Source organism: Pseudomonas sp. UYIF39, assembly GCF_029963765.1.
Lineage (GTDB): Bacteria > Pseudomonadota > Gammaproteobacteria > Pseudomonadales > Pseudomonadaceae > Aquipseudomonas.
The window spans coordinates 168,115-209,776 of record NZ_JALBYU010000010.1; the positions used below are offsets into that span (position 1 = coordinate 168,115).

General features: G+C 59.2%; 41 protein-coding genes and 5 pseudogenes (1 of these 46 cut by a window edge). 20 read left to right on the plus strand and 26 right to left on the minus strand.

Annotated features, from left to right (window positions below):
* Nucleotides 1-47, plus strand: partial view of a gephyrin-like molybdotransferase Glp gene (glp, locus tag MO767_RS16255; protein ID WP_282481329.1) — the final stretch only. The gene continues 1,180 nt to the left of window position 1, outside the view; 47 of the gene's 1,227 nt are visible here — the last part of the coding sequence; its start codon lies off the left edge, out of view; its stop codon occupies nt 45-47.
* Between the two features lie 60 nt (nt 48-107).
* On the opposite strand, the gene MO767_RS16260 is transcribed toward glp, so the two are convergent.
* Complete coding sequence (locus MO767_RS16260) at nt 108-422, minus strand: hypothetical protein (RefSeq protein WP_282481330.1); 315 nt, start codon at nt 420-422, stop codon at nt 108-110.
* Nucleotides 423-650: 228 nt separating this feature from the next.
* Between MO767_RS16260 and yegS the strand changes: the two genes are divergently transcribed.
* Complete coding sequence (gene yegS / locus MO767_RS16265) at nt 651-1,568, plus strand: lipid kinase YegS (protein ID WP_282481331.1); 918 nt, start codon at nt 651-653, stop codon at nt 1,566-1,568.
* On the opposite strand, the gene MO767_RS16270 is transcribed toward yegS, so the two are convergent.
* From MO767_RS16270 to MO767_RS16280, 3 genes are all read right to left on the minus strand, one after another.
* A complete protein-coding gene (locus MO767_RS16270) occupies nt 1,552-2,211 on the minus strand; it encodes a response regulator transcription factor (RefSeq protein WP_046049186.1) in 660 nt (219 codons plus the stop codon). The two genes, yegS and MO767_RS16270, sit on opposite strands and share 17 nt — an antisense overlap.
* On the minus strand, nt 2,208-3,101 hold the full coding sequence (locus MO767_RS16275) for a sensor histidine kinase (protein ID WP_282481365.1): 894 nt from the start codon (nt 3,099-3,101) through the stop codon (nt 2,208-2,210). The genes MO767_RS16270 and MO767_RS16275 overlap by 4 nt, the downstream gene beginning before the upstream one ends.
* A gap of 344 nt (nt 3,102-3,445) precedes the next feature.
* Nucleotides 3,446-3,916 (minus strand): hypothetical protein, encoded by a 471-nt coding sequence (locus tag MO767_RS16280; protein ID WP_282481332.1) that lies wholly within the window; start codon nt 3,914-3,916, stop codon nt 3,446-3,448.
* Between the two features lie 462 nt (nt 3,917-4,378).
* On the opposite strand from MO767_RS16280, the gene MO767_RS16285 reads away from it, so the two are divergent.
* Together MO767_RS16285 and MO767_RS16290 are read left to right on the plus strand one after the other, a co-directional pair.
* Nucleotides 4,379-5,314, plus strand: coding sequence for a chemotaxis protein CheV (locus MO767_RS16285; RefSeq protein WP_282481333.1), 936 nt, complete (start codon nt 4,379-4,381; stop codon nt 5,312-5,314).
* A 137-nt stretch (nt 5,315-5,451) separates the two neighbouring features.
* Nucleotides 5,452-6,258, plus strand: coding sequence for an MOSC domain-containing protein (locus MO767_RS16290; protein ID WP_282481334.1), 807 nt, complete (start codon nt 5,452-5,454; stop codon nt 6,256-6,258).
* An 85-nt stretch (nt 6,259-6,343) separates the two neighbouring features.
* On the opposite strand, the gene MO767_RS16295 is transcribed toward MO767_RS16290, so the two are convergent.
* The 8 genes from MO767_RS16295 to MO767_RS16330 all read right to left on the minus strand — a co-directional run bounded on the left by MO767_RS16295 (nt 6,344) and on the right by MO767_RS16330 (nt 15,630).
* Nucleotides 6,344-6,628, minus strand: a complete 285-nt coding sequence (locus tag MO767_RS16295; protein ID WP_282481335.1) for a pyrimidine/purine nucleoside phosphorylase — start codon at nt 6,626-6,628, stop codon at nt 6,344-6,346.
* A gap of 69 nt (nt 6,629-6,697) precedes the next feature.
* Entirely contained in the window at nt 6,698-7,240 is a 543-nt protein-coding gene (locus MO767_RS16300; RefSeq protein ID WP_282481336.1) for an exonuclease domain-containing protein, read from the minus strand.
* 71 nt (nt 7,241-7,311) lie between these two features.
* Entirely contained in the window at nt 7,312-9,279 is a 1,968-nt protein-coding gene (locus tag MO767_RS16305; protein WP_282481337.1) for an acetyl/propionyl/methylcrotonyl-CoA carboxylase subunit alpha, read from the minus strand.
* Nucleotides 9,280-9,361: 82 nt separating this feature from the next.
* Nucleotides 9,362-10,159, minus strand: a complete 798-nt coding sequence (locus tag MO767_RS16310; RefSeq protein ID WP_282481338.1) for an enoyl-CoA hydratase-related protein — start codon at nt 10,157-10,159, stop codon at nt 9,362-9,364.
* Nucleotides 10,156-11,313 carry a citronellyl-CoA dehydrogenase gene (atuD, locus tag MO767_RS16315; protein WP_282481339.1) on the minus strand — a complete coding sequence of 386 codons (1,158 nt, stop codon included), beginning with the start codon at nt 11,311-11,313 and terminating at the stop codon, nt 10,156-10,158. The genes MO767_RS16310 and atuD overlap by 4 nt, the downstream gene beginning before the upstream one ends.
* Nucleotides 11,314-11,337: 24 nt before the next feature.
* On the minus strand, nt 11,338-12,954 hold the full coding sequence (gene atuC / locus MO767_RS16320) for a geranyl-CoA carboxylase subunit beta (RefSeq protein WP_282481340.1): 1,617 nt from the start codon (nt 12,952-12,954) through the stop codon (nt 11,338-11,340).
* A gap of 3 nt (nt 12,955-12,957) precedes the next feature.
* On the minus strand, nt 12,958-13,827 hold the full coding sequence (locus tag MO767_RS16325; protein WP_282481341.1) for an SDR family oxidoreductase: 870 nt from the start codon (nt 13,825-13,827) through the stop codon (nt 12,958-12,960).
* Nucleotides 13,828-13,839: 12 nt separating this feature from the next.
* Complete coding sequence (locus MO767_RS16330) at nt 13,840-15,630, minus strand: acyclic terpene utilization AtuA family protein (protein WP_282481342.1); 1,791 nt, start codon at nt 15,628-15,630, stop codon at nt 13,840-13,842.
* Between the two features lie 190 nt (nt 15,631-15,820).
* Here MO767_RS16330 and MO767_RS16335 point away from each other — a divergent pair, with 190 nt between their 5' ends.
* The 4 genes and pseudogenes from MO767_RS16335 to MO767_RS16350 all read left to right on the plus strand — a co-directional run bounded on the left by MO767_RS16335 (nt 15,821) and on the right by MO767_RS16350 (nt 19,017).
* Nucleotides 15,821-16,447: a TetR/AcrR family transcriptional regulator gene (locus tag MO767_RS16335; protein ID WP_282481343.1), complete on the plus strand. Its 627-nt coding sequence runs from the start codon at nt 15,821-15,823 to the stop codon at nt 16,445-16,447.
* Between the two features lie 94 nt (nt 16,448-16,541).
* On the plus strand, nt 16,542-17,348 hold the full coding sequence (locus MO767_RS16340; RefSeq protein ID WP_282481344.1) for a transporter substrate-binding domain-containing protein: 807 nt from the start codon (nt 16,542-16,544) through the stop codon (nt 17,346-17,348).
* A 100-nt stretch (nt 17,349-17,448) separates the two neighbouring features.
* Nucleotides 17,449-17,996 (plus strand): annotated as a pseudogene (locus tag MO767_RS16345) (acetyltransferase); the annotation flags it as partial.
* 208 nt (nt 17,997-18,204) lie between these two features.
* Nucleotides 18,205-19,017 carry an alpha/beta fold hydrolase gene (locus tag MO767_RS16350; protein WP_282481345.1) on the plus strand — a complete coding sequence of 271 codons (813 nt, stop codon included), beginning with the start codon at nt 18,205-18,207 and terminating at the stop codon, nt 19,015-19,017.
* A gap of 104 nt (nt 19,018-19,121) precedes the next feature.
* Here the strand turns inward: MO767_RS16350 and dsbG are convergent, their stop codons facing one another.
* From dsbG to MO767_RS16370, 4 genes are all read right to left on the minus strand, one after another.
* On the minus strand, nt 19,122-19,892 hold the full coding sequence (gene dsbG / locus MO767_RS16355; protein WP_282481346.1) for a thiol:disulfide interchange protein DsbG: 771 nt from the start codon (nt 19,890-19,892) through the stop codon (nt 19,122-19,124).
* Nucleotides 19,868-20,734 carry a TlpA disulfide reductase family protein gene (locus MO767_RS16360; RefSeq protein WP_282481347.1) on the minus strand — a complete coding sequence of 289 codons (867 nt, stop codon included), beginning with the start codon at nt 20,732-20,734 and terminating at the stop codon, nt 19,868-19,870. The genes dsbG and MO767_RS16360 overlap by 25 nt, the downstream gene beginning before the upstream one ends.
* On the minus strand, nt 20,734-22,476 hold the full coding sequence (gene dsbD / locus MO767_RS16365; RefSeq protein ID WP_282481348.1) for a protein-disulfide reductase DsbD: 1,743 nt from the start codon (nt 22,474-22,476) through the stop codon (nt 20,734-20,736). The genes MO767_RS16360 and dsbD overlap by 1 nt, the downstream gene beginning before the upstream one ends.
* 109 nt (nt 22,477-22,585) lie before the next feature.
* Complete coding sequence (locus MO767_RS16370; protein WP_282481349.1) at nt 22,586-23,527, minus strand: sel1 repeat family protein; 942 nt, start codon at nt 23,525-23,527, stop codon at nt 22,586-22,588.
* Nucleotides 23,528-23,736: 209 nt separating this feature from the next.
* On the opposite strand from MO767_RS16370, the gene MO767_RS16375 reads away from it, so the two are divergent.
* The 5 genes and pseudogenes from MO767_RS16375 to MO767_RS16395 all read left to right on the plus strand — a co-directional run.
* Complete coding sequence (locus MO767_RS16375) at nt 23,737-24,420, plus strand: response regulator (protein ID WP_282481350.1); 684 nt, start codon at nt 23,737-23,739, stop codon at nt 24,418-24,420.
* Nucleotides 24,417-25,742, plus strand: coding sequence for an ATP-binding protein (locus tag MO767_RS16380; RefSeq protein WP_282481351.1), 1,326 nt, complete (start codon nt 24,417-24,419; stop codon nt 25,740-25,742). The genes MO767_RS16375 and MO767_RS16380 overlap by 4 nt, the downstream gene beginning before the upstream one ends.
* Before the next feature lie 119 nt (nt 25,743-25,861).
* Nucleotides 25,862-26,347, plus strand: a complete 486-nt coding sequence (locus MO767_RS16385) for a GNAT family N-acetyltransferase (protein ID WP_282481352.1) — start codon at nt 25,862-25,864, stop codon at nt 26,345-26,347.
* 131 nt (nt 26,348-26,478) lie between these two features.
* Nucleotides 26,479-26,746 (plus strand): annotated as a pseudogene (locus MO767_RS16390) (hypothetical protein); the annotation flags it as partial.
* An 81-nt stretch (nt 26,747-26,827) separates the two neighbouring features.
* Nucleotides 26,828-26,929: pseudogene (locus MO767_RS16395) on the plus strand (MbtH family NRPS accessory protein); the annotation flags it as partial.
* 70 nt (nt 26,930-26,999) lie between these two features.
* Here the strand turns inward: MO767_RS16395 and MO767_RS16400 are convergent.
* Nucleotides 27,000-27,458: a VOC family protein gene (locus MO767_RS16400; RefSeq protein WP_282481353.1), complete on the minus strand. Its 459-nt coding sequence runs from the start codon at nt 27,456-27,458 to the stop codon at nt 27,000-27,002.
* 342 nt (nt 27,459-27,800) lie between these two features.
* Between MO767_RS16400 and MO767_RS16405 the strand changes: the two are divergent.
* Nucleotides 27,801-27,990, plus strand: a pseudogene (locus MO767_RS16405) (SfnB family sulfur acquisition oxidoreductase); the annotation flags it as partial.
* Between the two features lie 87 nt (nt 27,991-28,077).
* Here MO767_RS16405 and MO767_RS16410 read toward each other — a convergent pair.
* The 4 genes and pseudogenes from MO767_RS16410 to msuE all read right to left on the minus strand — a co-directional run bounded on the left by MO767_RS16410 (nt 28,078) and on the right by msuE (nt 31,450).
* On the minus strand, nt 28,078-29,181 hold the full coding sequence (locus MO767_RS16410; RefSeq protein ID WP_201182558.1) for a sigma-54 dependent transcriptional regulator: 1,104 nt from the start codon (nt 29,179-29,181) through the stop codon (nt 28,078-28,080).
* A 24-nt stretch (nt 29,182-29,205) separates the two neighbouring features.
* Nucleotides 29,206-29,478: pseudogene (locus MO767_RS16415) on the minus strand (monooxygenase); the annotation flags it as partial.
* 252 nt (nt 29,479-29,730) lie between these two features.
* The gene (gene ssuD, locus MO767_RS16420; RefSeq protein WP_033059220.1) at nt 29,731-30,876 is read right to left on the minus strand and encodes an FMNH2-dependent alkanesulfonate monooxygenase; all 1,146 of its coding nucleotides are present in this window, start codon (nt 30,874-30,876) and stop codon (nt 29,731-29,733) included.
* A gap of 10 nt (nt 30,877-30,886) precedes the next feature.
* Nucleotides 30,887-31,450, minus strand: a complete 564-nt coding sequence (gene msuE / locus MO767_RS16425) for an FMN reductase (RefSeq protein WP_282481354.1) — start codon at nt 31,448-31,450, stop codon at nt 30,887-30,889.
* A gap of 398 nt (nt 31,451-31,848) precedes the next feature.
* Between msuE and MO767_RS16430 the strand changes: the two genes are divergently transcribed.
* The 4 genes from MO767_RS16430 to MO767_RS16445 all read left to right on the plus strand — a co-directional run bounded on the left by MO767_RS16430 (nt 31,849) and on the right by MO767_RS16445 (nt 36,067).
* A complete protein-coding gene (locus MO767_RS16430; protein WP_282481355.1) occupies nt 31,849-32,118 on the plus strand; it encodes a hypothetical protein in 270 nt (89 codons plus the stop codon).
* A gap of 100 nt (nt 32,119-32,218) precedes the next feature.
* Entirely contained in the window at nt 32,219-32,833 is a 615-nt protein-coding gene (locus MO767_RS16435) for a LysE family translocator (RefSeq protein WP_282481356.1), read from the plus strand.
* 202 nt (nt 32,834-33,035) lie between these two features.
* A complete protein-coding gene (locus MO767_RS16440; RefSeq protein WP_282481357.1) occupies nt 33,036-34,193 on the plus strand; it encodes an aminotransferase class V-fold PLP-dependent enzyme in 1,158 nt (385 codons plus the stop codon).
* Between the two features lie 65 nt (nt 34,194-34,258).
* Nucleotides 34,259-36,067: an aminopeptidase P family protein gene (locus MO767_RS16445; RefSeq protein WP_282481358.1), complete on the plus strand. Its 1,809-nt coding sequence runs from the start codon at nt 34,259-34,261 to the stop codon at nt 36,065-36,067.
* Here the strand turns inward: MO767_RS16445 and MO767_RS16450 are convergent.
* Nucleotides 36,060-36,980: a LysR family transcriptional regulator gene (locus MO767_RS16450; protein WP_282481359.1), complete on the minus strand. Its 921-nt coding sequence runs from the start codon at nt 36,978-36,980 to the stop codon at nt 36,060-36,062. The two genes, MO767_RS16445 and MO767_RS16450, sit on opposite strands and share 8 nt — an antisense overlap.
* Nucleotides 36,981-37,084: 104 nt before the next feature.
* Between MO767_RS16450 and MO767_RS16455 the strand changes: the two genes are divergently transcribed.
* The gene (locus MO767_RS16455; protein WP_282481360.1) at nt 37,085-38,083 is read left to right on the plus strand and encodes a zinc-dependent alcohol dehydrogenase family protein; all 999 of its coding nucleotides are present in this window, start codon (nt 37,085-37,087) and stop codon (nt 38,081-38,083) included.
* On the opposite strand, the gene MO767_RS16460 is transcribed toward MO767_RS16455, so the two are convergent.
* Complete coding sequence (locus MO767_RS16460; protein WP_282481361.1) at nt 38,080-38,670, minus strand: 2-hydroxychromene-2-carboxylate isomerase; 591 nt, start codon at nt 38,668-38,670, stop codon at nt 38,080-38,082. The two genes, MO767_RS16455 and MO767_RS16460, sit on opposite strands and share 4 nt — an antisense overlap.
* A 34-nt stretch (nt 38,671-38,704) precedes the next feature.
* A complete protein-coding gene (locus MO767_RS16465; RefSeq protein WP_282481362.1) occupies nt 38,705-39,433 on the minus strand; it encodes an SDR family oxidoreductase in 729 nt (242 codons plus the stop codon).
* Nucleotides 39,434-39,525: 92 nt separating this feature from the next.
* Between MO767_RS16465 and MO767_RS16470 the strand changes: the two genes are divergently transcribed.
* Entirely contained in the window at nt 39,526-40,086 is a 561-nt protein-coding gene (locus MO767_RS16470) for a TetR/AcrR family transcriptional regulator (protein WP_282481366.1), read from the plus strand.
* Between the two features lie 15 nt (nt 40,087-40,101).
* Here the strand turns inward: MO767_RS16470 and MO767_RS16475 are convergent, their stop codons facing one another.
* Nucleotides 40,102-40,383: a hypothetical protein gene (locus MO767_RS16475; protein WP_046049236.1), complete on the minus strand. Its 282-nt coding sequence runs from the start codon at nt 40,381-40,383 to the stop codon at nt 40,102-40,104.
* A gap of 168 nt (nt 40,384-40,551) precedes the next feature.
* Nucleotides 40,552-41,439, minus strand: a complete 888-nt coding sequence (rhtA, locus tag MO767_RS16480; RefSeq protein WP_282481363.1) for a threonine/homoserine exporter RhtA — start codon at nt 41,437-41,439, stop codon at nt 40,552-40,554.
* Between the last annotated feature and the right edge of the window lie 223 nt (nt 41,440-41,662).

Consider the following 41,662-nt stretch of genomic DNA (forward strand, 5'->3'; position numbering starts at 1 on the left):
AAGGTGACTACGTGGGCTTCATCCCGCTGAGCGAAGTCCTTAGCTGACTCCTACCGCTGGCTTATTGCGCAAACCCGGTTGATCGAACCGGGTTTTGCGTTCATGGCTTACCCTTGGTGAGCCAGGAGTGTCACGAGCTGGTCGAAACGGCTATTGGCGATCCAGGCCAAGACCCCGATGACGACGGCTGTTCCAATAGCCGAATAGGCAAGCCTGTGTTTTATGGATTTGACGTCGCTACGGACTTCATCCATGTCTCGTCGGATGTATTTGAGGTGTGTCTCCAATTCAACGACGCGAGATTCCATAGCCGCTTCTCCAATGGGCTTTGCGCTGTTTTTGAATTCAGCTTGATGATTGGCGCGTTTTTCTGCGAACGGTATGACCGGGATGTCCGGTGACCTGATTTCATGGTTTTGCATGGCACGTCCCTGTGAATTCCTGCTGATGTTTGATAACTGCAGGCGCCAAGGTGTAGCAATCGCATTGGTCGGTCAATTGAGCCGATTCCTCACCTCTTGTAAGAAAAAATCCCGTCTTGTAGGACGCCATAGGTCTCGACTTCAAATAATTCAAATTTTTTCGACTTTTATGCGGTAAGACGAGGTCAACATCTCCCATACGGAATTCAATCATGGGAGTGACCACTAATGAGCGAACGCAAGGCGCTGTTGATTCTGCATGGCAAGCAAGCGCTCAACGAGGAGGTTCGTTCTGCTGTTGCGGACAAGCGCAGACAGGGTTGGGAGCTGGCCGTTCGAGTGACCTGGGAAGCGGGCGACGCACAGCGTCTGGTAGATGAAGCACTGGCGGCAGGCTACATGCAGATCATCGCCGGTGGCGGTGACGGTACCGTGCGTGATATTGCCGAAGCCTTGGCGGCGCATTCGACGCAGGCCAGCCTGGTACTGATGCCCTTGGGGACCGCCAATGATTTTGCGCGTGCCGCCGGCGTGCCTCTGGAGCCCGCGCAGGCTTTGGAACTTCTCGACATTGCACCGAGCGCCATTGATCTGGGGGAGGTCGGCGGCCAAGTGTTTCTTAATATGGCCACGGGCGGTTTTGGCAGTCAGGTCACTGCAAACACTTCTGAGGACTTGAAAAAAATCCTCGGGGGCGTGGCTTACCTGTTCACCGGTTTATCGCGCTTCAGTGAGTTGCACGCAGCCTATGGCGAGTTGCAGGGACCTGATTTCCAGTGGAGTGGCGAGCTGTTGGCATTGGGCATCGGCAATGGCCGGCAGGCCGGCGGTGGACATGTGTTGTGTCCAGAAGCGCTGGCTGACGACGGTCTGTTGGACATCAGTATTCTGCCTGCGCCGCAGGACGTCGTCGGCACCTTGAAAACCCTGCTGGCCGATAGCTTCGGCATCGACAACATGTTTGTGCGAGTCCGGCTGCCATGGGTCGAAATCAAGGTCTCGGAAGGCCTCTGCATCAACCTCGATGGCGAACCTCTGGAAGGTGACAACTTGCGTTTCTCGGCACGTCCAGCGGCACTGCGCGTGCATTTGCCTGAAAACTCGCCGCTGCTGGGGTCATCGCAATCAATCAATCATCCAGACTGATGATCTGCTCGCGAACGGCGAACAGCACCAGACCCGCCACATCGTAGATCTGCAAACGCTTCATGATCTGCGAGCGGTGGGTTTCAACGGTCTTGATGCTGAGGCCCAGGCCATTGGCGATTTCCCGGGTGGATTTTCCGCGAACGATCAGCCGAAGGATTTCCAGCTGACGCGCCGTCAGGTTGTGCGAGTCGGCAGGTTCCGGCTGGTTTTTCTGAGTTCGGGTCAGCGCCTGGTTGATGACGGTGTGGGCGATGGCCGGGCTCAGGTAGCGTTCGTTGTTACGCAAGGCATCCAGGGCATGTTCGAGTTCGGTGGCCGTGGTGTCCTTGAGCAGGTAGCCATGCGCACCGGATTCCAGTGCCTGCATGATGAGTGCAGGATCGGTGTGCATCGAGAGGATCAGCACCTTGCTCTGCGGGCGGACTCGCTTGAGTCGCTGCAAGGCGTCAAGGCCACTGGTTTCCTTCATGGAAATATCCAGCAGGATGATGTCCGGGGACAGCTGCTCGACCATCTCGAGCAACTGCGAGCCGTCATTGGCCTCGCCGATTACCGCGTAGCCGGGAATATCCAGCACCAGAGCGCGCACGCCTGCCCTGATAAGCGAGTGGTCATCCACCAGAAGTAAGTTACAAGTCAACGCATAACCTTATTCGTACTGGCCCGTTCGAGCGCGCGGGGCGCCCAGGGGAAGAGTGCTTTGATTTGAGTGCCTTTGCCCGGCTCGCTGGTCACGCTCAGTGTGCCTCCCAGCTGATTGATGCGTTCTGACATCCCTGCCATTCCACGTTGCCCCTCACGACCAGGATCGGTCGCTGGCGCGAATCCCAGGCCATCGTCACTGATCAACAGTGTCAGACCCTTAGGCAGCCGTTGCAGGCGGACCAACAGATTTTTCGCTTCGGCATGGCGCAATATATTGGTCACCGCTTCCTGGGTGATTCGAAAAGCAGCCAGCGTCATTTCCTCCGGTATACCGGACAAGCGCTGATGGCATTCCAGGCTCCAGTGCACCGGCGTGTTGGCCAGCGTCTTGAGTAAATGCGCCCGCAGACTGGCTTCCAGCCCGAGACTGGTCAGTTGCCTCGGATTGAGAATGGCCGATACGTCTCGCACTTTGCTCAGGGTTTCTTCCAGCGTGTCGCAGAGCACCGAACACTGGCCCTGAAGTTCTTCAGGCATTCGGCGTTTGAGCCAGTCGCTTTGAAGTTTTGCCGCGGTCAGCAATTGGCCGATGTCATCATGCAGTTCCCGACTGAGCCGGTGACGTTCGTTTTCCTGAACCTCCAACAGTCGGTCAGCCAACTCCTGGGGTTGAAACTTTATCGACTTGCGCGAAAGACAATACTGCACCCAGACGCAGGCCAATGCGGCGATATTGAGTACCAGCAGACTCAGCGGCAGACGAGTGGACAGGCTATAAAACAGCAGGCTGCCAAGCGCCGAGCAGGTACACAACACAAGCGTGATCAAACGCGCGTTTTTTGGGGAGGGTGGCCTTAGGGTGATTGACTTGAGGCTGGCGTACATAGCGGATGGAGCCAATGGATGTTCGCTGCGGGAAAACCGGTCATCGTAGATGACGGGTCTCTGTCTGGAGTCACTCTGCCATTAATTGACGTCAACTAATGGGCGGCATAATACCACTTAAGATACCGTTGGTCGCGTTTGGTATATATGTCTGCAGAGTCAGGAAACAAGAGATTATGGACAGCAGTTCCATAATGGAAAAAGTTGGGTGGCAGGAAGGGTTTAGTGCTTTCGAGTTGTCGTTAACAGGTATGAAATATTTAATTGCGACATGCCCCCCGTTAAAGTTAGAGAGGTGGTCATGGCAATAAAAATTCGGAGCGCCGCATAGTGCTCCGATAAGTTCAGGCTTGCCGACCCGAATAGGAAACGAGTGTGAACGGTTTGGAATTAGCGGGGGGCTGAAACTGGCTGTGTCCGACCTGAAAGGCGAAGGCTTCGATCAGGGAGGTCTGTTCACTGTCATCAAGGCTGAGTTGGCCAGTTTTCTGATCAATAAGCTCGAGTTGCCAGGCGATCAACGTCAGGCAATTTTTCAGCGCATCCAAGGCCTGGTCGTGCAAGTCCATGTGATTCTGGGCGTGGCTCAGCAAACCATGAATGTGCAGCGAAAACTCCGAAACGGCTGCCAGAGCCAGCGCATCAGCCTTGTTGGCCAGTTTGAGCAGGGTGCTAAGCATGCAGTCGATGGCGTCCTTGTCATTGCTGATCAGTTGCAAATGACTCAGGCATTCCTCGGTTTTAACCAGGAGTGTCTCAGCTTCGACGAGAAACTCCGGGAGCCGTTGAGCCCACTCTTTACGATCGTTCGGCATGCTTATCTCCACAACGTCATGTCAAATGGGGGGATGTCGTGTGTGTCGACGGGGACGATCAGAGTCCCCGCATTGCCATGTCGTCGTGAGATCACGCGCCGGACTGTCTGGCTGCAGGCTGGGGAACTCGATAGGGCGGATAGCCACTTACCTGCGATCACACACAAAAGCCTGACTCCGTTCATGCAATGAGAATGGCGTCACATTAATGGCTATTGGATATTGCGAATATCAGGTTGGACCTGATTGTTACTAGGGGAATCCCTTACGCGGGGGAACCAGCCGAACGAAACGAGGTCTCGCGGCAGGCAATGAGGCAGATGAAATCACCGGGCCAGTAAAGCATGATGTTAATGTGACATCAATGTTTGGTCGTGGCATTTTACAAGGGGGTCAAGGTCCGGCAAAAACAGCCGATAACCCCCTTTAGTGAATTCATCAGAACAAGCCCAGGAGTCATTGATGGCCGGCATTCTCGACACGGTAGACCAACGCACGCAACTGGTGGGTGAGAATCGCCTGGAAATTCTCATGTTCCGGCTGGCCGGACGGCAATTGTTCGCGATCAATGTGTTCAAAGTGCAGGAAGTGCTGCAACTGCCGAAGCTGACCCTGATGCCCCAGCGCCATCCATTTGTCTGCGGCGTGGTTAATCTGCGCGGCCAAACCCTGCCGGTGATCGACCTGTCCCAGGCCATTGGTATGCGTCCGCTGGTGCCAGGCCCGACCAGTACGATCATCGTCACCGAGTACAACCGTTCGGTGCAGGCGTTCCTGGTCGGTGGTGTGGACCGTATCGTCAACATGAACTGGGAAGCCATTCTGCCGCCGCCGGCCAGCGCCGGTCGTCAGCATTACCTGACGGCCATCAGCAAGGTCGACGACCAGTTGGTGGAAATCATCGACGTCGAAAAAGTCCTCGCGGAAATCGTCCCGTACAACGCCAAGGTCTCGCGCGACAAACTCGACGATCCGGTTCTCGAGCGTGCCCGTGGTCGTGAAGTGTTACTGGTGGACGACTCGAACGTGGCGCTGTCGCAATTGCGTGACACCCTGGGTCAGTTGGGCGTGAAGATGCACATCGCCAGAGATGGCTTGAAGGCACTGAACATGCTCAAGGCGTGGGCCGATACCGGTGTGAACATGACCGACAAACTGCTGATGGTCTTCACCGACGCGGAAATGCCGGAAATGGACGGCTATCGCCTAACCACCGAAATCCGCAACGACCCGCGTCTGCGTGGCCTTTACGTGGTGCTGCATACCTCGTTGTCCGGCAGCTTCAACGACTCGATGGTCAAGAAAGTCGGCTGCGACAACTTCCTCTCCAAATTCCAGCCGGACAAACTCGTCGATGTGGTGCGCCAACGCCTGATGCTCGACGAAGTGCCTGCCTGATAACGATCTGGAAGTGTGCGGTGGCAGTGTTTGGGGCCGCTGCGCAGCCCAACGGGGGCAAACCCCCTCGCCACAGGCCTTTGATTCGGCGATCAAGCTCGTATAGGGTGGCGTTTTTGCACACTGGGAAGCTGGCCATGTTGCGTCTGAGCGCGCTGTATCGTTATCCGTTGAAATCCGGCAAGGGCGAGACCCTGCAGCAGGTCAGCCTCGACAAGCTGGGCCTGGACGGTGATCGACGCTGGATGCTGGTGGACGAAGCCAGCGGGCGCTTTCTGACTCAACGTGCGGTGGCGCAGATGAGTCAGCTGTCGGCGTTGTGGAATGCTGATGGTGGCTTGACCCTCAGTGCGCCGGGCCGCTCACCGATCGATATCGCCTTGCCCGCCAGCGACTCGGAACTGCGTGGCGTGACCATCTGGCGCGACACACTGCGTGTGCCGGATGCCGGCGACGAGGCGGGTGCCTGGGTCAGTGAGTTCATTGGCAAATCGACTCGCCTGGTACAAGTCCCTCTTGATCGCGCACGGACCACCCAGGCCGGCTATGGCAAGGATGACGATCAGGTGGCCTTCGCCGATGGCTTTCCGCTGTTGTTGATCGGACAGGCCTCACTGGAGGACTTGTCGCAAAAAGTCGGCCGCCCGCTGGAAATGCTGCGCTTTCGGCCCAACCTGGTGATCGAGGGCAGCGAGGCGTATGCCGAAGATGGCTGGAAGCGCATCCGCATCGGCGATGTCGAGTTCCGCTTGGTCAAGTCGTGTTCACGTTGCATTCTGACCACCATCGACCCGCAAACCGGTGAGCGCAGCGAAGATCGTGAACCTCTGGCTACGTTGCAGAAATACCGTGCCGAAGCCGACGGCGCGATGTTCGGACAGAACCTGGTCAACGACAGCAATGGCCAACTTGAAGTCGGTATGCCGGTGACGGTTCTGGAATAAGACAATTTGACTGACTGGCCTTGAACAAAAAATGCCCGAGTCCAAGGACGCGGGCATTTTTTTGTCGCTGTGAAAACCCAGGGTTTTAGCCGCGGTATTCGCACAGGTAAGCGGTGTCGACGGCCACTTTCAGCTGGAACTTGCTGTTGGCGGGTACGTTGAACTGGCTGCCGGCAGCGAAGGTTTCCCAGTCGCTGCTGTCCGGCAGTTTGACGGTCAGGGCGCCGGACACCACGTGCATGATTTCACGCTGGCTGGTGCCGAATTCGTATTCGCCCGGTGCCATGACGCCGATGGTCGCAGGACCTTCAGCGATGCCAAAGGCGATCGACTTGACGGTGCCGTCGAAGTACTCGTTGACTTTAAACATGGGCGATTCCTCGAAAAGGGCTGAAAAGGGCCGGCCAGTATGCACAAGGCCCATGCTGGCGTCACCTCTCTAAGACGGAAGAACCAGTGGCAATAATCGTGCGGTATTGCGCGCATCTTCCAGCGCCCGATGTTGTTGGCCATTGAACTGCATGCCCGCCAGTTGCAGCGCGCCGTTAAGCCCCAGCGGGCGCTCCAATCGACGAGCCTTGGCAAAGCGCTGTTTGAGGTTCATGTGCGGCACTCGGCTCAGGGCGCTGTCGAGTTGCAGGCGATCCCACTCCTGAACCAACTGTTTGCGATCGTAATCGCCCCAACTTGCCCAGCCTTCGAGGCGCGAGTGATGCTGGCCGAGCCAGCTCTCGAACGACGCCCAGACTTCGCTCAGAGGCTGCGCGACGTCGATGTTGGCTTGGGTGATGTGGGTCAGTTGCCGGCAAAACGGCGTCAGCATGGGTCGACGCAGCGGCCGGACGAAACGCTGGAAAGCATCCAGTTCGCGCCCCTTGCGGTCCACCAGGGTGGCGCCGATTTCGATGATTTCCATTTCCGTTACTGGCCAACCACCCTCATCGGTGGTGGCTTCTAGATCAATGACCAGCCAGTGAGGCATCGCAGGGTTCCTGGTATCCGCGTCCTGATAGGGCTTGAGCGTAGCCAAACCCGACGGATCCGCCTAGCGGCTTATTCGACCTCCAACAAAATCTGACGATTTTTCACCTGATCGCCCACCCTGACCTGCAAGCGTTTGAGCACGCCATCGATGCCCGACTTGAGCGGATGCTCCATTTTCATGGCCTCCAGCACCACTAACAACTGGCCTTTACTGACCGGGCTGCCCTCGGTCACCAGCACGTCGACGATCGCCCCGTCCATCGGAGCCTTGAGGGTGCCGGTGCCGGTGCTGACGCTGGCCTGGCTGCTGACCAAGGCCTGCGTCCGGTCCACCAGCCGCAGGCTGCCGGGACGGGTGAACAGCCAGAGTTGCCCGGCCTCAAGACGGTAAGCATGGCGTCGCCGGATGCCGTTGATTTCCAGACTGGCCCAGCGTCCGTCGCACTGGATGACCTTCAATTCAAAGGGCGTTGTGGCAACTTGAATCCGATACGGCTCACCCGGCACAGCGTTCAATTCCACTGGCCAATCCTGATCCTCAAGGCCGATTCGATAGTGCAAGGGCACGCTGGCGTTGTTGCGCCAACCGGCCAGTGGCACGGGATGAACCTGCGCCGAGGCCTGATAGAACAATGCAGCAGCGATGGCCAGTTCTTCGGCGCTCGGCACATACGCATGCAGGCCGGGATGCTCGGCAAAGTGTGCCGGGATGAACCCGGTGCTGAACTCACCACTGATGAACCGAGGGTGTTCGAGCAGGCTGGCGAGCAAGCGCTGATTGCTTTGCACGCCGAGCAGCACGCTGTCCTGCACCGCCCGTAGCAACTTACGCCGGGCTTCTTCGCGGGTGGCGCCGTGGGCGATGATCTTGCCCAGCATCGGGTCGTAAAACGGGCTGACTGTCTGGCCTTCGATCAGGCCATGATCGATCCGCACGCCGCGCTGCAACGCAGGCTCCCAGGCGGTGATGCGGCCGGTTTGTGGGAGAAAACCGTGTGCCGGATCTTCGGCGTACAAACGGACTTCCATGGCATGGCCGCTGAGCTGAACCTGCTCCTGTCGCAAGGGCAGAGGCAGTCCTTCGGCGACGTGCAACTGCCAGGCCACCAGATCGAGGCCGGTGATCAATTCAGTCACCGGGTGTTCCACCTGGAGTCGAGTGTTCATCTCCAGAAAGTAAAACTGCCCACGCGTATCCAGCAGGAACTCGACGGTGCCAGCGCCGACGTAATTCACTGCGCGACCGGCCTTGAGCGCCGCTTCACCCATGGCCTGACGCAACTCGGCGTTCATCACCGGGCAGGGTGCTTCTTCGATGACTTTTTGATGGCGACGCTGGATCGAGCAGTCGCGCTCGCCAAGGTAGATCAGGTTGCCGTGCTGGTCGCCAAACAGTTGAACTTCGACGTGACGCGGGTCGATCAGCGCTTGCTCGAGAATCAGTTCGTCACTGCCAAACCCATGCAGCGCTTCGGAGCGGGCGGTGCGCAGTTGTTCGAGCAAATCATTGGCCTCGTGCACCAGGCGCATGCCACGCCCGCCACCGCCGGCACTGGCCTTGATCATCAGCGGATAGCCGATGCGTGCGGCTTCGCGGCTGAGGGTGGCGTCGTCCTGTTCTTTGCCCTGATAACCCTTGATGCACGGCACACCGGCATCGAGCATGGCGAGTTTCGACAGGCGTTTGCTGCCCATCAGTTCGATGGCGTCGGGGCTGGGGCCGATGAAGGTGATGCCGGCATCCTGGCAGGCACGGGCGAAGCCGGCGTTTTCCGAGAGGAAGCCATAGCCCGGATGGATTGCGTCAGCGCCCGTGCGCCGGGCGGCGTCGAGAATGGCCGGGATATTCAGATAGGACTGCTGCACCGGGGCCGGGCCGACGTTCACGGCTTCGTCGGCCAGATGCACATGCAGCGCATCGGCGTCGGCATCGCTGAACACCGCGACCGTGCGATAGCCCAGGGCCTGGGCGGTGCGCTGGATGCGGCAGGCGATTTCACCGCGGTTGGCGATCAGGATTTTGCTGAAGGCGGGCATTGGGTCTTCTCTCAAGTTGTGCGGTGACAGTGAAGGCCTCATCGCGAGCAAGCTCGCTCCGGGCGGCGTTCCGACGATGCTCTTAAGGCGCCCAACCCGGTTTACGCTTTTGCACAAAAGCCATGGTCCCGTCGACCCCTTCCGTCCCGGTCACCGCCTCGCTGAACCAATCAGCCGCTTCATCCAGCAACGCATTCGATGGCTGTCCGGCACTCGCGAGCAAGAGTTTTTTGGTCGTCGCATTCGCCTCCGGCGCGCAGCACAACACATGGGCCAGAATTTCATCGAGACGCTCGGCCAACGCTTGCGCGTCATGCTCGACAAAATGCACCAACCCCATGCGCCGTGCCTGTGTGCCGTCGAATCGTGCCGCGGTCAGCGCCAATCGGCGAGTCTGAGTCAGGCCGATGCGCTGCACTACGAATGGCGCGATCTGCGCTGGCAGCAGGCCGAGGCTGGTTTCCGGCAGACCGAATTGCGCCTGGTGATCGGCCAAGGCGACGTCGCTGACGCAGGCCAGACCAAAACCACCGCCGAGCACCGCGCCTTGCAGCACCGTGATCACCACTTGCGGTGCGTGTTGCACCTCTTGCAGCAGCGCACCGAATGCGCGATTCAAGTCGCGATAGGCGCTCGGGCCTTGAGCGCGTGCGTTGGCCATGTCCTTGATGTCGCCACCGGCGCAAAAATGCCCGCCCGCACCACCGATCACCAGCGCGCGAATGGCTCGGTCGTCACGCACCGCCCCCAGCACCGCACGCAGTTCGGCGACCATTTGCAAGCTCATGGCGTTGCGGCTTTCGGGGCGGTTGAGGGTGATGTGCAGGACACCGTTATGCGGTTCGAGCAGCAAGGTTTGGCAAGCTGGCAGGGTGCTCATTTCTTTTTCCCCGGCAGGATGCCCATGAGTTTGCAGATGATCCCCAGCATGATTTCGTCGGCCCCGCCGCCGATCGACACCAGCCGTACGTCACGATAAGCACGGGCCACCGGGTTGTCCCACATGAAGCCCATGCCGCCCCAGTATTGCAGGCAGCTGTCGCTGACTTCACGGCCCAGCCGTCCGGCCTTGAGTTTGGCCATCGACGCCAGACGGGTGACGTCCTGGCCTTTGATGTACTGCTCGGTGGCCTGATAGACCAACGCCCGCAGGCATTCGATTTCGGTTTGCAGTTCGGCCAGGCGGAAGTGGATGACCTGATTGTCGATCAGCGCATTGCCGAAAGTTTTACGTTCCTTGCAGTACTCGATGGTGCTGTCGACGCAGTACTCCAGGCCCTTGATCATGTTCGCCGCGCCGAACAGGCGTTCTTCCTGGAACTGCAGCATCTGCATCATGAACCCCGCGCCTTCATGGCCGATGCGGTTGCGTTGCGGCACGCGCACGTTGTCGAAAAATACCTGGGCGGTTTCCGAGCTGCGCATACCGAGCTTGTCCAGGTGCGAACTGAGGCTGATGCCGGGCGTGTTCATCGCCACCATGATCAGCGACTTGTTGATGTGCGGTTTGTCGTCCGAGGTGTTGGCCAGCAGGCAGATGAAATCGGCGCTCGGCGAGTTGGTAATCCACATCTTGCTGCCGTTGATCACGTAGTCGTCGCCGTCCTTGCGGGCGGTGGTTTTCAAACCGGCCACGTCGGAACCGGCGCCCACTTCGGAAACACCGATGCAGCCGACCTGCTCGCCGGTGATCGCCGGTCGCAGGAATTCTTCACGCAACTCATCGGAGCCGAAACGCGCGAGCGCCGGGGTGCACATGTCGGTCTGCACGCCAATGGACATCGGAATGCCGCCGCAATGAATGGTGCCGAACTCTTCGGCGGCGGCGATCGAGTAGCTGTAGTCGAGCCCCATGCCCCCGAATTTTTCCGGTTTGGAAATCCCCAGCAGACCGAGTTCACCAGCCTTGCGGAAGATCTCGTGGATCGGAAAGCGCCCGGCTTTTTCCCATTCCTCGACGTGCGGATTGATCTCGTGCTCGACGAATTGGCGGACGGTGCGACGTAGTGCTTCGTGTTCCTGGGTGAAGATCATTTTTATTGTTCTCCTCTGGCCGGCCTAGAACCGGGCGACACCAAAACTGTTGGGTTGCAGCGGCCGCACCCCGGCCTCATGACAAATATCCAGCAAGTACCCGAGCAAGGTCCGGGTATCCCGCGGGTCAATCAGCCCGTCGTCCCACAGATTGGCGCTGCCATAAAGTGAGGTGGACTGACTGTCGAGTTTCTGCGCGGTGACCTGTTCCAGCATGTCGAGCATTTTCGGGTCGGGCACCAAACCATCCTTTAACTGCTTGGCTTCGGTGACGATCCGCAGCACCTTGCCGGCCTGTGCGCCGCCCATGACGGCGGTGCGGCTGTTGGGCCAGGCGAAGATGAATCGGGGATCGAGGCCGCGGCCGCACATCGCGTAGTTGCCGGCACCGTAGGAGCCACCGACGACGATGGTCAGTTTAGGCACCCGGGCGTTGGCCACCGCTTGAATCATTTTCGCGCCGTGTTTGATCACGCCTTGCTGCTCCGATTCGGTGCCGACCATGAACCCGGTGGTGTTGTGAAAAAACAGCAGTGGCGTCTGGCTCTGGTCGCAGAGCTGAATGAACTGCGCCGCCTTGCTTGCGCCTTTGGGCGTGATCGGTCCGTTGTTGCCGATGAAGCCACAGGCACGGCCCTGAATCTGCAAATGACCGCAGACGGTTTGCTGATCGAACTCACCCTTGAATTCGAGGAAGTTCGAGCCGTCGGCAATCCGCGCGATGATTTCGCGCACGTCGTAAGGTTTTTTCGCGTCGTCGGGAATCAGCCCGAGCAACTCGTCGATGGGGTAGAGCGGTTCTTCCCACCGACGTTCGGGTACCCGGGGCAGCTGATCATTCCAGGGCAGCAGACTGACAATCTCGCGCACCTGACGCACGCCATCGGCATCGTTCTCGGCCAGGTACTCTGCAGTGCCGGCGATTTGCGCATGCATTTCGGCGCCGCCCAGTGCTTCATCGGTGGCGACTTCACCGGTGGCAGCCTTGAGCAGGGGCGGGCCGGCGAGAAACAGCTTGGCCTTGCCACGCACCACCACCACGTAATCCGAAAGCCCTGGTTGATAAGCCCCACCCGCCGTGGCCGAACCGTGGACCACGGTGATCTGCGGCAGGCCCATGGCCGACATCCGCGCCTGATTGGCAAAGCTGCGGGCGCCTTCGATGAAAATTTCCGCCGCGTAATTAAGGTTGGCGCCGCCGCTTTCGGCCAGGGTAATGACCGGCAGTTTGTTCTCCATGGCGATCTGTTGCAGGCGCAGGGATTTTTTCAAACCGCTGGGGGAAATGGTCCCGCCCTTGATCGCACTGTTGTTCGCCACCACCAGTGCCCGCACGCCGGACACGTAGCCGATCCCGGCGATCAAACCACCACCGGCCGAGCTGCCGTCCTTGTCGTCGTGCAGTTTGTAGCCGGCCAGGCTCGCCAGTTCGAGGAACGGTGCGCCAGGATCCAGCAGCAGGTTGAGGCGTTCGCGGGGCAGCAGTTGTCCACGCTTGTCGAACCTGGGTTTTGCCTCGCCGGCCTTGTTCAGCAGGTTTTGTTCAAGCTGGCGGACTTGCTCGATACCCACGAGCATCGCCGCGCGATTGCGGGCGAACGGTTCGCTGAACGGGTCTACTTGCGACTGGATCACCGGCATGGCTTATTCCTTATCCTTGAGGACGTCCGGCAGGTAGGCGCGATGGAAACCGTTATACGACTCGCTGATCTGCGCCTTGTGTATCGGCCAGGCGCGCCCGCCCAGGCTGGCGGCGCCGTCGATGCGCAAGGTGCTGCCACTGACAAATGCCGCTGCCGGGCTGAGCAGGAAAACGATCGCCGCGCTGACTTCCGATTCGGTGCCGATGCGTTTGAGTGGAACGTGCTCGCGCAACGTCGGGATCACCGCTTTGAACGCGCCTTCGTAGGTGTCCATGCCACTGGACGCAATCCAGCCCGGCGCCACGGCATTGACCCGCACCCCGGCATAACCCCATTCGAACGCGGCGGTCTTGGTGAGGTTGTCCATGCCTGAACGTGCCGCGCCCGAGTGGCCCATGCCGGGCATGCCGCCCCACATGTCGGCGAGCATATTGACGATGGCGCCGCCGTGCGTGCTCATGGATTGGTTGAACACTTCCCGGGCCATCAGGAACCCGCCCATCAGGTTGGTGCGCAACACCGTGTCGAAACCTTTTTGATTGATCGACGCCAGCGGCGACGGGTACTGCCCGCCGGCATTGTTGACCAGGCCGTGAATCGGTCCGTACTTGCGGATCAACTCGCTGACCACATGCTTGACCGCTTCTTCCTCACGAATATCGCAGACCATCCAGTCAGCCTTGCCGCCATCTTCGGCAATTTCGGCCGCGACGTTTTTCAGCTTGTCGGCCTTGCGCCCAAGCAGCATCACATGGGCGCCGAGGGCCGCCAGTTCGTGAGCGGTGCAACGGCCGATACCGCTGCCGCCACCGGTGACGATGATGTTTTGCCCTGCAAACAAATCGGCTTTGAAAATCGAATCGTAAGCCATGGCGACAGCCCTCTAGTTGACCTGGTCGGCGATGCGCTGAGGCACCGGTATCTGGATTTCCAGCAGTTGCTGGGCGAAGGCTTTGCCTTGCGGATCGATCCGCAGGCTGGCCACGCCACCGCCTCCCAGGGCGTTTTCCAGCAGAAAATTAAGGCTGTGGGTGCCCGGCAGGTACCAGCGTTCGACACGTCCGTGGATCGGATCGAGGACGTGACTCATCCAGTCGACGATCACTTCCGGCGTCAAGGCTTCGGCAATCCACGGCAGGTACTCCGGCTCGCGGGCCATGACGCCGATGTTGCTGTGATTGCCCTTGTCACCGGAACGCGCCACGGCGAGTTTGACCAGTGCCACGCTGGCATCGGCCCGGTCTGAGGGTTTCGGTGGGGCGCACGCCACGGGCAAGTCGGCGGTGTCGAGCACATCAACGGCGGGCAGGGCGCAAGGGTGGCGCTGGCCCTTGAGATCAATTTCCAGCGTGCAGGCGGTTTTGTCGATAAGGAACGAGAACAGCCGGATCAGCGGATACACCGTCGGCCGTCCACCGACAATTCCGGTCAGTCCCGGCGCCATGCCGGTGGCGGCCTGGGCGATCTCCCGGGAGAACACAATCAACGCCTGTTTACCCGGATGGCGCACCGCGAGTTTGATCACCACTTCGCGGCTGTCCTGACGCTGACCGTGGGGGCCGTAAGTGGCTTCGCTGCCGAGCAGTTCGATGTTCACTTCGCTGTAGGGTGGCCAACCGCGCTGGCTGAAGATTTCCGAGGTCTTGTTGATGATCGCTTCGCTGACCCGACGCGCCTTGTCGACCGCATCGATCCCCGCGATCAGGCAACTGGCGGTGCAGCGGAAACCGTCCGGGTACGTCGCGCTGACCTTGTACTGATCGGTCGGCGGCAAGCCTTTTGCGCCGTGCACCTGAACCGCATTTTTGCCTTGTTGTACGAGTTTGACGTCAGTGAAATCGCAAACCACATCCGGCAGCAGATAGGCCTGCGGGTTGCCGATTTCATACAGCATCTGCTCGCCGACCGTCAGGGGTGTCACCAGTCCGCCTGAGCCTTCGGGTTTGCTGACGATGAACTGGCTGTCGGCGCTGACTTCGACGATGGGGAAGCCGATGTGTTCGTAGTCGGGCACCTCGCGCCAATCGGTGAAGTTGCCGCCGGTGCACTGGGCGCCACATTCGATGATGTGGCCGGCCAATGCGGCTTGGGCGAGTTTGTCGTAGTCGTGCCACGACCAGCCGAACTCATGCACCAGCGCGGCACTGACCACGGCGCTGTCGACCACGCGCCCGGTGATGACGATGTCGGCGCCCAGACGCAAGGCTTCGGTGATGCCGGGTGCTCCGAGGTAGGCGTTGGTCGAGACGCACATCGGCGGCAAGGGCGCGCCACTGAACATTTCATGGATTCCTTTGCTGCCCAGCTGTTTGAGCTGCGGCTGCAGGTCATCGCCCAGCAGCACGGCGATCTTCAGCGTGACCCCGGCCTTGTCGCAGGCCGCTTGCAGGGCGGCGGCGCAGGCTTGCGGGTTGACCCCGCCGGCGTTGCTGATGACGCGGGTTTTCTGTTCGGCAATTTGACCCAGCAGCGGGCTGAGGACTTCGATGAAGTCGCTGGCGTAACCGGCCTGGGGATCTTTCATCCGCGCACCGGCCATGATCGACATCGTAATTTCGGCCAGATAATCGAAGACCAGATAATCCAGACGCCCGCCTTCGACGAGTTGCGCGGCAGCGGTCGAGGTGTCACCCCAGAAGGCACTGGCGCAACCGATGCGGATTGTTTTTGGCACAGTCAACTCCATAACCACCCCCGACAGAAGTACATCGAGACTACCAAGCAAGCGCTTGGTTTGTAAACGGCTAAAATATCTTCTGCCCGAGCGCTTGCTTGGTCGCGCCGGCCAGCTTAAATTGCCCGCGCAACCCCGCAGTTTTAGCGGTGAGCGGCGTATTTGATTGATCGACTGTAGGAGAGAACGGGTGGACGAGCAAAAAGCCCTGAGGGTGATGCGCGAATTGGTCGATAGCGGCCAATTGACCGACCCGGACAGCGCCCGCGGCAAACTGCTGCAAGTGGCGGCTCACCTGTTCCGCAACAAAGGTTACGAACGCACCACCGTGCGCGATCTGGCCAGCGCCGTGGGGATTCAGTCCGGCAGTATTTTTCATCACTTCAAAAGCAAGGACGAGATCCTGCGGGCGGTGATGGAAGAAACCATTCGCTACAACACCGCGTTGATGCGTGCAGCGTTGGCAGAAGCCGGCAGTGTGCGTGAGCGGGTACTGGCGCTGATTCGTTGTGAGTTGCAGTCGATCATGGGCGGCAGCGGCGAGGCCATGGCGGTGTTGGTGTATGAATGGCGTTCGCTGTCCGAAGACGGGCAAGCGCAAGTTCTGGCGCTGCGCGACATTTATGAAGCCCTCTGGCTACAGGTGTTGGGCGAGGCCAAGGACGCCGGTTTTATTCGCGGGGATGTGTTTATCACCCGCCGCTTTCTGACGGGGGCGTTGTCCTGGACCACCACCTGGTTTCGCGCTGGCGGCAGTATGAGCCTCGATCAATTGGCCGATGAAGCATTGATTCTCGTGCTGGAAGAAAAACAGTAGGTTTGTTTTGAATCAGAAGGAAACTGGCTAAGTGGTCGAAACCGCCTAGCTTGAATGCATTGAAGCGTATTTTTTTGGGGAGTGGGTTGTTTTGATGTCTTCGCCAATTCGGACGGCTTCGCGGCTTTTGCTGGCGACGCTTGCGGTGTTATGCGTGGTTCCATCCCAGGCCGCACAGCTGGTACGGGTCGGTGCCGCACATTTTCCTCCTTATACCGTGCGCCCGGAATCCGGTGCCGACACCGGTTTGCTGCCGCAACTGGTCGAGGCACTCAATGCCTTGCAGAACAACTATCAGTTTGTGTTGGTGCCGACTTCCATTCCCCGACGTTTCGGTGACTTCAAGCAAGGCCGGGTGGACATGGCGATTTTCGAGAACCCGGACTGGGGCTGGAAGGACATCCCGCACACCACTGTCGACATGGGGCTGGAAGACGCCGAGATTTTTGTCGCACAACGCCAGCCCGATGGTCAGCCGGTTCGTCAGCAGAATTACTTTGCCGACCTCGCCGGCAAGCGCCTGGCGCTGTTCAGCGGCTATCACTACGAATTCGCCAACTTCAATGCCGATCCAAAATTCATCGCGCAGAATTACAACGCCACGCTGACGTATTCCCATGACAGTAATCTGCTGATGGTGCTGCGCGGGCGTGCCGACGTTGCCCTGGTAACGCGCTCGTACCTGAGCGATTACCTGCTGCGCAACGAGAAAGTCGCCGATCAGCTGCTGGTGTCCCAGCGCATCGATCAGGTTTATCACCACTACGCCATCCTCAGTCCGGCCGCCCCCATCAGTGGTGAGGCGTTCGGCAAGTTGCTGCAAGGGTTGCGGGACAATGGCCAGATGCTGAAGATTTTCGATCCCTACAAGATCGCCGTGGTGCCGGTTCCGGGTACCTGAGATCGCATCACAGGTCGCGTATTTACCCACTTCTCTTAAATTTCCCGCACTGGCTCACGTCACCTCGTTGAACTGTCGACGACTAACGTGAGCCCGACCCATGTCCACTCTGAATGACCTGACGGCCCTGGCCTTGCCGACAGGAAGCCGTCTTGTAGCTGATGAAACCGAAAGCCGTCTGTGCCTCCGCCTTGAAGGGCAGCCGCTGATTCAGTTGCCCGTGACCCGTCTTGCTAGCGCCTGACCTGGCAGCTCGATGAAGCCCCCACCGAAGCATTGCTCAGCGGGTTGCTGATCCCTGCCGAAATCGTCGGCCAGTATTGTTGCGAACGCACGCTGTTCTGGCAGTTGCCTCAGCCTTGGCTGGGCGCGTCAATGACACCGAGTTATCCACAGCAACTGGTCATCAGTGGCGGCAAGCGTCATCCGCTGCGACCGGTGAAACCGCGCGGTGAAGTCTATCGGCGTTTTGATGCGCGCCTCGGTGCCTGGATTTCCCTGCGCACCGTGGACATCGATCTGGACCTGGCGCGTTTCAATCGTTGGCAGAACAGCCCGCGCGTGGCGAGTTTCTGGCAGGAGGAGGGCAGCCTCGAGCAGCATCACGAGTACTTGAGCAAACTTGAAGCCGATCCCCATACCCTGACAAGCGCGCGGCGCTGATGGTGCTGGGGCGTGAGCGGTTTTTTGATCGGTGTGCGTTGGCTTGATGCATGAAGCTCAAGGTCTGCACCGACCTTAAGTCAGTCTTCGCGATCCGACTTGCTCGCGAAAGGGCCGGTACAGACACTGCAAGGTTGACTGTGGATCGTCGGCGGCACAGTCTGCCTTTGCCATTTTGGAGAGGAGACAACCGATGCCCTTCGCAACAATAGATGGACAACCCCTTCACTACATTGATCAAGGCACTGGCCCTGCCGTTCTGCTGGCCGGCAGTTATCTGTGGGACCAGGCCATGTGGGCGCCGCAGATCGCCGCCCTGTCGCAGCACTACCGGGTGATTGCTCTGGACCTGTGGGGCCATGGTGAGTCCGGGCGGATGCCCGAGCGCACACAGTCGCTGGATGACGTCGCGCGCCAGGCACTGGCGCTGCTCGATCATCTGGACATCGACCGTGTCACGCTGGTCGGTCTTTCGGTCGGCGGCATGTGGGGCGTGCGTCTGGCACTGTCGGCACCGCAGCGGATCAACGGTCTGGTGCTGATGGACACCTACGTCGGCGTCGAACCCGAACCGACTCGCCAGTACTATTTCTCGCTGTTCAAACAGATCGAAGACACCGGCGTGATTACGCCGCAGCTGCTCGATATCGTCGTGCCGATCTTCTTCCGTCCGGGCATCGATCCGCAGTCGGCGCTGTATCAGGACTTCCGCGCCAAACTGGCCGCGCTGCCGCCGGAGCGTCTGCGCGAGAGCATCGTGCCGATGGGGCGGATTACGTTTGGGCGTGATGATCTGTTGCCGCGACTGGCCGAGTTGAATCCTGACACCACGCTGTTGATGTGTGGCGATCAGGACAAACCGCGGCCGCCGTCGGAGACGAGGGAGATGGCCGAGTTGATTGGTTGCCGGTATCTGTTGGTGCCGGAGGCGGGGCATATCTCCAATCTGGAGAATCCGCAGTTTGTGACAGCGGCTTTGCTGAAGTTTTTGGCTGAGAGAGCTTAGTCGGTTCTGCTGACGCCTTCGCGAGCAGACTCGCTCCCACAGGGATATGCGATCAACTGTGGGAGCTTGCTCCGGGAGGCGACCCGACGATGGGGCCGGTGAGGTCACTTAGGCCCGAGAATTTGCACCAACTTGTCCGGCGAAGGCGCGCCTTGCTGTTGTTGCAGCTCGCCCTTGTCGTCCATGTAGAAAATCGCCGGGGTGGCTTGCAGCTCCAGGTCTTCCATCAACTGCATGTTGGCCGCCAGTTTCGCCTGAATCGCCGGAGGTACGTCCTTCAGGGCTTTTAGCGAACTGCCCTTGCCTGATTTTTCATGGTCTTCCAGCGCTTTCTGCGGATCCTTGGCGGCCAGCAGCGCAGCCGATTTCCCCGGACTGTCTTCGCGAATGATGCCGACCATGATGTGCCGCAGCTGCACCTTGCCCGACTTGACCCACGGTCGCGCCTGCTCCCAGAACATGTTGCAGTAAGGGCAATTCGGATCGCTGAACAGGTACACGACCCGCGGCGCATCTTTCTTCCCGTCGCCGATCCAGTTGCTGGTTTCCAGCTTGCCCCAGACTTCCTTGGCCATCGGTGCGTAAACCAGCTTCTGCAGCGGCGCGCTGCTCAGGTCGTTGCCGTCGGCGTCGTACAGATTGCCGAGCAACACATGTTTGCCATCCGGCGTCAGGTACAGCGCCATGCCACGGTTCTGGTACTGCGCGGCATAACCACGCAAGCCATCGGGTGCATCGAATTGGCCGACGATTTTCGCGCCCTTGGCTTCGATTTTCTTGATCGCTTCGGGCAATTCTTCGGCGGCCTGCACCGACGGTAGATGCAGCAGGGCAGCGCCGAGGGTCAACGTCAGCAGGTGGCGGAGGCGGGGCATGGCAATTTCCTTGAAGAGGTGGCCGGTGCGGCAGGATTCGGGGTGTCGAAGTTTTCCAGGGCGCGAGCCAGGCTGGCTTCCGACAGCTCACCCAGATGGCTGCCCAGCAGGCGACCGTCGGGGCTATAGAACAGCGTAGTCGGCAATGCCATGGAGCCGACGGCCTGGCCCAATCGGCCACTGCCGTCGAACAGTACGTTGGACAGGCTCAGGCCCTGGGTTTCCAGAAAAGTACTGACGCTTTGCATGCTTTCAGCCTGGTTGACGAACAGGAACGTCAGGTCTGGGCGGTGTTGCTGGGCGTTTTCCAGCACCGGCATTTCCCGACGGCACGGCGGACACCAGGTGGCCCAGAGATTGATCACCAACGGGCCGCCCTTGTAGTCCGCCAGTTGCACGGTTTCACCGGCGGCATTGCGCAGGGTAACTTCCGGCAGGCGCGTGCCTTGTTCGTAAATCGTCAGGGAGAAGGTCGCCAGCAGCCAGAATGCCAGGCCGCTGGCCACGCCAAAGCCCAACGGGCGGCGCAAGCCCGGGCGACGCCAGCCTCGATACAACGCGGCCAGCAGCAGCACGATCACGCCCGGCCAGGCGAGGAAACCTCCGTCGCGCAGGTCGATGATCTGCCAGGGATCATCGCGATAGTGCGCCCAGTAAACGGCCACGAAGCCGACCCGGGCGGCCAGCATGCCCAGCAGGAACAGACTGAATAGCACCGACTCCGGATTCTCGCCGCCGCGCTTGGCCACCCGCCAGCCGATGAAGGTCGCCAGCGCCAGGGCACTGATCAGCATCAGGTGATTAAGCGCGATGGCAAAAGTGCCGAGGGTAAAGGTCAGCATTAACGAGCGTCTCGGGTGGTGGTCCAGCGTTGCAGGAAGGTGCCGGCATCGACCTCGCCGGTGATGCGTTGGCTGCGACGCTCGATGCCGTCGGCGCCGATCCACAGCAGGCTCGGTGGCCCTGGCACTTTATAACGGCCGAGCAGTTCACGGCTGGCGGCATTGTCGGCGGTGACGTCCAGACGTAGCAAGCGCACATCGCTCAAGGCTTGCATTACGTGGGCTTTGCCGAACACCTGTTTTTCCATGACCTTGCACGACACGCACCAGTCGGCGTAGTAGTCCAGCAGCACCCACTGGCCTTGAGTCTGTGCCGCGTCGAGCTCCCGTTGCAGAGCTGCCGGGTCCTTGATCGTGGTGAATGCGTCGTGGCCGACCGGGTTTTCGGCGTTGCTCGAGTTTGAAGCGCTGTAGACCTGCAATGGCTTCATCAGGTCGTCGCCGCCGCCAGCGGCACCGATCATCAGCAGGCTGCCCCACACACCTAGCAGCAGTGAGCTGGCGCCGAACACATGGGCGACGCGACCGAAACCTTCCGACTGCTTCCAGGCGCTGTACGCGGCAATCAGCAGCAACGCACCGCACAGACCAATCCACAGTGATTCGTCCAGCACCGGACGCAGCATCAGCAACGCGGTGGCGAGGAACAGGAAGCCGAACACACCCTTGAGCAGGTTCATCCACGCGCCGGGTTTGGGCAGGAAGCGATTGCCGACGGTCACCAATAACAGCAGCGGCACACCGATGCCGATGCCCATGGCGAACAGAATCAGCCCGCCATGCAACGCATTGCCGCTTTGCGCGATGTAGAGCAGGGCGCCCGCCAGCGGGGCGGTCATGCACGGACCCACCAGCAAACCGGACAAGGCTCCCAACACACCGGCACCGAACAGGCTGCCGCCGCGCTGATTGCGCGAGACGTTTTCCAATCGATCACGCACGGCCACTGGCAGTTGCAACTCGAAGAAGCCGAACATCGGCAACGCCAGCAACACAAATACGGTAGCGAAACTGCCCAGCAACCAAGGGTTCTGTAACAACGCCTGCATATTCGCCCCGAGCAGCGCGGCCAGAACGCCCATCGCCGCATACACCAGCGCCATGCTCACGACGTAGCTGGTCGCCAGCGCGAAGCCGCGGTTGGGCGTGGCGCCACTGCCGACGATCAAACCGGCCAGAATCGGCAGCATCGGCAGCGAGCAAGGGGTGAAGGCCAGTAGCAGCCCAAGGCCGAAGAACACCAGCAGGCTCCAGCCCAGCGCCCGCTGCTGCAGATCACTGGCCAGGGCCTGGTCCGGCGCTTCGCTTGCGGCGGCCAAGGTAGTGGCGTTTCCGAGATCAACGACCTGGGTTTGTGGCGGATAACACAGGCCAGCATCGGCGCAGCCCTGGAAACCTACCTTGATCCGGCCGGAGGCACCCGCCGGGATTTTCAGCTCCAGCCCTTGGCGATAAACCTGTTGCGCTCCGAAAAACTCGTCGCTGTGCGCTTCACCTTCCGGCAAGACAGGTTGCTGTTCTGGGGGTAAACCATCGAATTTCAGGCGTTTTTGATACAGGTAATAACCGTCGGCGATCTGCCAGAACAGCTGGGTTTCCCCGGAAGCGAGACGCTCAGACGTAAAGCTGAAGGCTTTGCTGACGGGAAGAAAGTCGGGCTTGGTTTCAAACGGATTACTGCCAGCCTGGGCCTGACCCAGGCTGGCAAACAACGTTAATAGCAATAGAAGAACGTAACGCATCGACAACGCCTTGAGGTTTACACACTTCGCCCAAGATGATGGCCAGCGATTAACCGGGGGTTAACGCAAGACGTCGATGGCCGTCTTCGGTGATTGGCGCCCGGCGGGATCAGGCAATGTCGCTATAGGTCAGCCTGAATTCGGACATCGGGGGATGAGTCGTTTTCCATTGCTGCGCGAAGGCTTTGGCGGCAGTTACTTGATCAGTCGTCATCTCCTCGGCGATATCGACAAGGTATTGTCTGGCGCCATCGTGTCGAGACAACTCTGTGGTGGTTTCGACGACCAGCCAGATCAACCCATAGCCTTTGACCAGATCCCGCGTGAAGCCATATTCGTTATCGACACCGCTGTCATCTTGATAGAAACCGCTGAGTGCGAAACCGTAATTCAGTACGCCGTTCACGTCATTGAGCTGTGCGCGTTTTTCCAGCCATTGGCGCCTGAGAGGAAGATCCTGATTGATCGGGTAACGGTTGGTGTACCAGTGGACCGCTTTCGAAAGACCGGCGTCGGCGGCTTTTTTCAGCAGCGCATCGATGGTGGATCGACGTTGCTCACTGTCGGGAATGAGCGTTGCGTCCTGGTCGTACTTGACCGCGAGAATGTACTGGCCCTCCAGGGAGCCGGCATCCGCAGCTTTTTTCAATGTTTCAATGTTCTGGTCCAGCTCGTACAACTCAAGCATGGCTTGAGCGGCATTGGCCTCGGCCAGTTCCTTTGCTTTCCTGAGCGAGGCTTCGTCGCCCAGTCGCATCAGGGCATAAACATGATTCTGGGCACCAGCGAGTCGATACCAGTCTTTTGCTTCGTCGGTGATGCTGCCCGCCTGACGCCTTGTCACCTCCCCCAATGCATATTGCGACGCACGGTCTCCCGCGACGGCGGCAACCGTCAGATAAGGCTTCGCCTGGATGAATTCGCCCAGGTTGTACAGGGCCAGGCCCTTGGTTATCGCTTCTTTTGGCTGATCGTTGACTTGGGTTGCCAGCGCGCTCAGGGTGTCAAACAGATTGAACAGAATCGTTAAAGCACTTACATGGGAATACATGATGGATACCTGTATTGAGTCGAGTTGAATTTGAGTACTACCCGACACAGGCTATTGAGAAGGGGACGCACGGGTGCGGTAGATATGTATTGCGTTGAATTGATCCCTGCGACGTGAATGCAAGCCTGCTTCTCGTCAGCTGAAGCCCTTGCCATAATTGCGACTTAATCCTCACCTGTTTGACTAGGGTTTTTGCTCATGGAGTTCCTATGCACGTACTGGTTTGCGAAGACGATGAGCTGATTGCCAGCGGTATCGTTGCCGGCCTCACCGCACAGGGCCTGACGGTAGAGCATGTCGCCACCGCATCGTCTGCCCGGGCGATGCTCAAGGTCGCCGAGTTCGATGTGATGGTGCTCGACCTCGGTCTACCCGATGAAGACGGTTTGAAGCTGCTGCAGCAGTTGCGACATAACGGCCTGGAAATCCCGGTGTTGATCCTCACCGCCCGGGATTCAGTCACCGACCGTGTTGATGGCTTGCAGGCCGGCGCTGACGATTACTTGCTCAAGCCTTTTGACTTGCGCGAACTTGCCGCGCGTCTACACACGTTGCTACGACGAGTGGCCGGACGCAGCGTCAACCTGATCGAGCACGGTCGCCTGACTTACGACCCGAGCAGCCGCGAAACCATGCTCGGCGGCCAGCCGGTGGACCTTTCCCGTCGTGAGCAGTCGCTGTTGCAGGCCTTGCTGCATAACCGGGGCCGGGTGCTGTCCACCGAGCAACTGAAAGACAGCGTTTATGGTTTTAACGATGAGCTGGAAAGCAACGCCCTCAACGTGCACATCCATCACCTGCGGCGCAAACTCGGCAATGGCATTGTCGAGACGGTGCGCGGCCTGGGCTATCGCCTGGGGCCGGCCGATGGCGCAGAGGAATTGAAAAAGTGATGAGCCTGCGTTTGCGCCTGAGCCTGACACTCGGTGCCGCTTTTGCCCTGATCTGGGCGTTGGCGGCGGCCTGGATGCTCAGCGATTTGCGCAATCAGATGATGTTTTCCCTCGACCAGCGCCTGGTGGCGTCGGCGCGCATGGTCGCCGGCCTGATGGAGCAATTGCCGCCATTGCCGAGCAAGGGTGAGGGCACCCATTTCAGCGCTGAACAACTGAACCTCCCCGGCGGCATGGCCTGCCAGGTCAGTTCATTGCGCGGCGAAATCCTCGCCCGCAGTCACACCGATCCGCAACAAACCCTGGAAGCCGAGAAAATGGGCTTCCACGACCAGATGATCGACGGCGCACCGTGGCGCAGTTTCACCCTGGCCCGCGGCGACGTGCGCATCACCACCGCCGACCGGCAGATCGAGCGTGAGGCGCTGAACATGTCGATCCTGCTGGCGGCTTCGGTGCCGGTGGGCGTGGCCTTGCTCGGTTGCTTGTGCCTGCTGTGGCTGGGGATCGGCCAGGGGCTGGCGCCGCTGAATCGCATGCGCGATGCCTTGATGCGCCGCAGCGCCGATTCTCTCGAACCCTTGCAAATCAAGCCGCTGCCCAGCGAACTGCAACCGTTGCTGGACACCCAGAATCAGCTGTTCCAACGGATCGGCAAGACCATCGAACGCGAACGCCGCCTGACCGGTGACGCTGCCCATGAATTGCGCAGCCCGCTGACGGCGATCAAGACCCACCTGCAAGTGGCGCGCATGACCGACGGCGCGGCCCGGGATCAATCCCTGGCACGGGCCGAAGAGGGCGCCGATCGCCTGCACCGGACCCTTGAGCAATTGCTGTTGCTGGCGCGGGTCGAGGGCAGTCTGTCGTTCGATGATGGCGTGCAATGCAGCGCCGAACAGGTGGCGACACTGGCGATTCAGGACGCTGCCAGCGGTGATCGTCAGCGGATCAAATTTCAGATACCACCGAAAATCTCTCACGCCCCGGTGCAAATGCCCGCCGTGCTGTCGATTGCCGCGCTGCGCAACCTGCTGGACAACGCGCTGCGGCATACCCCGGGCGAGGGCGCGGTGGAGCTGAGTCTGGTAACCACCGGCAACCGTGTGCAGTTTGTGGTTCGTGACCATGGGCCCGGCATTGCCAAAGACGATCTGCAACACCTGACCCAACGCTTCTGGCGAAATGGCCAGAGCACCGGCTGCGGCCTGGGTCTGGCGATTGTTCAGGCAATCGTCCAGCGCTGCGGTTGTACGTTGCATTTCGACAGTCGGCCGGATGGGTTGCGGGTTGAGCTGACCATGCCGTTGCAACCCCTCTAACAAGCACCACATTGGTTTTGTGTTGCACACCAAATGTAACTTCTCTCCATTAGCCACCCGACCCACACAGCGCTATCGTCCTTCGCAGCTTTGACTCAATGGATTGAGGTAACAGCGCCATGGATGCATCGATTCACATCAGCCCCGCAGCACCTGCCGACGCCGGCATTATCAGCCGGATCGTCGAGCGTTCCATCCGGGTCGGCTGCGCGCTCGACCACCGCAACGATGCGAAAATCGTCGCGGCGTGGACCCACAACAAAACCGCCGAACACATCAGCGCCTGGCTAACCGATCAGCGGTTGTACCTGAACATCGCCCTGTTGCAGGACAAACCGGTCGGCGTCGCGATGGCCGCAATAAGCGGCAAGGTTGCGTTCTGCTACGTACAACCGGAATGGTTTCGCCGGGGCGCCGGGCAAGCGCTGGTGCGCGACCTCGAAGGCTGGTTGCTTGATCAGGGTTTGCACCAGGCACGACTCAACAGCACCCGCACCAGCGAAGCCTTTTACCGTCATCTGGGTTACCAGCCTTGCGCTGAAACCTTCGCCGTAGCCGGGCTCAATGCCATTCCCATGCACAAAGCGCTGACACCCCCTTCATAGAAAGCTGATCGAGGGTCTAAATCCTCGGCGCCCTGATGCGTTTCCAGAACAGGAAAACCTTATTGAGGGGTCGAGAGATGTCAGTCGCTACCAGCCTAATGGAAGATCAGTCGGCCCGGATCACTCCGGACGTGGTGGTCTATCGCGACTGGCTCGACACCTGGCTGCCGGGCGCCCATGCCGGGACCTTCCGCGGCAAAAAAATTGGCCATGGCCGCAGGTTCTGCGGTGATGCGTTACCTGACCGCACACAAGGTCTGCGAGCACGCTGCCGCCATGGGCGAACGGTTGAGCGAGCACCTGCGCTTCCTGCCGCCACTGGTGATTACTGCGGCGGAAATCGATCGGGTAGCCGAGATTTTCGGCAGGGCCATGACTGCTGCCACCGCCAGCCTCTAAGTTTTTCAGCCTCTGACACGTTCCTTCAACATAACGGTTGCGCACGCCGTGCAGCCCACCCGACAGCGATGGAGAAACACCATGACTTCAGTATTCGACCGCGAGGACATCCTCTTTCAGGTCGTGGTCAACCACCAAGAGCAATACTCGATCTGGCCCGACTACAAAGCCGTGCCTGCTGGCTCGCTCCCACAAGGGATGTTCATTCACTTCGAGTGCGGGTGTGCCGATCCAACAGAGGTTCACATTGGGTTCAACCTTGCTTGAACATCTCCTTCGCCCGCTGCTCGATCTGCTCCTGAGTCAGATCTTCCTTGCGCGTGGCCAGAAACCACAGATGCCCATAGGGATCCTTCAGGGTTCCCGAGCGGTCGCCATAAAACTGATCCTTGACGTCGGACACCACCGTGCCGCCAGCTGCAATCGCCTGTTTATAAGACTTGTCCACATCGTTCACATACAGATGCAGGCCCACGGACGGCGACTTGTCAGGGTTGCTCAAAGGCCCCTGATCGCACGGCGTGCCAAGCATGATCGGGCAATCGCCAATGCGCAGTTCGGCGTGGCCGATGCCGCCGTCGGGCATGGACAGGCGCATGACTTCGGTGGCACCAAAGGCTTTCTTGTAGAACTCGATGGCTTCTGCTGCTTTTTGAATGCCCAGATAAGGCGTGATGCTGTGATAACCCTCTGGAATGGGTTTGACGCTCATGATGGATCTCCCTGTTTTTTGTTTTGGGATGAAGGTGGTCCTTCGCCGATTTACAACCTGTGAAGAGTAGTAGGAGCTGCCGAAGGCTGCGATCTTTTGACCTTGGCGGCGGTGCGGCCGACGAAAAATCAAGATCAAAAGATCGCAGTCTTCGGCAGCTCCTACAGGGTGTAAGGCATAACAATGCCACTGTTCAGCCATCAACAGCGAAGCAACAGATTGCTCGGCTTTCTCATCGGAAACACCTTTGAGCGGCGCTGAACACCCCGAAAACATTGGTTCGGACGGTCAGGCACAGAAGCTGCTATGCCCTCTGGCAAACATTGGTGCCGAGAGACTTGTATGCCTGAATCTGCCGTTTATCCGATCAACCCACCGGCCGCCCATCGGATCGCCAACGAAGCCGACGCCTTGCGCGTCGCCGAACGCATTGCTGCGGTGTTGCTGGAGCAAGACGCCGAAGAAGTTCGGCGGTGCGCAGGTGTCCTTTGCGGTGCTGGCGCAGGTCATCGCGATCATCTCTGCGGCGGATCGTCGGAAACCTGTCCTTCGGCTCGTTCCAGGTGCTGCACAGCCTGGAACCAAGCCACGACAACGCGCTGCACTGCAATCTGGTGGGTTAGATCGACAACTGCATGACACGCTCGCCCTGAAGGTTTTCCGTGGGCCGGCGTTTGTTTACCGCCAGTTCGCCGATCTTGATCAGTCGCGTGCGGGTGACGTTGCGGCTCAGCCCCAGCAGCGCAGCGGTGTGCACCTGGTTGTAATGGCTGAACCGATAGGCGGCTCGCAGCAACGCGTCTTCGACTTTCTCGTGCAGCGCCCCGGCCTGTTCTTCGAAAAGCTTTTGAAAGGCCCGATCGAGCAGGGCTTCCGGTGAGTCGTCGACGTTGCTGTGGTAATCGTCCTGACGCTCGATGCGCATGTTCGACAGCCGCAGGTCGTCGCGTTCGATCACGCCGTTACGGCAGATCAGCAGGGTGTGGTGAATGACGTTTTCCAGTTCGCGGATGTTGCCCGGCCAGCTGTAGCTGCGCAGTTTCAGTTCGGCCTCTTTGCTGATGGTGATGGTGCCGTAGCCGAGGCGCTGGCTGTAGGCTTCGACGAAGTGTCGGGTCAGCGGCAGGATGTCGCCGGGGCGGTCGCGCAGCGGGCTCAATTCCAGGCTGACCACGTCGAGGCGGTAGTACAAATCCTCACGAAAATGCCCGGCGTTGATGGCTTTCTCCAGTTGCACGTTGGTCGCCGCCAGCACGCGCACATTGATGGGAATGCTCTTGCGCGAACCCAGTCGCACCACTTCGCGCTCCTGCAACACCCGCAACAACTTGACCTGAATCGCCATCGGCAAATCGCCGATTTCGTCGAGGAACAAGGTGCCGCCATCGGCCTCCTCGAACCATCCGGCCTTGGCGCTCAGCGCACCGGTAAAGGCACCTTTTTCATGGCCGAACAGCTCGGCCTCGACCAGAGATTCGGAGAACGCGCCGCAGTTCACTGCCACAAAAGGCCGGTTGCGCCGGGCGCTGAGGTTGTGGATATGTCGCGCCACCAGCTCCTTGCCGGTGCCGGTTTCGCCGATGATCAGCACGCTGGCTTCACTCGGTGCGACTTGTTGAATGTGGGCGAGCAAGGCCTGGGATTTCGGGTCTTCGAACACCTGCGCAGTGGCGCGGATCGAGGTGGCCAGAGCGGGCGAGGGCGGTAAGGTCAGCAGTTGCATGGGGCAGGCTCCATGAAGAGAAGGCTATGAATAGAAAGTCGGAACCGGCGGGGACTGGTTCAGCGCCCAGTCACCGAGTTCATGGAGTTTGTAGTCCACCGGGTCGTGCAGGGTTTGCGTGCGCAAGTTGCGCCAATGGCGGTCCAGTCGCAGTGAGGCATGAGTTGAACGGGCGCCGGTCACTTCGAACAACCGACTACAGAGTTCCAGGCCGGTGCGGGTGGCAGTGACCTTGGCGGTGGCGATGGTAGTAGCGAGATGCCCACGCTCTTCGGCGCTGAGGTTCGGGCCATGGCTGCCACTGCTCGGACCGGGCGAGCAGACCGCTGTGGCGCAAGGCATCACGTTCGGCTTTGGGCGTACCGCCACGTTCATCGCGCTCGACAGCGGTCAGGGCAAACTCGGCCGCCAATTGGCGGGCGGTCTGCAAGGGGGATATCAAGGCGCTTTGCGGTTTGGCAGTCACGCGGGGTTCCTTCTTTGAAATCGCAGCAGTTCCCTGTGGGAGCGAGCCGCCCGGAGCCGGCTCGCTCCCACAGGGTTTCTGGGTCAGGCCGTGGCTTTTGTAGGCAGCACATCATTGGCAATCATTTCGCCAAACGGCCCGGTGAGATTAGTGACGCCGCGCCCGGCCAGGCTGGCGTACGGCTCAGGCAACAGCGGGAATACCAACTCGGCAAAGCGATAAGCCTCTTCGAGGTGCGGATAGCCGGAGAAGATGAAACTCTCGATTCCCAGGTCCGCGTACTCCTTGATTCGCGCGGCTACTTGCTGCGGATCGCCCACCAACGCCGTCCCGGCGCCGCCACGCACCAGGCCGACACCGGCCCAGAGATTGGGGGATATTTCCAGGTTGTCACGACGCCCGTCATGCAACGCCGCCATGCGCCGCTGACCTTCGGAATCGAAACGCGAGAACGACTTCTGCGCGGCAGCAATGGTCTCGTCGCTGATGTGCTCGATCAGTTTATCCGCGGCTTTCCAGGCCTCTTCGGCGGTCTCGCGGACGATCACATGCAAGCGAATCCCGAACTTCACCGTGCGACCGTTTCGCGCTGCACGTTCACGCACATCGGCCAGTTTTTCCGCTACGGCGGCGGGTGGTTCGCCCCAGGTCAGGTAGACATCAACCTGCTCGGCGGCCAGTTCATGGGCTGCTTCGGAAGAACCACCGAAGTACAGCGGTGGATACGGTTTCTGTACCGGCGGATACAGCGCTTTGGCGTTCTGTACCTGCAGGTGTTTGCCTTCGAAATCCACCGATTCGCCTTGCAGCACTCGGCGCCAGATTTTCAGGAACTCGTCGGTCACTTCGTAGCGTTCGCTGTGATCGAGGAAGATGCCATCGCCGCGGTTTTCATCCGGGTCGCCGCCCGTGACCACGTTGATCAGCAAACGGCCATTGGACAGTCGATCCAGTGTCGCGGCCATGCGCGCCGAAACCGTCGGCGAGATGATTCCCGGCCGGATCGCTACCAGATAACGCAGACGTTCGGTCAGCGGCACCAGCGCCGATGCAATCACCCACGAATCCTCGCAGGAGCGCCCGGTGGGAATCAGTACACCGTGGTAGCCGAGGCTATCGGCGGCCTGGGCCACTTGTTTCAGGTAGTTGAGTGTCACAGGGCGAGCGCCCTGAGTGGTGCCCAGGTAATGGCCGTCGCCGTGAGTCGGCAGAAACCAGAAAACATCCATGAAGAAATCCTTAAGCGATTTTCAGCAGATTTTTGGGGTGCACGCCAAACAACGGCGCGGCGCGTTCTGCAGCAAGGCGTATGCGGGCCTTCAAGGGCTCACTGGTTATTTGATAATTCGAGAAATCGGCTTCGGTGGCATAGACGCCAATCGGCAAGGTCAATGCCTGGAAGAAACTGAACAGCGGGCGCAACTGGTGATCCAGCACCAGTGCATGGCGTTCGCTGCCGCCGGTGGCGGCCAGTAATACCGGCGTGTCGATCAATGCATTGAGGTCGATCAGGTCGAACAGATGCTTGAGCAGTCCAGGGTAGGAGCCGCGATAAACCGGCGCGGCGACAATCAACAGATCAGCGGTCTCGATCGCTTGCAACTCGGCTTCGATCTCGGCGCTCAATTCCTGACGGGACAGCGCGGCGCCCAACGGTCGGGCGATGTCACCCAGTTCAATCAGCTTGCTTTCAATCGGCAATTGCGCGGCCAGTTGCGCCAACAGCGCTTGGGTCAGCACCAACGTGCGGGACGGACGCCAGGTACCGCCAGAGAGGGCAACGACTTTCAATGGACGCGACATGATCAGTTCCTTTTAGACAGTTGCTCAGGGAGCAGTGAGTAGTCACTGACAGAGAGCAAGAGCTGTACCAATCCCTCGAGCCCCTATTTACGGGGCTTTCAGCGCGTTGTCTGGTAGATGCTGTTCGAATGGCAGAGCTGTTTGTTGAATGACTGTTGCCTGGCAAACAGTTGCTTGGGCAACAGTGCGTGAAGCGATGCAGTTGTTATAAAGGCTCGGTGTTATTCCGTAAAAGACATTAAATTAATATTTATAGATCATTTGGAGATATAAAGCGGTCTACCTGAGCGGCATTAGTCAAAGTCGATAGCCACTATCGAGAGCGTTGATTTCTGCTCATCGGATGCCCGGCGTAGCCTGTGTTCATTGCCTCGAACCCAGTTGCCAGGACGCTCACCATGAAACCTCTAATCGCTACTTTCCTGCTGCTTGCGGTGTCCGTGCTCGGCGGATGTGCCAGCCATGTTTCCCCGGAATTACGGTCGTACACCGCGGAAGAAACCAGGGAACTGGCGCTTGAGGCGTTGAATCGTCGCGGTCTGTCTTTCGACGAGTACCACGCGAAGAAAGCCGAATTGCTCGGCCAACCGCAAAAGTCGTTCAGTTTCGACAAACGAGGAGAAATGAACGCCGAACGTGCTGTACAGCTTCACGGTCGTCCTAGCTGATCGAAAACTGTACCGCTTGAAGTTTCACGCAACTGTCCGTGGGTTTCCCTGAAGGCTTGCGATAGGGTCAACACCTGACTGACCCTATGGACTGCCACCCATGACGCTCTCGCTCGATCTGCTGCTGGGCTTCGCCCTGTTTGCGCTTGTCACCTCGATTACTCCCGGCCCCAACAACACAATGTTGCTGGCGTCGGGTGTGAACTTCGGCTTTAACCGCACCATCCCCCACATGCTTGGCATCACCTGCGGTTTCTTCGTGCTGGTGGTGGCGGTAGGTTTCGGCTTGGGCGCAGTGTTTCAAACCTATCCTTTGCTCTACAGCGTGCTGCGTTACGTCGGCGCGGCGTATTTGCTGTATCTGGCGTGGAAAATCGCTCGTTCGGGACCGGTTTCCGAGAGTGAAAAGGGCGAGAGTAAGCCGATCACTTATTTGGGCGCCGCAGCGTTTCAGTGGGTCAATCCCAAGGCCTGGATCATGGCCATTGGTGCCATCAGCACCTACACGCCGATGCAGGGTTACTTCACCAATGTGATCGTGATTGCGGCCGTGTTCGCCTTGATCAACCTGCCGAGCGTCAGTGTCTGGGCAGGCTGCGGCACGTTGTTGCGCAACGTGCTGAAAGATCGCCGCTGGTTGCGGCTGTTCAATTGGGGCATGGCCTTGCTGCTGGTGGCTTCGCTGTATCCGTTGTTGCTTGAAAGCTTTAGCTGACGCATTGTTTCAACCGGTTGCCCGATGCCTGTTAAGCTCGACTTCAGGAGCGTTCCTACGCACTTTTAAATGAAGTTGTTCTTCTTTAACGGCCTCCGATCAGGTATTTCTAACGCTCTGGACATCGGCGCAGCTCACGAGGCTGCGCTTGACGTTTCAGTGACGAGCCTCCTGATCCCGGAACATGCTCTGCGAGTCTTCTATGAATAAACGTCCTCTGTATTTCGACTACGCCGCCACCACGCCGGTGGATGAGCGGGTCATCAAGGTCATGGTCGAGTGTCTGGGTTTTACCGGCAACTTCGGCAATCCGGCGTCCAGCTCCCATGCGTTCGGTCAACAGGCCCGGAAAACGGTCGAGCAGGCGCGGCGGCAGGTCGCTGAACTGGTCGGCGCCCAGGCACAACAGATCGTCTGGACCTCCGGCGCCACCGAGTCGAACAACCTTGCCCTCAAGGGCGTGGCCCAGGCTCGCGGCGTTTCTGGCGGCCACATCATCACCAGCCAGATCGAACACAAAGCGATTCTCGACACGGCAAAGCAGTTGCAGGAGGCCGGTGTTGCGGTGACTTATCTGGTGCCTGACGCCGAGGGTCTGATTACCCCGCAAGCGGTCAGCGAAGCAATGCGCGAAGACACCTTTCTGGTGTCGCTGATGCTGGTCAATAACGAGTTGGGCACCCTCAATGACATTCCGGCCATCGGTCAGGTAGTGCGTGATCGCGATGTGTTGTTCCATGTCGACGCGGCACAGGGCGCGGGCAAAGTGGCGATCGATCTGGCCGAGTGGCCGGTGGACCTGATGTCGTTTTCCGCCCACAAGCTCTATGGCCCCAAAGGCATTGGTGCGTTGTATGTCGGCCCGCGCGCGCAACAGCGTTTGCAGGCGCAGATCCACGGCGGTGGTCACGAGGGCGGTTTGCGTTCCGGCACCCTGGCGACTCACCAAATCGCTGCCATGGGTGCGGCGTTCGCGTTGGCGGCCGCCTCGTTCGATGAAGAGAAAGCCACGATCGTCCGGTTGCGCGAGCGCTTGCTTGAGCAACTGCTGAGCATTCCCGGGGTTCGCCTCAATGGCAGCCCGACCGAACGTATTCCCCATACCCTGAGCCTGACCTTCAACGAAGGCGAGTTCAATTCCGCGGCGTTGAGCACCTCGATCGCGTTTTCCGCGACCTCGGCCTGCAACTCCGCCAGCAATGCTCCGTCCCATGTGCTGCTGGCCCTGGGGCATGACGCCCGCTCGGCGAGTCGCACCATTCGCTTGAGTCTCGGCCGATTCACCACCGAGCAGGACATCGACCAAGCGGTACACCTGATTAAAGCGGCCTGCGCCAGTGCTCCGGCATTTTGGCAATAAGGTCTGAAAGTGCCGGCGTTGATCGGCACTCAACAATAATGATGAAGTGATTAGCAGGAGACATGATGAGTACGCAGCCTTCGATCAATGGATCGGTGCCTCAACGCCTGGCGCAAACCCGCGATCTGATGAACCGGGAGGGCATTCACGCTCTGCTGGTGCCGTCGGCCGACCCGCATCTTTCGGAATACCTGCCGGGTTACTGGCAAGGGCGGCAATGGTTGTCGGGGTTCCATGGCTCGGTCGGCACGCTGATCGTTACGCCGGACTTTGCCGGCGTCTGGGCCGACAGCCGATATTGGGAACAAGCGACCAAGGAACTCAAGGGCAGCGGGATCGAACTGGTCAAGCTACAACCGGGTCAGCCCGGCCCGCTGGACTGGCTGGCCGAGCAAACCCCTGAAGGTGGTGTCGTCGCGGTAGATGGTGCGGTAATGGCCGTCGCTTCGGCGCGTACGTTGGGTGGCAAGCTCGAAGAACGCGGCGCTCGTCTGCGCACTGACATCGATGTGTTGAGCGAAGTCTGGAGCGACCGTCCGACGCTGCCGAATGAACCGATCTATCAACACCTGCCGCCTCAGGCGACGGTCAGTCGCGGCGAGAAACTGGCCAAGCTGCGTGAGGTTTTGAAAGATCGCGGTGCCGACTGGCATTTCATCGCCACCCTTGATGACATCGCCTGGCTGTTCAACTTGCGCGGCGGTGACGTGTCGTTCAACCCGGTGTTTGTTTCCTTTGCCTTGATCAGCCAGCAGCAAGCAACTTTGTTCGTTGCGTTGAGCAAGGTCGATGCCAAGCTGCGCGCGATCCTCGAACAGGACGGCGTGACCCTGCGCGACTACAGCGAAGTGGCTGCTGCCTTGAGCGCCGTACCGAGCGGAGCGAGCCTGCAGGTCGATCCGGCGCGCGTCACCGCTGGCTTGCTGGATAACCTGGACAGCGGCGTGAAGCTGGTCGAAGGCCTGAACCCGACGACGTTGGCCAAGTCGCAAAAAAGCCTGGCCGATGCCGAGCACATTCGTCAGGCCATGGAGCAGGACGGCGCGGCGCTGTGCGAATTCTTCACCTGGCTGGACAGTGCGTTGGGTCGTGAGCGCATCACCGAGCTGACCATCGACGAACACCTGACGGCCGCGCGTACCCGACGTCCGGGTTACGTATCGCTGAGCTTCAACACCATTGCCGCGTTCAATGCCAATGGTGCGATGCCGCACTACCACGCCACCGAAGAAGAACACGCAGTGATCGAAGGCGACGGTCTGTTGTTGATCGACTCCGGCGGCCAGTATCTGGGCGGCACCACTGACATCACGCGGATGGTGCCGGTCGGTACGCCGACCGATGAGCAGAAGCGCGATTGCACGCGGGTGCTCAAAGGCGTGATTGCGTTGTCCAGTGCGCAATTCCCTCGTGGCATTCTCTCGCCGTTACTCGATTCGATTGCCCGCGCGCCGATTTGGGCTGAAAGCGTTGATTACGGTCACGGCACCGGTCATGGCGTTGGCTACTTCCTCAACGTGCACGAAGGCCCGCAAGTCATCGCCTATCAGGCCGCCGCAGCACCGCAAACCGCGATGCAGCCGGGCATGATCACCTCCATCGAACCGGGCACTTACCGTCCGGGCCGCTGGGGTGTGCGGATCGAGAACCTGGTGTTGAACCGTGAGGCGGGCAAAAGCGAGTTCGGTGAGTTCCTGAAGTTCGAAACCCTGACCTTGTGCCCGATCGACACTCGCTGCCTGGAACCGTCGCTGCTGACCGATGACGAAAAACAGTGGTTCAACGCCTACCATGCCGAGGTGCGCGAGCGCTTGAGCCCGTTGCTCGACGGCGCAGCCCTTGAGTGGTTGAACACTCGGACTGCGGCTATTTGATCGGTTGGAGTTCAGGCGCTTCTTCGAGCGCCTGGCTCATGTAGTCGACAAAGGCTTTGACCCTGGCGGATTGGCGACGATTCGCCGGGGACACGGCATGAATCGGCAGCGACTGCGCGCGGTATTCCAGCATAATCGCGGTCACGCGTCCCGCCTTCAAGTCCTCGCTGAACAGCCAAACCGGCGACAGCGCAATCCCCAGTCCCCCCAATACCATCTCGCGGATTGCCTCGGAGTTGTTGCTTTGTGCGTTGCCCTTGATTCGCACTTCGTGACGTTGGGCCTCTCTCTCGTAAACCCATAGGTTCTGACTGTTCAGCAGGTTGAACAGCAGACAGTTGTGTCCGCTTAATTCTTCGGGCGTTTGCGGGTGGCCGTGTTGCGCAAGGTAATCGGGCGCTGCGACGGTCACTCGGTGGGTGGTGCCGATGCGGCGGGCGATCAATCCGCTGTCGTTCAACTCGCCAATCCTGAACGTGACGTCCAGTCCTTCACTGACCAGGTCCTGATTTTGGTCGCTCAGTTGCAGATCAATTTGCACCTGGGGATGTGTTTTGAGGAATGCCGGCAGTCGCGGAGCAATCTGCAAGCGCCCGAAACTCACGGAAGATCCGATTTTCAGGTTTCCGGCAACAGCTTCGCGGCCGGAGTGAAAACTGTGTTCTGCGGCGTCTACGGCCGCCAGAATTTGTCGACATTCGCTGTAGTACCGCTGACCTTCGTCGGTCAGGGACAGTTGTCGGGTGCCGCGGGAAATCAACTTTCCACCCAGCTCTGTTTCCAGTGCTCGTAGCACTTTGCTGATGGTCGGCTGACTGGTCTGCAATTCCCGGGCGACGGCAGAAAAGCTGCCACGTTCGACAACGCGGACGAAGATCGCCATTGCATTGAGTTTGTCCACGGGGTTTCTCATTGATGCCAAATGGGCATGGTCACTATAGCTATATAGCGTCTTATCAGCATGAGTGAGGGGGAGGAACATTAATCCCACAGCCTACTCTGACGGGAAATTGCGAAATGACTGACTCACTTGAAATGCGCGCTCTGATTGTTGATTCGGCCAACGGGCCTTTACGCTTAGCTTCCATTCAACGGCCCGTGCCTGGAGCCGGACAGGTATTGGTCAGGATCAAGGCCAGTGGGGTGAACCCTTTGGATGGAAAGATTCGGTCGGGTCAGGCTACTCATGCGCGCCAGCCGCTGCCGGCGGTATTGGGTATTGATCTTGCGGGAACAGTGGAGGCATTGGGGGAGGGTGTCTGCGGATGGCTATTGGGTGATGAGGTCTATGCGATGGCTACTGGCATTGGCGGTGCGCAGGGTTCACTGGCTGAATACGCCGCCGTCGATGCACGACTGCTGGCGCGTAAGCCAGGCAATCTGAGCATGCGCGAGGCGGCGGGGTTGCCGTTGGTACTGATCACGGCGTGGGAAGGATTGGTGGATCGTGCGCGGGTGCGGGCGGGGCAGAAAGTGCTGATTCACGGCGGTGCGGGTGGTGTCGGGCATGTGGCTATACAAATTGCCCGGGCTTTCGGTGCTGACGTGTTTGCCACCGGGTCGACCGGGCAGCAGGCGATCATTGAAGGGTTCGGTGCGACGTTTATTGATTACCGCAAATCTTCGGTTGAGGAGTATGTGGCTGAGCACACGGCGGGGCAGGGCTTCGACATTGTCTACGACACGGTGGGTGGTCAGACGCTGGACGCTTCATTCAAGGCTGCTCGGGTCTACGAGGGACATGTGGTGAGTTGTCTCGGATGGGGATCGCACAGTCTTGCGCCGCTCTCGTTTCGTGGGGCGACTTATTCTGGAGTATTTACGTTGTTGCCGTTGCTGACTGGCAAGGGTCGCGAGCATCACGGGGAGATACTTCGGGAGGCTGCGCAGTTGATCGAGGCGGGTCAGTTGAAACCGTTGCTCGACCCTCGGCAGTTCACGCTGCAAACCGCTGAAGCCGCCCATGAACTGCTCGTTTCGGGAGCTGCGCAGGGGCGGTTGGTTGTCGAGGTTTAACTCAGGGCTTCAAGGACAAAGTCCAGGCGATCCTGGCCGAAGAACAGCTGATTATCGACAAACATGCTCGGGGCACCGAATACGCCCCGTTGCACTGCTTTATCTGTGTTGTCCTTGAGAACGGCTTTGACTTCCTCGTCGGCGGTCAGGGCCAGCACCTCATTTGGATCGAAACCGTTCTGTGTCAGTACTGACGCGACGGTCGCCAGGTCATCGAGGCTGCGGCCTTCAACCCAGAGGGCGTGAAACAGGCAATCGATGAACGCCTGAAAGCGCTCGGGATGGCGCAACTGCATGCCGGTGACAGCGCGCATCAGCATCAGGGTGTTGATAGGGAAGTGGGGGTTGAACTTCAGTGGCACGCCATAGCGCTTTGCATAGCGGTCCAGGTCTTGAAACATGTAGCGGCCCTTGGCGGGGATCGTCGCGGGGGAGGCGTTACCTGTGGCTTTGAAAACGCCACCCAGCAGGATGGGTATGTAGATCAACTGGCTGTCGGTCTGCTCGCAGATCTTTGGCAGTTGGGTGTACGCCAGGTAGGTGGCGGGGCTGCCGATGTCGAAATAGAACTCCACGGTTTTGCTCATGGTCGATGCACTCTGCTTTTTATTTTTAGGGGGGTTACCAGCGTTCGTTCCAGGGGCGCAGGTCCAGCTCGAAGGTCCATGCGTCACGGGGCTGGCTGTGGAGGTACCAATAGTTCTCGGCGATGTGCTCTGGATTGAGAATGCCGTCCTGGTCCTTGGTCGCGTACTTTTCGGGGAAGCTCTCGCGGATAAAATCGGTATCGATGGCACCGTCGACTACAACATGGGCGACGTGAATGTTCATCGGCCCCAATTCACGCGCCATGCTTTGCGCCAGGGCACGAATCCCGTGCTTGGCGCCGGCGAACGCCGCAAAACCTGAGGCCCCACGCAGGCCGGCGGTAGCGCCGGTGAACAAAATAGTCCCGCGTTGACGCTTGGCCATGCGCTTGGCCACTTCACGAGCGTTGAGAAATCCTGAGAAGCAGGCCATTTCCCAGATCTTGAAATATTTGCGCGCGGTTTCTTCGAGAATGCTGCAAGGCACATTGGCGCCAATGTTGAAAACGAACGCTTCGATCGGGCCAATCTGGCTTTCGATCTGCTCAACTAACGCAATAACGTCCTCTTCCTTGCGCGCATCGCAGGCAAAGCCGTGGGCGTCACCGCCATCGGCCTTGATGGCGTCCACCAGCGGCTGGAGTTTGTCCGCGCTGCGGCGAGTGACACACGCCACAAATCCTTCCTGCGTAAAGCGTTTTGCAATTGCGCCGCCGGTGGCATCCCCTGCACCTACAACCAGTACGACCTTCTTGTTGTTCATGGGTAGATCCCTTTGCTAAACGATCGTTAACTAAACGAACGTTATGCTACGATTTGGCAAGCGTCAAGGCGATCAATCCTGAGGGCAAGGCAATGCGTTACTCGGCCAATCACAAACTGGAAACCAAAGAGAAACTACTTGAAAGCAGTGCGGTGTCGGCCAAGAAGTCTGGTTTTTCAACGGTGGGTGTCGACGGTTTGATGAAGGCGATCGGTTTGAGTGGCGGGGCTTTCTACAGTCATTTTTCATCGAAGGATGAGCTTTTCGCTTCAATCGTCGAGCGTGAGCTGTCTCAAAGCCTGGATCGATTAGGGGCGGACCAGAATCCTGAGAAGTTCCAGCGCTGCCTGAAACACTACCTGAGCATGGCTCATGTCGAACACCCGGAATCCGGTTGTGCTTTGCCGGCATTGGGAGCTGAGATAGCACGTTCAGACGTGATGATTCGTCAGCAGGCTGAGAACTGGATTTGTCGGCTTCAGAAAAGTTGGGCGCAGGTTCTGGAAAGCGACAGCCTGGCATGGGCGATTCTGTCGCAATGTATCGGTGCGTTGGTCATTGCGCGAATGCTGGCCACGCCAGACATCCAGCGCGCTGTATTGAAGTCCAGTTACGATGAGATTGGCCGCCAGATCGCAGGGCCACGACCCTGACAAGACGGCATCAATCTATTTGCAGATAACGATCATACTGCGGCTGGTATAGCCTGCAGGGTTGAGGCCGAACGGGTAATCGCCTGGTTCTTCCACAGCGTCCCCTGACTTGGCGATGACCTTGTAACCTTTGGGTGCGCACGAGTTGGCAGCGCTGGTGTAGCACTTGTCCCAGGATGACGACAGCCCGGAACAGTTGATGTGCAGCCCTTTCTTACCGTGTTTAATCTGGGTTTTCGATGTCGCCGCGCAGCCCGCAACCGCAAGTACGGCGATCAGTATCAAAATTCGTTTCATTACTATCCTTATAGCGTCCCCGGATCTTTGTGCCCAGGTTTGCCTGCATTCGCTTTCGCTTTAAGCGTTCTGATATCCCTATCTGAAAAATCCATGTCTGACACTGGGTTTCGGGCCTAAACATGGCCTAATTGCGCGGCAAATACCAGACCCTCGTCAAATCCTGTCTCAATCTGCAGTGACAGCAGGCTTGGCTGCACTCCCCATGGTCATGGTCGCGCCTATGGAAGCCAGAATGATGCACATGATGGCCATCCATTGTGACAGCGAGAGGTACTCATGGAGAAACAATAGGCCAGACAGTGCGCCGATCGCAGGTTCAATGCTCATCAACGTGCCGAATGTCCGGGTCGGGATTCGGGTGAGGGCGACCATCTCCAGCGTGTAGGGCACGGCGGTGGACAGAATGGCGACAGCGATGGCCACGGGGATCAGTGAGGGAGTGAGCAGCGCGGCGCCAGCATGCACGATACCGATAGGGGCTACAAAAAGTGCCGCAATCATCACCCCCAGTGCCGCGGTCTGCACGCCATTGTCGGCACCGGCCTTTTGGCCGAACAGAATGTACAGCGCCCAGCAGACTCCTGCGCCCAATGCATAACCGGCGCCTACCAGATCGATTCCTGCGGTCGTTTCTCCCATCGGTATTAACAGCAGCAAGCCGACGGCGGCCAGGGCGATCCACAAAAAGTCGATCGCGCGACGTGAGGCGTAGATGGCTACCGCCAGTGGGCCGGTGAATTCCAGTGCAACCGCGATACCGAGGGGGACGGTTTGCAAGGACATATAGAAGAGGAAGTTCATGCCGCCCAACGCCATTCCGTAGATGATGACGGTGCGCAGGGATTTTGCGGTGAGCTTCGCTCGCCAGGGGCGCAGTATCGCCATCATGATCACGCTGGCGAAGATCAGCCGCAGGGCGGTGGTCCCTTGCGCACCGATAATGGGGAACATGCTTTTAGCAAGGGAGGCTCCTGACTGGATTGATGCCATGGCTATCAATAGCAGGCCAACCGAAAACAGGGTGGAGGCAAGGCTACGAGGTTGCTCATTCATGGCGTGGCATCGTCCGAAGTAGGAAGCGAGAGTGTTATTGGGCAATATACTGCGCATTCATGGCAGGCGCGTCTATATATAAGCAGCGATTTTGAGAGTCCTTATAGAAAAGCGTAATTAAGGGTTGACGGCAGATTCTGGAAGTCTATAATTCGGCCCACTTCCGGGGCAGTCGAAACGGAAAACTCCTTGGTAAACAATGAGTTACGCAGTTTTCGACAGC

What these genes read in the sequence shown, in the direction of transcription:
- MO767_RS16260 (WP_282481330.1), bottom strand. Translation starts at nt 422, where the DNA reads ATGCAAAACCATGAAATCAGGTCACCGGACATCCCGGTCATACCGTTC.
- yegS (WP_282481331.1), top strand. Translation starts at nt 651, where the DNA reads ATGAGCGAACGCAAGGCGCTGTTGATTCTGCATGGCAAGCAAGCGCTC.
- MO767_RS16275 (WP_282481365.1), bottom strand. Translation starts at nt 3,101, where the DNA reads ATGTACGCCAGCCTCAAGTCAATCACCCTAAGGCCACCCTCCCCAAAA.
- MO767_RS16280 (WP_282481332.1), bottom strand. Translation starts at nt 3,916, where the DNA reads ATGCCGAACGATCGTAAAGAGTGGGCTCAACGGCTCCCGGAGTTTCTC.
- MO767_RS16285 (WP_282481333.1), top strand. Translation starts at nt 4,379, where the DNA reads ATGGCCGGCATTCTCGACACGGTAGACCAACGCACGCAACTGGTGGGT.
- MO767_RS16290 (WP_282481334.1), top strand. Translation starts at nt 5,452, where the DNA reads ATGTTGCGTCTGAGCGCGCTGTATCGTTATCCGTTGAAATCCGGCAAG.
- MO767_RS16295 (WP_282481335.1), bottom strand. Translation starts at nt 6,628, where the DNA reads ATGTTTAAAGTCAACGAGTACTTCGACGGCACCGTCAAGTCGATCGCC.
- MO767_RS16300 (WP_282481336.1), bottom strand. Translation starts at nt 7,240, where the DNA reads ATGCCTCACTGGCTGGTCATTGATCTAGAAGCCACCACCGATGAGGGT.
- MO767_RS16305 (WP_282481337.1), bottom strand. Translation starts at nt 9,279, where the DNA reads ATGCCCGCCTTCAGCAAAATCCTGATCGCCAACCGCGGTGAAATCGCC.
- MO767_RS16310 (WP_282481338.1), bottom strand. Translation starts at nt 10,159, where the DNA reads ATGAGCACCCTGCCAGCTTGCCAAACCTTGCTGCTCGAACCGCATAAC.
- atuD (WP_282481339.1), bottom strand. Translation starts at nt 11,313, where the DNA reads ATGATCTTCACCCAGGAACACGAAGCACTACGTCGCACCGTCCGCCAA.
- atuC (WP_282481340.1), bottom strand. Translation starts at nt 12,954, where the DNA reads ATGCCGGTGATCCAGTCGCAAGTAGACCCGTTCAGCGAACCGTTCGCC.
- MO767_RS16325 (WP_282481341.1), bottom strand. Translation starts at nt 13,827, where the DNA reads ATGGCTTACGATTCGATTTTCAAAGCCGATTTGTTTGCAGGGCAAAAC.
- MO767_RS16340 (WP_282481344.1), top strand. Translation starts at nt 16,542, where the DNA reads ATGTCTTCGCCAATTCGGACGGCTTCGCGGCTTTTGCTGGCGACGCTT.
- MO767_RS16350 (WP_282481345.1), top strand. Translation starts at nt 18,205, where the DNA reads ATGCCCTTCGCAACAATAGATGGACAACCCCTTCACTACATTGATCAA.
- dsbG (WP_282481346.1), bottom strand. Translation starts at nt 19,892, where the DNA reads ATGCCCCGCCTCCGCCACCTGCTGACGTTGACCCTCGGCGCTGCCCTG.
- MO767_RS16360 (WP_282481347.1), bottom strand. Translation starts at nt 20,734, where the DNA reads ATGCTGACCTTTACCCTCGGCACTTTTGCCATCGCGCTTAATCACCTG.
- dsbD (WP_282481348.1), bottom strand. Translation starts at nt 22,476, where the DNA reads ATGCGTTACGTTCTTCTATTGCTATTAACGTTGTTTGCCAGCCTGGGT.
- MO767_RS16370 (WP_282481349.1), bottom strand. Translation starts at nt 23,527, where the DNA reads ATGTATTCCCATGTAAGTGCTTTAACGATTCTGTTCAATCTGTTTGAC.
- MO767_RS16375 (WP_282481350.1), top strand. Translation starts at nt 23,737, where the DNA reads ATGCACGTACTGGTTTGCGAAGACGATGAGCTGATTGCCAGCGGTATC.
- MO767_RS16385 (WP_282481352.1), top strand. Translation starts at nt 25,862, where the DNA reads ATGGATGCATCGATTCACATCAGCCCCGCAGCACCTGCCGACGCCGGC.
- MO767_RS16400 (WP_282481353.1), bottom strand. Translation starts at nt 27,458, where the DNA reads ATGAGCGTCAAACCCATTCCAGAGGGTTATCACAGCATCACGCCTTAT.
- MO767_RS16410 (WP_201182558.1), bottom strand. Translation starts at nt 29,181, where the DNA reads ATGCAACTGCTGACCTTACCGCCCTCGCCCGCTCTGGCCACCTCGATC.
- ssuD (WP_033059220.1), bottom strand. Translation starts at nt 30,876, where the DNA reads ATGGATGTTTTCTGGTTTCTGCCGACTCACGGCGACGGCCATTACCTG.
- msuE (WP_282481354.1), bottom strand. Translation starts at nt 31,450, where the DNA reads ATGTCGCGTCCATTGAAAGTCGTTGCCCTCTCTGGCGGTACCTGGCGT.
- MO767_RS16430 (WP_282481355.1), top strand. Translation starts at nt 31,849, where the DNA reads ATGAAACCTCTAATCGCTACTTTCCTGCTGCTTGCGGTGTCCGTGCTC.
- MO767_RS16435 (WP_282481356.1), top strand. Translation starts at nt 32,219, where the DNA reads ATGACGCTCTCGCTCGATCTGCTGCTGGGCTTCGCCCTGTTTGCGCTT.
- MO767_RS16440 (WP_282481357.1), top strand. Translation starts at nt 33,036, where the DNA reads ATGAATAAACGTCCTCTGTATTTCGACTACGCCGCCACCACGCCGGTG.
- MO767_RS16445 (WP_282481358.1), top strand. Translation starts at nt 34,259, where the DNA reads ATGAGTACGCAGCCTTCGATCAATGGATCGGTGCCTCAACGCCTGGCG.
- MO767_RS16450 (WP_282481359.1), bottom strand. Translation starts at nt 36,980, where the DNA reads ATGAGAAACCCCGTGGACAAACTCAATGCAATGGCGATCTTCGTCCGC.
- MO767_RS16455 (WP_282481360.1), top strand. Translation starts at nt 37,085, where the DNA reads ATGACTGACTCACTTGAAATGCGCGCTCTGATTGTTGATTCGGCCAAC.
- MO767_RS16460 (WP_282481361.1), bottom strand. Translation starts at nt 38,670, where the DNA reads ATGAGCAAAACCGTGGAGTTCTATTTCGACATCGGCAGCCCCGCCACC.
- MO767_RS16465 (WP_282481362.1), bottom strand. Translation starts at nt 39,433, where the DNA reads ATGAACAACAAGAAGGTCGTACTGGTTGTAGGTGCAGGGGATGCCACC.
- MO767_RS16470 (WP_282481366.1), top strand. Translation starts at nt 39,526, where the DNA reads ATGCGTTACTCGGCCAATCACAAACTGGAAACCAAAGAGAAACTACTT.
- MO767_RS16475 (WP_046049236.1), bottom strand. Translation starts at nt 40,383, where the DNA reads ATGAAACGAATTTTGATACTGATCGCCGTACTTGCGGTTGCGGGCTGC.
- rhtA (WP_282481363.1), bottom strand. Translation starts at nt 41,439, where the DNA reads ATGAATGAGCAACCTCGTAGCCTTGCCTCCACCCTGTTTTCGGTTGGC.